The 55,462-nt window shown below is 73.1% G+C and carries 52 protein-coding genes and 1 pseudogene (2 of these 53 only partly in view); 36 read left to right on the top strand and 17 right to left on the bottom strand.

Features of this window, described 5'->3' with window-relative positions; translation table 11 throughout:
• The 7 genes from ACGGAQ_RS18980 to ACGGAQ_RS19010 all read left to right on the top strand — a co-directional run.
• On the top strand, nt 1–1,048 hold the 3' portion of the coding sequence (locus ACGGAQ_RS18980; RefSeq protein ID WP_393050910.1) for a glycerophosphodiester phosphodiesterase. Its footprint begins 65 nt before the window's first position; the window shows 1,048 of its 1,113 coding nt (coding positions 66–1,113); its start codon lies off the left edge, out of view; its stop codon occupies nt 1,046–1,048.
• 591 nt (nt 1,049–1,639) lie between these two features.
• Nucleotides 1,640–2,839 (top strand): substrate-binding domain-containing protein, encoded by a 1,200-nt coding sequence (locus tag ACGGAQ_RS18985; protein ID WP_266246453.1) that lies wholly within the window; start codon nt 1,640–1,642, stop codon nt 2,837–2,839.
• A 3-nt stretch (nt 2,840–2,842) separates the two neighbouring features.
• Nucleotides 2,843–3,586: an ABC transporter ATP-binding protein gene (locus ACGGAQ_RS18990; RefSeq protein WP_354854420.1), complete on the top strand. Its 744-nt coding sequence runs from the start codon at nt 2,843–2,845 to the stop codon at nt 3,584–3,586.
• The gene (locus ACGGAQ_RS18995; RefSeq protein WP_393050914.1) at nt 3,586–4,311 is read left to right on the top strand and encodes an ABC transporter ATP-binding protein; all 726 of its coding nucleotides are present in this window, start codon (nt 3,586–3,588) and stop codon (nt 4,309–4,311) included. The genes ACGGAQ_RS18990 and ACGGAQ_RS18995 overlap by 1 nt, the downstream gene beginning before the upstream one ends.
• On the top strand, nt 4,311–5,201 hold the full coding sequence (locus tag ACGGAQ_RS19000) for a branched-chain amino acid ABC transporter permease (protein ID WP_354854416.1): 891 nt from the start codon (nt 4,311–4,313) through the stop codon (nt 5,199–5,201). Before ACGGAQ_RS18995 ends, ACGGAQ_RS19000 begins: the two co-directional genes overlap by 1 nt.
• Complete coding sequence (locus ACGGAQ_RS19005) at nt 5,198–6,301, top strand: branched-chain amino acid ABC transporter permease (RefSeq protein WP_393050917.1); 1,104 nt, start codon at nt 5,198–5,200, stop codon at nt 6,299–6,301. The genes ACGGAQ_RS19000 and ACGGAQ_RS19005 overlap by 4 nt, the downstream gene beginning before the upstream one ends.
• Before the next feature lie 96 nt (nt 6,302–6,397).
• Nucleotides 6,398–7,144 carry an SDR family NAD(P)-dependent oxidoreductase gene (locus ACGGAQ_RS19010; RefSeq protein WP_393050920.1) on the top strand — a complete coding sequence of 249 codons (747 nt, stop codon included), beginning with the start codon at nt 6,398–6,400 and terminating at the stop codon, nt 7,142–7,144.
• A gap of 99 nt (nt 7,145–7,243) precedes the next feature.
• Here ACGGAQ_RS19010 and ACGGAQ_RS19015 read toward each other — a convergent pair whose 3' ends face one another.
• Nucleotides 7,244–8,065, bottom strand: coding sequence for a hypothetical protein (locus ACGGAQ_RS19015; protein ID WP_393050922.1), 822 nt, complete (start codon nt 8,063–8,065; stop codon nt 7,244–7,246).
• Between the two features lie 142 nt (nt 8,066–8,207).
• On the opposite strand from ACGGAQ_RS19015, the gene ACGGAQ_RS19020 reads away from it, so the two are divergent.
• From ACGGAQ_RS19020 to ACGGAQ_RS19035, 4 genes are all read left to right on the top strand, one after another.
• Nucleotides 8,208–9,884 (top strand): BTAD domain-containing putative transcriptional regulator, encoded by a 1,677-nt coding sequence (locus ACGGAQ_RS19020; RefSeq protein ID WP_393050925.1) that lies wholly within the window; start codon nt 8,208–8,210, stop codon nt 9,882–9,884.
• A 56-nt stretch (nt 9,885–9,940) separates the two neighbouring features.
• Nucleotides 9,941–12,070: a DEAD/DEAH box helicase gene (locus ACGGAQ_RS19025; protein WP_393050927.1), complete on the top strand. Its 2,130-nt coding sequence runs from the start codon at nt 9,941–9,943 to the stop codon at nt 12,068–12,070.
• Between the two features lie 133 nt (nt 12,071–12,203).
• Complete coding sequence (locus ACGGAQ_RS19030) at nt 12,204–12,434, top strand: heavy-metal-associated domain-containing protein (protein WP_393050929.1); 231 nt, start codon at nt 12,204–12,206, stop codon at nt 12,432–12,434.
• Nucleotides 12,427–13,359 (top strand): hypothetical protein, encoded by a 933-nt coding sequence (locus ACGGAQ_RS19035; protein WP_393050932.1) that lies wholly within the window; start codon nt 12,427–12,429, stop codon nt 13,357–13,359. Before ACGGAQ_RS19030 ends, ACGGAQ_RS19035 begins: the two co-directional genes overlap by 8 nt.
• Nucleotides 13,360–13,472: 113 nt before the next feature.
• On the opposite strand, the gene ACGGAQ_RS19040 is transcribed toward ACGGAQ_RS19035, so the two are convergent.
• Entirely contained in the window at nt 13,473–13,889 is a 417-nt protein-coding gene (locus ACGGAQ_RS19040; protein WP_393050935.1) for a helix-turn-helix domain-containing protein, read from the bottom strand.
• 241 nt (nt 13,890–14,130) lie between these two features.
• On the opposite strand from ACGGAQ_RS19040, the gene ACGGAQ_RS19045 reads away from it, so the two are divergent.
• Entirely contained in the window at nt 14,131–14,574 is a 444-nt protein-coding gene (locus tag ACGGAQ_RS19045; protein WP_393050938.1) for a hypothetical protein, read from the top strand.
• 69 nt (nt 14,575–14,643) lie between these two features.
• Here ACGGAQ_RS19045 and ACGGAQ_RS19050 read toward each other — a convergent pair whose 3' ends face one another.
• A complete protein-coding gene (locus ACGGAQ_RS19050) occupies nt 14,644–15,798 on the bottom strand; it encodes a class I SAM-dependent methyltransferase (protein WP_393050941.1) in 1,155 nt (384 codons plus the stop codon).
• An 89-nt stretch (nt 15,799–15,887) separates the two neighbouring features.
• Nucleotides 15,888–17,582 (bottom strand): DEAD/DEAH box helicase, encoded by a 1,695-nt coding sequence (locus ACGGAQ_RS19055; RefSeq protein WP_393050944.1) that lies wholly within the window; start codon nt 17,580–17,582, stop codon nt 15,888–15,890.
• Nucleotides 17,583–17,900: 318 nt separating this feature from the next.
• Here ACGGAQ_RS19055 and ACGGAQ_RS19060 point away from each other — a divergent pair, with 318 nt between their 5' ends.
• The gene (locus tag ACGGAQ_RS19060; RefSeq protein ID WP_393050946.1) at nt 17,901–18,551 is read left to right on the top strand and encodes a ferritin-like fold-containing protein; all 651 of its coding nucleotides are present in this window, start codon (nt 17,901–17,903) and stop codon (nt 18,549–18,551) included.
• A gap of 76 nt (nt 18,552–18,627) precedes the next feature.
• Here ACGGAQ_RS19060 and ACGGAQ_RS19065 read toward each other — a convergent pair whose 3' ends face one another.
• On the bottom strand, nt 18,628–18,855 hold the full coding sequence (locus tag ACGGAQ_RS19065) for a DUF3107 domain-containing protein (RefSeq protein ID WP_030329796.1): 228 nt from the start codon (nt 18,853–18,855) through the stop codon (nt 18,628–18,630).
• Between the two features lie 62 nt (nt 18,856–18,917).
• Nucleotides 18,918–19,556 (bottom strand): TetR/AcrR family transcriptional regulator, encoded by a 639-nt coding sequence (locus ACGGAQ_RS19070; protein WP_039909051.1) that lies wholly within the window; start codon nt 19,554–19,556, stop codon nt 18,918–18,920.
• Nucleotides 19,557–21,554: 1,998 nt separating this feature from the next.
• Between ACGGAQ_RS19070 and ACGGAQ_RS19075 the strand changes: the two are divergent.
• The 6 genes and pseudogenes from ACGGAQ_RS19075 to ACGGAQ_RS19100 form a co-directional block, all read left to right on the top strand.
• Nucleotides 21,555–23,345 (top strand): annotated as a pseudogene (locus tag ACGGAQ_RS19075) (hypothetical protein); the annotation flags it as partial.
• Between the two features lie 23 nt (nt 23,346–23,368).
• Entirely contained in the window at nt 23,369–24,343 is a 975-nt protein-coding gene (locus ACGGAQ_RS19080) for an alpha/beta fold hydrolase (protein WP_393050950.1), read from the top strand.
• 5 nt (nt 24,344–24,348) lie between these two features.
• Nucleotides 24,349–25,206, top strand: a complete 858-nt coding sequence (locus tag ACGGAQ_RS19085) for a DUF3152 domain-containing protein (RefSeq protein WP_393050953.1) — start codon at nt 24,349–24,351, stop codon at nt 25,204–25,206.
• Nucleotides 25,207–25,288: 82 nt separating this feature from the next.
• Complete coding sequence (locus tag ACGGAQ_RS19090) at nt 25,289–26,113, top strand: DUF3152 domain-containing protein (protein ID WP_393050956.1); 825 nt, start codon at nt 25,289–25,291, stop codon at nt 26,111–26,113.
• A 121-nt stretch (nt 26,114–26,234) separates the two neighbouring features.
• A complete protein-coding gene (gene moeZ / locus ACGGAQ_RS19095; protein ID WP_393050958.1) occupies nt 26,235–27,416 on the top strand; it encodes an adenylyltransferase/sulfurtransferase MoeZ in 1,182 nt (393 codons plus the stop codon).
• A gap of 124 nt (nt 27,417–27,540) precedes the next feature.
• Nucleotides 27,541–28,446, top strand: a complete 906-nt coding sequence (locus tag ACGGAQ_RS19100) for a prenyltransferase/squalene oxidase repeat-containing protein (RefSeq protein ID WP_393051133.1) — start codon at nt 27,541–27,543, stop codon at nt 28,444–28,446.
• Nucleotides 28,447–28,454: 8 nt separating this feature from the next.
• Here ACGGAQ_RS19100 and ACGGAQ_RS19105 read toward each other — a convergent pair whose 3' ends face one another.
• Nucleotides 28,455–29,696 (bottom strand): glutamate-5-semialdehyde dehydrogenase, encoded by a 1,242-nt coding sequence (locus tag ACGGAQ_RS19105; RefSeq protein WP_393050961.1) that lies wholly within the window; start codon nt 29,694–29,696, stop codon nt 28,455–28,457.
• A 107-nt stretch (nt 29,697–29,803) separates the two neighbouring features.
• Complete coding sequence (proB, locus tag ACGGAQ_RS19110) at nt 29,804–30,961, bottom strand: glutamate 5-kinase (RefSeq protein ID WP_354854383.1); 1,158 nt, start codon at nt 30,959–30,961, stop codon at nt 29,804–29,806.
• A gap of 13 nt (nt 30,962–30,974) precedes the next feature.
• On the opposite strand from proB, the gene ACGGAQ_RS19115 reads away from it, so the two are divergent.
• Genes ACGGAQ_RS19115 through ACGGAQ_RS19125 form a run of 3 tightly spaced genes read left to right on the top strand, consistent with a single transcriptional unit; the run spans nt 30,975 to nt 34,287 of the window.
• Entirely contained in the window at nt 30,975–31,289 is a 315-nt protein-coding gene (locus ACGGAQ_RS19115; protein WP_393050964.1) for an MGMT family protein, read from the top strand.
• Between the two features lie 32 nt (nt 31,290–31,321).
• The gene (locus ACGGAQ_RS19120; RefSeq protein ID WP_393050967.1) at nt 31,322–32,764 is read left to right on the top strand and encodes an MFS transporter; all 1,443 of its coding nucleotides are present in this window, start codon (nt 31,322–31,324) and stop codon (nt 32,762–32,764) included.
• Nucleotides 32,761–34,287, top strand: a complete 1,527-nt coding sequence (locus ACGGAQ_RS19125) for a pyridoxal phosphate-dependent decarboxylase family protein (protein ID WP_393050970.1) — start codon at nt 32,761–32,763, stop codon at nt 34,285–34,287. The genes ACGGAQ_RS19120 and ACGGAQ_RS19125 overlap by 4 nt, the downstream gene beginning before the upstream one ends.
• Nucleotides 34,288–34,335: 48 nt before the next feature.
• Here ACGGAQ_RS19125 and ACGGAQ_RS19130 read toward each other — a convergent pair whose 3' ends face one another.
• From ACGGAQ_RS19130 to ACGGAQ_RS19145, 4 genes are all read right to left on the bottom strand, one after another.
• Nucleotides 34,336–35,544, bottom strand: coding sequence for a hypothetical protein (locus ACGGAQ_RS19130; protein WP_393050973.1), 1,209 nt, complete (start codon nt 35,542–35,544; stop codon nt 34,336–34,338).
• Nucleotides 35,537–36,100 (bottom strand): SigE family RNA polymerase sigma factor, encoded by a 564-nt coding sequence (locus ACGGAQ_RS19135; protein ID WP_393050976.1) that lies wholly within the window; start codon nt 36,098–36,100, stop codon nt 35,537–35,539. Before ACGGAQ_RS19135 ends, ACGGAQ_RS19130 begins: the two co-directional genes overlap by 8 nt.
• Nucleotides 36,101–36,262: 162 nt before the next feature.
• The gene (locus ACGGAQ_RS19140; RefSeq protein WP_393050978.1) at nt 36,263–37,450 is read right to left on the bottom strand and encodes a hypothetical protein; all 1,188 of its coding nucleotides are present in this window, start codon (nt 37,448–37,450) and stop codon (nt 36,263–36,265) included.
• Complete coding sequence (locus ACGGAQ_RS19145) at nt 37,443–38,009, bottom strand: SigE family RNA polymerase sigma factor (protein WP_393050981.1); 567 nt, start codon at nt 38,007–38,009, stop codon at nt 37,443–37,445. Before ACGGAQ_RS19145 ends, ACGGAQ_RS19140 begins: the two co-directional genes overlap by 8 nt.
• A 304-nt stretch (nt 38,010–38,313) precedes the next feature.
• Between ACGGAQ_RS19145 and ACGGAQ_RS19150 the strand changes: the two genes are divergently transcribed.
• Entirely contained in the window at nt 38,314–38,526 is a 213-nt protein-coding gene (locus ACGGAQ_RS19150; protein WP_393050984.1) for a hypothetical protein, read from the top strand.
• A gap of 63 nt (nt 38,527–38,589) precedes the next feature.
• Here the strand turns inward: ACGGAQ_RS19150 and ACGGAQ_RS19155 are convergent, their stop codons facing one another.
• Nucleotides 38,590–38,952: a hypothetical protein gene (locus ACGGAQ_RS19155; protein WP_393050987.1), complete on the bottom strand. Its 363-nt coding sequence runs from the start codon at nt 38,950–38,952 to the stop codon at nt 38,590–38,592.
• A 182-nt stretch (nt 38,953–39,134) separates the two neighbouring features.
• Here ACGGAQ_RS19155 and ACGGAQ_RS19160 point away from each other — a divergent pair, with 182 nt between their 5' ends.
• Nucleotides 39,135–39,716 carry an NADH-quinone oxidoreductase subunit B gene (locus ACGGAQ_RS19160; protein ID WP_393050990.1) on the top strand — a complete coding sequence of 194 codons (582 nt, stop codon included), beginning with the start codon at nt 39,135–39,137 and terminating at the stop codon, nt 39,714–39,716.
• A gap of 76 nt (nt 39,717–39,792) precedes the next feature.
• A complete protein-coding gene (locus ACGGAQ_RS19165; protein ID WP_393050993.1) occupies nt 39,793–41,109 on the top strand; it encodes a DUF2252 domain-containing protein in 1,317 nt (438 codons plus the stop codon).
• Nucleotides 41,110–41,126: 17 nt separating this feature from the next.
• Here ACGGAQ_RS19165 and ACGGAQ_RS19170 read toward each other — a convergent pair whose 3' ends face one another.
• On the bottom strand, nt 41,127–42,173 hold the full coding sequence (locus ACGGAQ_RS19170; RefSeq protein WP_393050996.1) for a glucose 1-dehydrogenase: 1,047 nt from the start codon (nt 42,171–42,173) through the stop codon (nt 41,127–41,129).
• A 116-nt stretch (nt 42,174–42,289) separates the two neighbouring features.
• Here ACGGAQ_RS19170 and ACGGAQ_RS19175 point away from each other — a divergent pair, with 116 nt between their 5' ends.
• Both ACGGAQ_RS19175 and ACGGAQ_RS19180 read left to right on the top strand, forming a co-directional pair.
• Nucleotides 42,290–43,120 carry an NADH-quinone oxidoreductase subunit C gene (locus ACGGAQ_RS19175; RefSeq protein WP_393050999.1) on the top strand — a complete coding sequence of 277 codons (831 nt, stop codon included), beginning with the start codon at nt 42,290–42,292 and terminating at the stop codon, nt 43,118–43,120.
• Complete coding sequence (locus tag ACGGAQ_RS19180; protein ID WP_393051002.1) at nt 43,120–44,082, top strand: NADH-quinone oxidoreductase subunit H; 963 nt, start codon at nt 43,120–43,122, stop codon at nt 44,080–44,082. The genes ACGGAQ_RS19175 and ACGGAQ_RS19180 overlap by 1 nt, the downstream gene beginning before the upstream one ends.
• Before the next feature lie 25 nt (nt 44,083–44,107).
• Here the strand turns inward: ACGGAQ_RS19180 and ACGGAQ_RS19185 are convergent, their stop codons facing one another.
• The gene (locus tag ACGGAQ_RS19185; protein WP_393051004.1) at nt 44,108–45,133 is read right to left on the bottom strand and encodes a glutathione S-transferase family protein; all 1,026 of its coding nucleotides are present in this window, start codon (nt 45,131–45,133) and stop codon (nt 44,108–44,110) included.
• A gap of 257 nt (nt 45,134–45,390) precedes the next feature.
• On the opposite strand from ACGGAQ_RS19185, the gene ACGGAQ_RS19190 reads away from it, so the two are divergent.
• From ACGGAQ_RS19190 to htpX, 8 genes are all read left to right on the top strand, one after another.
• A complete protein-coding gene (locus ACGGAQ_RS19190; protein WP_393051007.1) occupies nt 45,391–45,819 on the top strand; it encodes an ester cyclase in 429 nt (142 codons plus the stop codon).
• 160 nt (nt 45,820–45,979) lie between these two features.
• Nucleotides 45,980–46,591, top strand: a complete 612-nt coding sequence (locus ACGGAQ_RS19195; RefSeq protein WP_354854356.1) for an NADH-quinone oxidoreductase subunit I — start codon at nt 45,980–45,982, stop codon at nt 46,589–46,591.
• An 85-nt stretch (nt 46,592–46,676) separates the two neighbouring features.
• The gene (locus ACGGAQ_RS19200) at nt 46,677–47,228 is read left to right on the top strand and encodes an NADH-quinone oxidoreductase subunit J (RefSeq protein ID WP_393051010.1); all 552 of its coding nucleotides are present in this window, start codon (nt 46,677–46,679) and stop codon (nt 47,226–47,228) included.
• On the top strand, nt 47,225–47,578 hold the full coding sequence (gene nuoK, locus ACGGAQ_RS19205) for an NADH-quinone oxidoreductase subunit NuoK (protein ID WP_393051013.1): 354 nt from the start codon (nt 47,225–47,227) through the stop codon (nt 47,576–47,578). Before ACGGAQ_RS19200 ends, nuoK begins: the two co-directional genes overlap by 4 nt.
• Nucleotides 47,575–49,509 (top strand): NADH-quinone oxidoreductase subunit L, encoded by a 1,935-nt coding sequence (locus ACGGAQ_RS19210; protein ID WP_393051016.1) that lies wholly within the window; start codon nt 47,575–47,577, stop codon nt 49,507–49,509. The genes nuoK and ACGGAQ_RS19210 overlap by 4 nt, the downstream gene beginning before the upstream one ends.
• Nucleotides 49,506–51,014 carry a NuoM family protein gene (locus ACGGAQ_RS19215; RefSeq protein ID WP_393051019.1) on the top strand — a complete coding sequence of 503 codons (1,509 nt, stop codon included), beginning with the start codon at nt 49,506–49,508 and terminating at the stop codon, nt 51,012–51,014. The genes ACGGAQ_RS19210 and ACGGAQ_RS19215 overlap by 4 nt, the downstream gene beginning before the upstream one ends.
• 40 nt (nt 51,015–51,054) lie before the next feature.
• Entirely contained in the window at nt 51,055–52,533 is a 1,479-nt protein-coding gene (locus tag ACGGAQ_RS19220; RefSeq protein WP_393051022.1) for an NADH-quinone oxidoreductase subunit N, read from the top strand.
• Nucleotides 52,534–52,644: 111 nt separating this feature from the next.
• Complete coding sequence (htpX, locus tag ACGGAQ_RS19225; protein WP_354854345.1) at nt 52,645–53,520, top strand: zinc metalloprotease HtpX; 876 nt, start codon at nt 52,645–52,647, stop codon at nt 53,518–53,520.
• Between the two features lie 67 nt (nt 53,521–53,587).
• On the opposite strand, the gene ACGGAQ_RS19230 is transcribed toward htpX, so the two are convergent.
• Both ACGGAQ_RS19230 and ACGGAQ_RS19235 read right to left on the bottom strand, forming a co-directional pair.
• On the bottom strand, nt 53,588–54,781 hold the full coding sequence (locus ACGGAQ_RS19230) for an MFS transporter (RefSeq protein WP_393051025.1): 1,194 nt from the start codon (nt 54,779–54,781) through the stop codon (nt 53,588–53,590).
• The gene (locus tag ACGGAQ_RS19235) at nt 54,781–54,924 is read right to left on the bottom strand and encodes a hypothetical protein (protein ID WP_393051028.1); all 144 of its coding nucleotides are present in this window, start codon (nt 54,922–54,924) and stop codon (nt 54,781–54,783) included. Before ACGGAQ_RS19235 ends, ACGGAQ_RS19230 begins: the two co-directional genes overlap by 1 nt.
• A gap of 191 nt (nt 54,925–55,115) precedes the next feature.
• Between ACGGAQ_RS19235 and ACGGAQ_RS19240 the strand changes: the two genes are divergently transcribed.
• Nucleotides 55,116–55,462: the beginning of an MFS transporter gene (locus ACGGAQ_RS19240; RefSeq protein ID WP_393051031.1), read on the top strand. The gene runs 913 nt beyond the window's last position; only the first 347 of its 1,260 coding nucleotides appear in the window; its start codon is at nt 55,116–55,118; its stop codon lies beyond the right edge, outside the window.

Here is a 55,462-nt window from a genome sequence, read left to right on the forward strand (position 1 = left end):
CACGATGGCCGCCGCCGACCCCTCGACCGGGGCCGATCGCGCCCGAGGCAACGACCGGCCGATCGTCATCGGTCACCGAGGCGCCAGCGGCTACCGGCCGGAGCACACCCTGGAGGCGTACCGGCTGGCGATCCGGATGGGCGCCGACTACGTCGAGCCGGACCTGGTGTCCACCTCCGACGGTGTCCTGGTCGCCCGGCACGAGAACGAGATCTCCGGCACCACCGACGTGTCGACCCACCCGGAGTTCGCCGCCTGGAAGGCGACGAAGACCATCGACGGCGTCGCCGTGACCGGCTGGTTCACCGAGGACTTCACCCTGGCCGAGCTGAAGACGCTGCGGGCCAAGGAGCGGCTGCCGCAGGTCCGCGTGGCGAACACCGCCTTCGACGGACGCTTCGAGGTGCCCACCCTTCAAGAGGTCATCGACCTCGCTCGCACCGAGGGGCGGGCACGGGGCCGCACCATCGGCATCTACCCGGAGACCAAGCACCCGACCTACTTCACGTCGATCGGCCTGCCGCTGGAAGAGCCGCTGCTGAAGGTGCTGCGGCAGAACAAGCTGGACCACCGGAACTCGCCGGTCTTCATCCAGTCGTTCGAGACGGCCAACCTGCGTCGGCTGAGCCGGCTGACCGACGTGAAGCTCGTCCAGCTGCTCGACGCCACCGGCCGCCCGTACGACTTCACCGCCGCCGGCGACACCCGCAGCTACCAGGACCTCGCCACGGCGGCCGGCCTGAAGTGGATCGCCGGTTACGCCGACGGCATCGGGGCGAACAAGAACCTGATCGTGCCCCGCGACGCCGCCGGCAAGCTGCTCGCCCCGACGAACGTGGTGCGTGACGCGCACCGCGAGCGGCTGCTCGTGCACGCCTGGACGTTCCGCGCGGAGAACCAGTTCCTCCCCGTGGACTTCCGGATCGGCACCGACCCGAACGCGCGCGGCGACATCACGTCCGAGTACGAACTCTTCCTCGGCCTGGGTCTGGACGGCGTCTTCAGCGACCACCCGGACACCGCCGTCGCCGCCCGCGCCGGCCTCTGACCCACTGCGAGCCTCGGCCCGGAGCTGACCCGCTCCGAGTCGACCACCGGGCCGATCACGCCCGGCCCACCCGCTGGCCCGTCGTCCGCCACCTCGGACGGCGGGCCAGCGGCGTCTCCGGCACGGCCCGCAGGCCCAAGACCCGCCGACCTCTTGTGCGGGACGCCCCACTCGACCGGAGCCACTTGCTGTGGTGAGCGGTATACCTGTGAGTCATAAAAATGACTCACAGGTATACCGCTCAACAGGAGATGGCTCGCCCAACGGCGACACTCCCCAAGGTCGCACTCGATCCAGGAAGTAGTGGCCTCGCCGTGCCCCCGAGGCCACTACATCAACGATCGAGCACGATCTTGCGAGGGCCGTGCGGCTGACGGCTGAGCGGCGGATGGCTCGGGGCGACACACCTGTCGATCCATCCGTGGCGCTTCAGGCCATCGGGAGGTCCGGGGCGAGGATGGTAGTGCGGCCCGTTGTAACCCCCGGCCACCCCCTTCCTGTTACTTGTGTGTTTCCGCCACATAGCTCGTGGGTGACGTCACTTCTAGCGTGAGCCGACAACACAGCATCCTGTCCTCACCTGGAGTCGCGATGACGGTCCGGCACACGCGGCGGGCGTTCCTCTCCGCCGCCACGATGATGGCTGCGGCGCTCGCCGCAACGGCCTGTGGTAGCCCGCAGGACACCGCCACCGGCGGCGGCGACAGCGCCGCCCCGGTCAAGGTCGGCCTGGTGTACTCCCAGTCGGGAGCCCTGGCCAGCTACGGAAAGCAGTACGTCGAGGGGTTCAAGGCGGGGCTGGACTTCGCCACCAAGGGCACCGGCAAGGTGGGTGACCGGAAGATCGAGCTGACCGAGGTCGACGACGCCGGTGACCCGGCCAAGGCGGTCTCCGCCGCGAAGGACCTGATCGGCAAGGGTACGAAGATCATTGCCGGCTCGACCGCGTCCGGTGTGGCGCTCCAGGTCGCGCCGATCGCGGCGCAGAACAAGGTTCTCTTCATCTCCGGCCCGGCCGCGACCGACGCGGTGACCGGGGCGAACAAGTACACGTTCCGCTCCGGCCGGCAGTCCTACCAGGACGTGGTGACCGCCAAGTCGTTCATCGGCGACCCGGCCGGCAAGAAGGTGGTGGTCTTCGCCCAGGACGGCGCGTTCGGCGACGCCAACGAGGCCGCCGTCAAGGCGGTCATCGGTAGCGCGGGCGCCACTGTGAGCAGCGTCCGGGCGCCGGCCAGTGCCACCGAGTTCACGCCGTTCGCCAGCCAGATCAAGGCCGCCAAGCCGGACCTGCTCTTCGTGGCCTGGGCCGGCACGACCGCTCCGGCCATGTGGCAGACGCTCGACCAGCAGGGTGTGCTCTCCTCCACCACGGTCGTCACCGGCCTGGACATCCGGGCCTCCTGGCCGACGTTCGGGGCGGCCGGCGCGAAGATCTCCTTCCTGTCGCACTACTTCGACGGCGCGTCCGACACCGAGGCCAGCAAGGCGCTCAAGGCCAAGGTGAACACCATCGACCTGTTCCACCCGGACGGATTCGCCGCCGCCCAGATGGTGGTCCGCGCGGTGCAGGAGGGCGGCGACGACGTCGACAAGATGGTCACCGCGCTCGAGGGCTGGAGCTTCGACGGGGTCAAGGGCAAGATGACCATCCGGGCCGCCGACCACGCGCTGCTTCAGCCGATGTTCCAGGCCAAGCTGACCGGCAGCGGCACCGCCTTCACGGCGACCGCGCAGAAGAGCCTCACCGGTGACGAGACCGCGCCGCCGGCCGTGGCGATGAAGGGCTGACAAATGCTCGCCACCCGCGGTCTGACCTGGCGGATCGGTGAGGTCGCCATCGTCGACAGCGTCTACCTCGACCTCGCGCCCGGGGAGTTCCTGGGCGTGATCGGGCCGAACGGCGCCGGCAAGACCTCACTGTTCAACCTGATCACCGGCCTGCGCCGGGCCACGGAGGGTCGGATCACCCTGGACGGGCAGGACATCGGTGGGCTTGCGCCGCACCGGCGGGCCCGCCTCGGTCTGGGCCGTACCTTCCAGGCGTCGTCGGTCTTCGGCTCGCTCAGCGTGCGGGAGAACGTCCGGCTCGCCGTGCAGGCGCACCGCGGGGGCTCGATGGCGCTGTGGCGGCGGGCGGCGGCCGACCGGGAGGTCGCCGCCGCCGCCGACGCGGCGCTCGACCGGGTCGGCCTCGCCCACCGGGGTACGGCGATGGCCGGCACCCTGGCACACGGCGAGAAGCGCAAGCTGGAGATCGCTCTGCTGCTGGCCGGTGAGCCGCGGGTGATGCTGCTCGACGAGCCGATGGCCGGCGTCAGCGCCGAGGACGTGCCCGAGCTGGTCGCCGTCATCAAGTCGTTGACGGGGGACAGCGGTCGGGCGGTGCTGATGGTCGAACACCACATGGACGTGATCCTCGAACTGGCCGACCGGATCGCCGTCATGCACCACGGCGCGCTGCTCGCCTGCGACACCCCGGAGACGGTGATGGCGAACCCCACCGTGCAAGAGGCCTACCTGGGGGAGTCGCTCTGATGGAACCCGTTCTCAGCGTGGAGGACCTGTCGGTCCGGATCTCCGGGCTGCACATCCTCCAGGGGGTGTCCTTCACGGTCGCCCCGACCGGGGTGACCGTGCTGCTCGGCCGCAACGGGGTCGGCAAGACCACCACGCTGCGCGCGATCGTCGGCCTCACCCCGCCCGCCGGCGAGGTCCGCGGCACCATCCGGATGGGCGCGCAGAGCCTGCTGGCCCGCCCCACGCACCGGCTGGTCCGTGGCGGGCTCGGCTACGTGCCGGAGGACCGCTGCGTCTTCGCCGGCCTCACCGTCGCGGAGAACCTGCGGCTCGCCGAGCGGCGCGGCAGCAGCCCGGCGTACGACAAGGTGTTCGCGCTCTTTCCGGAGCTGGACCGGCGCGGACGCCAACGGGCCGGTTCGCTCTCCGGCGGGCAGCAGCAGATGCTCGCGATCGGGCGGGTGCTGCTCAACGACAACCGGCTGCTGCTGGTCGACGAGCCGACCAAGGGGTTGGCGCCGAAGGTGGTGACCGAGGTGGCCGAGGTGTTGGAACGGGTCGCGGAGTCGGTGCCGGTGCTGCTCGTGGAGCAGAACCTGGCGGTCGTACGCCGGCTGGCCCGCGACGCGGTGGTGCTGGCCGCCGGCAAGGTGGCCTGGACCGGCGACGCCCGGGAGCTGCTGTTGGAGACGGCCCTGACCAGGTCGCTGCTGGGTGTGGGCTCGGCGGAGGTGAACCACTGATGGGCACCGTGATCCTCCTGACGTTGACCGGGCTGGGCCTGGCGGCGCTGTACTTCCTGGTCGCGTCCGGCCTGTCCCTCGTCTTCGGCCTGGCCGACGTGCTCAACTTCGCGCACGGACTGTTCCTCGGCGTCGGCGCGTACGGCACCTGGTGGGCGGCGGGCAACCTGCCGGGCGCCGGCGGCGACGGGTTCGGCTTCGTGTTCGCGGTCGCCTTCGGAGTGGCCGCCGGCACGCTGGTGGCGATCCTGGTCGAGCTGGTGCTGATCCGCCCGCTGTACTCCCGCACCATCGAGCAGGTGCTGGTCACCGTCGGGCTGTCGCTGGCCGGGGTGGCGTTGCTCCAGGCCACCTGGGGTGCGGACGCCCGGCCGTTTCCGCGTCCGGACTGGACCCGGCAGGTGACCGGGATCCTCGGCGCGCAGGTGCCCAACGGTGGCCTGCTGCTGATCGTCGCGGCGGTGCTGGTGCTCGGCGCGATCCTGGCGTTCCTGCGGTGGACCCGCTACGGCCTGGTGATCCGGGCCGGGGTGGAGAACCGGGAGATGGTGACCGCGCTGGGCATCGACGTCCGCAAGGCGTTCACCCTGGTCTTCGCGATCGGTGGGGCGGCCGCCGCGCTCGCCGGTGCGCTCGGCGGGGTCTACTTCGGCACCGTCTCGCCCGGGCAGGGCGGCTCGCTGCTGATCTTCGCGTTCATCGTGGTGGTGATCGGCGGGATGGGCTCGGTGGTCGGCTCCGCGTACGCGGCGGTCGTGGTCGGGCTGGTGCAGCAGTTCGTCAACTACTACGGCACGTCCGGGCTGGGCGACATCTGCGTGGTCGGCCTGCTGGCCGTGGTGCTGCTGCTGCGCCCGCAGGGCATCGCCGGAAAGGTGGCAACGGCATGACGGTGATCGACGCGCCTCCCGCGCAGGTACCCGACGAGTTGACCCCGCAGCGGGGGCGGTGGCACCGGGTCCGCCCGTTCCTGCCGCTGGTCGCGCTGGCCGTGCTGGCGATCCTGCCGTACTCGACGATCTCGCTGCCGGGGATCTTCGAGGGGCCGGTCAACTCACCCGGCACCCTGCAACTGCTCGCCATCTGCCTGATCTTCGGCGGGCTGGCGGCCGGGTACGACCTGCTCTTCGGTCGGACCGGGATGCTCTCCTTCGGGCACGCGCTGTACTTCGCCGCCGGTGTCTACGGCACCGACATCCTGGTCACCCGGGCCGGCCTGCCGCTGTGGCAGGCGGCGCTGCTGACCATCACGGGTGGCACGATCCTCGCGGCGGTGCTCGGCGCGGTGGCGCTGCGCACGGTCGGGATCGCGTTCGCCATGGTCACGCTCGCTTTCGCCCAGGTCGGGGCGATCCTGGTGGCCCGGGACTTCGGCGGGCTCACCGGCGGCGAGGAGGGCCTGCCGCTGGACGTGTCCGGGCTGCCCGCCGGGCTGGTCGGGGTGACCAACACGGTAAACCTGTACTGGTTGGCGCTCGCGTACCTGACCCTCGTGGTGTTCGTGGTGCACCGGGTGAGCGGGTCGCCGACCGGTCGGGTGCTCGCCGGGCTGCGCGACGACGAGCGGCGGATCGGCGTGCTCGGGCTTGACCCGTACCGCTACAAGCTGGTGGCGTTCACCCTGGCCGGCGGGTTGGCGTCGGCGGGCGGGGTGGTCTACGTCCTGATCGTCGGCGGCGCGTCGCCGCACATCACGTCCTCCGAGCTGACCCTGTCGCTGCTGGTCATGGTGGTGCTCGGTGGGCCGGGCACCCGGTGGGGGCCAGTGCTCGGCGGGGTCCTCTACATGTACCTGGACCACCGGCTCACCGCCTTCGGCACGAGCGACGCGGTCGACAACCTGCCGGCCGTCCTCAGCCACCCGCTGAGCCAGCCCCTGTTCGTCCTGGGCACGGTCTTCATCCTGGCCGTCTACTTCTTCCCCGGAGGCATCACAAGCCTCGCCCCCCGCCTAACCCACCTGACCAGATCCCTCCGCCCCCCACGCTGACCCATCTGTCGATCATGAAGTTATTGCCACGACACGCCGTCGCGGATGGCGATAACTTCATGATCGACGGGGTTCTGTGGATGGGGAGGCAGACAGATGGACTCACGGGTTGCGGTTGTCAGTGGGGGTGGGACCGGGATCGGGGCGGCCATTGCGGGGGTGTTTGCCCGGGACGGGTACGACGTGCTGATCGTCGGGCGGCGGGCGGACGTGTTGACGGCCGCCGCCGAGCGGATCTCCGCCGACTGCGGTCGGCCGGACGCGGTCACCGCCGTGACCGCGGACCTGACCGATCCCGGGCAGGTCGACGCCGTTTTCGCGGCGGTTGGTGACCGGCCGGTCGACGTGGTCGTCAACAACGCCGGCGGTTACCTGGCCGGGGACACCGACACGCTGGCCGGCACCGCCGCGCACTGGCGGGCCAACCTCGATGCCAACGTGCTCACCGCCGTGCTGCTGACCGAGGCGCTACGGCCGGCTCTGCGGCGGCCCGGCGGGCGGGTGATCCTGGTCAGCTCGATCGCCGCCCAGCGCGGTGGCGGTGGGCCGTACTCGGCGGCGAAGGCGGCCCTGCACGGCTGGGCGTACGACCTGGCCGCGCAGCTCGGCCCGGAGCAGATCACGGTCAACGTGGTGAGCCCCGGCTACGTCGCCGAGACCGAGTTCTTCGGTGACCGGATGACCGCCGAGGGGCACGCGAAGCGGGTCGCGGCGACCCTGGTCGGGCGGGCCGGGGTGCCCGACGACATCGCCGAGGCGGTCCGCTATCTCGCCAGCCCCGCCGCCGGTTACGTGACGGGCCAGGTCCTCGGCGTCAACGGCGGCTCGGTCCTCGGCCGCTGAGCACGCCACGCCGACCCGCAGCGCACTGAGCACGCCATCGTCCGCGGACGACGACAGGGCGGCGGCCCCCCGTGTGGCCGCCGCCCTCTGCGTCGTGGATCAGCCGTTCAACAACTCGTACGCCATCGCCGGCGCCTTCGTGGCGGCGGCGCCGGTCGGCACGCTGATCTTCGGCGCGCTGCCGTAGTCGGCGTACTTGACGACGTAGTCGTACGCCTTCGCCTTGCCGGCAGCCGGCATCTTCAACGTCAGCGAGGCCAGGTGCTTGTCCGCGCCGACCACCGCGGTGAACGGCACCTTCTTGGCGGCCTCCCCGAGGGCCGCCGCCTCGCCCTCCTCCAGCGCCTTCGACGCCTCCGTGTCGCTCACGTCGATGAACCCGACGTACTGACCGGGGCTCTTCTCCTCGACCGACGTGGCCGCCTGGATCAGCGGACCGGCGTTGCCCTGGTCCACGCCGTCGTACGCCGGGATGCTCGCGGCGTCGGTCAGCTTCGCGCGGTCCAGCTTCATCCACTTGTCGGGGAACTTCGGCAGGCCGGGACGGCCGCTGAGCTTCACCTTCACCCAGGACTGCTCCTCGATCACCAGGAACGACATCTTCAACGCGATGCCGTCGGAGTCCGGCGGCATGACCATGTTGAGTTCGAGTCCCTTGGCCGCCGGGTCGACCCGGCCGTCGACGGCGCTCGACGCGTCCTTGCCGCTCAACCGGAACGCCCCTTCGGTGCCGTCCGGGACGGCGTCGAGGAGCGCCTCCTTCGGACTGACGCTCGGGCTGGCGGACGGGCTGCTCTGTGGCGCCGCGGCCGGTTCGCTCTTCGACCCGCAACCCGCGAGCAGGGTGGTCGCGGCCAGCACGGCGGCGGCCGTACCGACCGTCCGTCGGATGGTGCCGGCGGTGCCCGTTGCCTGTGTCATCGCACTTCTCTTTCTCGCTGCCTGGCTTCTGCCGACGACGATGCTGCCGGCCGGCACGGCGGTTCGGCTGCCGATATGCTGCCGTCCGGCTGCCGGGCACTGCCGTCCGGCTGTCCCGGGGGTGTCAGGAGCGGAAACTCGCATGTCAGGACAGCTGCGTTTCGAGATTCTCGGGCCTCAGCGGGCCTGGTACGCCGACCGGGAGATCGACCTCGGTCCCGGCAAGCAGCGCGCGGTGCTCGCCGTACTGCTGCTCTCCGCCGGCCGCCCGGTGTCCACCGGGCAGATCGTCGACGCGGTCTGGCCGGAGGAGCCACCCGCGAACGGCCCCAACGTGGTGCAGAAGTACGTGGCCGGGCTGCGCCGGGTGCTGGAACCGGACCGGTCGCCGCGTACGCCGGGACAGGTGCTCAGCCTGACCGACGCCGGCTATCTGCTGCGGGTGAACCCCGAGGCGGTGGACGCGGTCCGCTTCGAACGGGGCGTGCAGGCCGCCCGCCAGCGGCACGCGGCCGGGCGTACCGAGCAGGCGCTGAGTGAGGTGGCCACCGCCCTGGACCTGTGGCAGGGGGAGCCGTTCACCGGCTTCACCGGGCTGCTCTTCGAGGCGGCCCGGCAGCGGCTGGTGGAGTTGCGGGCCGTGGCGTTGGAGACCCGGGCCGAGTTGACGCTGGACCTCGGACGGCACCGCGAGACGGTCGGTGAGCTGGTGGAACTGGTGGCCGAGTTTCCCGTCCGGGAACGGCTGCGACACCAGCTCATGCTCGCGCTCTATCGCAGCGGGCGGCAGGCGGAGGCGCTCGCCGCCTACCGGGAGTTCGGCGACCTGCTCCGCGAGGAGTACGGCATCGAGCCGGGCGAGGCGTTGCAGGAACTGCACCGGCGCATCCTGCGCTCCGACCCGACCCTGGCGAAGCCGTCCACCGAACCGGAGACGCCGCAGCCGGTGGCCGCCACGGTGCCCGAACCGGCACCGTCGGTGGTCGCACCCCCCGGTCTCATCCCCACCCAACCGGGACCGGCAGCGCCGGCCGTCGTGTCAGCGCCCTCTCCGCCTCTGCTCCTGCCGCCTCCGCCCATGAGTCCGCCGCCTCCGGCGACCGGCACGAAGCCCGCGCGGCGGCAGGCGCCGCACTGGGCGAGCAGGACCGTCACGATCCTCGGTACGGCGCTCGTCCTGCTCTCGTTCGGTTGCCTGACCTGGCTGGTGATCCTGGCGTACGCGGGTTGGCGGCGGAGCTGGCGCCTCGCGGTCGCGGGCGTCGGCTACCTCGCGCTGCTCGTCGTCGAGGTGACCATGCTCGACATCGAGAATCCGGACGCCGAGGTGCCCGGACCGGAGGCGGTGACCTTCCTCGGCCTGGCCCTCATCACCTGGCTCGCCGGGGCGGTGCATGTGGTCCTGCTCAGCCGTGGACTCTGGGAGGCGATCACCGGGAGACCGGACAGCGCCCGGGGCCGCGCCGACGAGGAGCGGCGCATCCGGCGGGAGCACGCCCGCTACCTGCTCTACCACTACCCGGCGGCCCGGGCCGAGTTGGGACTTGGCCGGCCCGACCTGCCCCGGACCTTCGATGACGGTGGTCTGGTCGACGTCAACGCGGTCCCGGAGCAGGTGCTCACGGCCCTGCCCGGCCTGACGCCCGAGCAGAGCCGGCAGATCGTGGTGGACCGCTGGCTGCGCGGCCCGTACGCCTCGATGGAAGAGCTCGCGGCGCGCTGCCTGCTGCCGCCGAGTGCCACCGAGCCCCTGCGCGACCTGTTGCTCTTCCTGCCCCCGGCGTCCCGACCCGATGAGGCGCGGACGCACGGATCGTGACCGGCACCTCCCGCGCGGGCCGGGGTTCTGACGGACGGCGCTGGTAGAAATGCCGGATGGGCGACGAACGGGCGGCGGTACGGGAGCGGGCCGAGGCGGTGCTGCGCCGGCTGGCGGGTGAGCACGCCCGGCTGCGCGAGGATCAGTGGCGGGCCATCGAGGCGTTGGTCGTCGACCGGCGACGGGTGCTCTGCGTGCAGCGCACCGGTTGGGGCAAGTCGGCCGTCTACTTCGTGGCCACCGCTCTGCTGCGCGACGGCGGGCAGGCCGACCAGGCCGGCCCCACCGTCATCGTGTCGCCGCTGCTGGCGCTCATGCGCAACCAGGTGGAGGCCGCCGCGCGGGCCGGCATCCGGGCTCGCACGATCAACTCGGCGAACCTCGACGAGTGGGACGAGATCACCGCCGAGATCCAGGCCGGCGCGGTGGACGTGCTGCTGATCAGCCCGGAGCGGCTCAACAACCCGGACTTCCGCGACGGCGTGCTGCCGAAGCTGGCCGCGACCACCGGGCTGCTGGTGGTCGACGAGGCGCACTGCGTCTCCGACTGGGGGCACGACTTCCGGCCGGACTACCGGCGGCTGCGCACGTTCCTCGCCAACCTGCCCGAGCGCACGCCCGTGCTGGCCACCACCGCCACCGCCAACGCCCGGGTCACCCAGGACGTGGCCGAGCAGTTGGGCGACGCGCTCGTCCTGCGCGGCACGCTGGACCGCGAGTCGCTGCGGCTCGGCGTCCTCGACCTGCCCAGCCCGGCGCACCGGCTGGCCTGGCTCGCCGACCACCTGGACGAGCTGCCCGGGTCCGGCATCGTCTACACGCTGACCGTCGCGGCAGCGGGGGAGACGGCCGAGTTCCTGCGCTCGCGGGGCTATCCGGTCGCCTCGTACTCGGGGCAGACCGACGACGCCGACCGGCGGGCCGCCGAGCAGGACCTGCTCGACAACAAGATCAAGGCGTTGGTCGCGACCAGCGCGCTCGGCATGGGCTTCGACAAGCCCGACCTGGGCTTCGTCGTCCACCTCGGCGCGCCGCCGTCGCCGATCGCGTACTACCAGCAGGTCGGCCGGGCCGGCCGCGCCGTCGAGCACGCCGAGGTGCTGCTCCTGCCCGGTGTCGAGGACGCCGCGATCTGGCGCTACTTCGCCTCGCTCGCGTTCCCGCCGGAGCAGCAGGTCCGGGCCGTGCTGGCCGCCCTGCACACCGACCGCCCGCTCTCCACCCAGGCCCTCGAACCCCTCGTCGACCTGCGCCGGGCCCGCCTGGAGCTGATGCTCAAGGTGCTCGACGTGGACGGCGCGGTCCGCCGGGTGCGCGGTGGCTGGCTCGCCACCGGCGAGCCCTGGGTCTACGACGAGGCCCGGTTGCGCCGCGTCGCGGAGGCGCGCACCGTCGAGCAACAGGCCATGCGGGAGTACGCGTCGACGTCCGACTGCCGGATGCGGTATCTACGGGAACGCCTCGACGACACCGCCGCTACCGACTGCGGCCGGTGCGACAGGTGCGCCGACCCGCTCTTCGTCGCCGACGTGTCGACAGCGGCGCTCGCCGCCGCGCAGACCTTCCTGGGTCGCCCCGGCGTGGAGATCGCCCCGAAGAAGCTCTGGCCGACCGGGCTGGACGCGGTGGGCGTACCGCTCAAGGGCCGGATCGCCCCCGCGGAGCAGGCGCTGCCCGGCCGTGCGGTCGGGCGCCTCTCCGACCTGGGCTGGGGTGGCCGGCTGCGGGAGCTGGTGGGCCCGGAGGCGCCCGACGTGCCGGTGCCCGACGACGTCGCCGGCGCGGTGGTCGAGGTGCTGAAGGCGTGGGCGCACGGCGACGACCCGTGGCCCCGCCGCCCGGTCGGCGTGGTCGCGGTGGGCTCCCGCCGGCGGCCCCGGCTGGTCGGCTCGCTCGCGGAGCGGATCGCCGCCGTGGGCCGGCTGCCGCTGCTCGGCGCGGTCACCCCGACCGGCCCGGACGGCCCCGGCGGGCCGCGCGGCAACAGCGCCCAGCGGGTACGCGCCCTGCACGACGCCTTCACCGTGCCGACCGACCTGGCCGACGCGCTGGCCGCGCTGGAGGGGCCGGTGCTGCTCGTCGACGACCTGGTCGACTCGGGTTGGACGATGACGATGGTGACCCGCGCGCTGCGGCGGGCCGGTGCTCCCGACGTGCTCCCGCTCGCTCTCGCCGTGGCCGGCTGAGCCGCCGTTCACGATCGCGGAGGTCGGTGGGCGGCTGCGGGGCGGAAAGTTCCCGGGCCGCGCGGATTGCGACGGTCGCCACGCCGCCCCGGCGTCGGTCCGGGCTGGCCGGGCGCGGCGGTACGGTGGCGGCATGACCGATCAGCAGCCCGTGACCCGCGCGTACGTCGTCACCGGCATGACCTGCGCGCACTGCGTGCGTGCGGTCACCGACGAGCTGTCGGCGCTGCCCGGTGTGCGGCAGGTTGAGGTCGACCTGGCCTCCGGCACCGCGACGGTGACCAGCGACAGCCTGCTGCCCGACGAGTCGGTGCGGGCGGCCGTCGACGAGGCTGGCTACGTGCTGGACGCTGGCGGTGCCTGAGCAGGACGCCACCGTGCCGGACCGGAGCACGGTCCGGCTGGCGCTGGTGGTCGGCGGGCTGGTGCTCGCCGTGCTGCTCGGGTTCGGCCTCGGTCGCATGAACGGCACGACCACCGGCGGCGGCAGCAGCGCCGCGGCACTGACCGCCGACCACACCCACCCGCCGGGCACCGGTGCCCACGACCACGGGTCCGTGACGGGTGCCGACCAGGGCGCGGCCACCGAGCCCGGGGGTCTGTCGATCAGCTCGGCCGGATACACGCTCGTCCCCCTGGCCACCGAGTTTCCGGCCGGCCGCCCCGGGCAGCTCCGCTTTCAGATACGCGACGTGCAACGCCGCCCGGTCACCCGGTTCGCCGTCGTGCACGACAAGCCGATGCACCTCATCGTGGTCCGTCGGGACCTGACGGGCTACCAGCACCTGCACCCGACCATGGCGGCGGACGGCACCTGGACGGTGCCGGTGACCCTCGCGCAGCCCGGCGCCTGGCGGGCGTACGCCGACTTCACGGTGGTCGCCGACAACGGCGGCCAGAGCGCCCTGACCCTCGGGGTGGACCTGGCCGTGCCGGGCACGTACGAGCCGCGTGCCCTGCCCGCCCCGGCCACCTCGACGACGGTGGACGGGTTCAGCGTCGCCTACCAGGGCAGCCCGCAGGCCGGTGTCACGGTGCCGCTTACCTTCCGGATCGACGGCGCGGACGGTGACGCGGTGCTGGAGCGCTACCTCGGGGCGTACGGTCACCTGGTGGCGCTGCGCGAGGGCGACCTGGGCTACCTGCACGTGCACCCCGAACCGGAGCTGGCCGACGGCCAGGTGAAGTTCTGGCTGACCATCCCGGGCCCGGGCCGTTACCGCCTCTACCTCGACTTCCAGGTAGCCAACAAGGTCCACACCGCCGAGTTCACCCTGACGATCCCCTGACCCCCGGCCCCGGGCCGCCCCCGTTGATCATGAAGTTATTGCCGCTCGCGTCGGCGTGTCGCGGCAATAACTTCATGATCAACGTGCGGAAGGTTTGGGGGTGGGGGTGGGGGTTAGCCGGCTCGGCGGGTGGGGCGGCGGGCCAGGTAGCGGAGGAGGTCGCGGATGTGGTGCTTTTCCTCGGCTGGAACGGTGGGATCGGCCAGGCGGTCGAGGATGGCCCGGACGTCGGCCTCGACCGGGCCGTCGTCGCTGCGGCGCCGGGGCACCGGGCCCGCGTCGGGCAGCCCGAGCGCCCGGAACGCGGCAGCCACCGGCAGATCCAGTGCGGCGCAGAAGCCGCGTACCTTGGCCAACTCGGGGTAATCCTGCCAGTCACCGGCGAGCCAACGGAACACTGTGGAACGGCCCACGCCCGTGTGCGAGGCAAGATCGGTCACGGTCCATCCGCGCTCGTCGCGAGCGTCGTCGATGGCGCGCCGGACGAAGCGGGCGAACGCCATCTGCGGTGACACGTCTGCGGAACCCATTCCGGTATGTCTTTCCCTCCCGGCCGAGCACTGGGAAGATGTGCCTCCCGAGCGTAGTACGCCGGGAACCGGAAACCACTGACTGACCGCACAAACTGTCCCACCGATGAGACTCCAACCCGGGCAGTATTCGTACCGGCACCCAGCGATCATCGTCGTTCTTCCACTAAGCTCGGTGCCCGTCCCGGCACGGCGCACGCGCGCGTGCCGCCGATCGCCCGGACCACCGCCGAGGAGCACCATGGCCGAATCGAGCCGTCCGCTGCCGTACCAGCCCGGTGCGGTGAGCCTCTTCTTCGTCGCCAAGGCCGGCGTCTTCGCCGCCGGGTTCTGGATCTGGTTGCTGCTCCTGGTGCTGCGCACCAACGCGGCGACCGGCTCCCATGTGCTGGCCGCCACCGGCGCGCTCACGACCACGCTGGTCGCAGTGGTGCTGGGCGCCCGGATGGCGCTGCAACGCAACGCCGCCATCCGGCACGCCGAGACGAAGAAGCTGCTCGTCGACATCTCCTGGAACGCGTTCACGGCCGCCGGCAACGCCGAGAGCTCGGGAAAGGTGGTGCCCTTCCCGAGCAGCGCGGGTGAGGACGACCGTCAGACCCTGCGCCACGGCGGGGACCGGGTGTCGGTCTTCGACCGCTCCGGCGCCCGGGACCGGGGCAACAACGGCGACCGCCGACGCTGAAACCGAGTCCACGGCGACGGCCGAGGCCGGCCGGCGGTGACCGCGTACCGCCGGCCAGCGGTTGGTCCCCTAGACGGCGGGCGGCTCGTCGGCGGCGAGCAGGGTCTCCAGCCGGGGTGTGACCCGCCACTGGTCGACGAGTTCGCGGTACTCCGCCTCTCGTGGGTCGGCGGTGCCGCTACGGCGGGCTCGGATCAGCAGGTTGCGGGGCGTGTGCTGGGAGTCGACGAACTCCACCACCTCGGCCCGGTACCCGTGCACCCGCAGCAGCCCCGCACGCAGCGCATCGGTGAGCACGTCGGCGAAGCGTTCGCGCAGGATGCCCTGCCGGGTCAACAGCTCGTACGGCGCCGGGGTGGGCTGGGCGCGTAGCTGCTTGGCCAGGTCGTGGTGACAGCACGGCGCGGCGAGCACCCAGCGGGCCTCCCAGCGCACCGCGCGGGCCAGCGCCTCGTCGGTGGCGGTGTCGCAGGCGTGCAGCGCCAGCACCAGATCCGGGGCGGGGTCGACAGCGGCCTCGGCGATCGTGCCCGCGACGAAGCTGACCTTGTCGGCCCAGCCCAGTCGCTGCGCCAGCTCGGTGTTGCGCCGCCGCTGGTCCTCCCGGACGTCCACGCCGATCAGTTCGACATCGAGCCCGCGACTGGCGAGGTAGCGGTACGCGGCGAAGGTCAGGTAGGCGTTGCCGCAGCCCAGGTCGACCACCCGCAGCGGGCCGGTCAGATCGGCGGGCAGGGTCGCGGCCAGAGCGCGCAGGAACGCGTCGACCTGGCGGCGCTTGGCCGCCGAGCCGCCGATCTCCGCGAAGATCGGGTCGCCCGGATCGAGCAGGTATTCCTTGGCCCGGTCGTTACCACTCGGCGTCGCCGCTGGTCGGGTCGTCGCGGCCCGGTGCACCTGCGCCTCACCGGACTTGGTCACCCGCAGTTGGAGGGTCGCGTCGGCCGTCTCCACGTGCCAGTTGCCGAAGGGTTCGGCGAGGAGTTCGTCGACCGCCACGGCGGCCTCGGGACCGGGGGCGACGTTGCGGGTGTGTGGGCGCGCACCGTCGGAGGTGGCGATCTGCAACCGCGGGCCGGCCTTGAGCGTCACCGGACGCAGCTCGGCCCGCACGACCGTGGGTCGGTGTCCGCGGCGACGCCCGGCGGCGACCGCCCGGGTCAGCGCGGGGTCGAGCAGCAGTGCACGAACCTCGGTCAGGGCGCCATCCAGTGGTTCCGGCATCGTTCCATTTTCGGCAGGTGGGGTGGGAAGGCGACATCCCCCGTACCGCGCTGAGGCGGTGCGGGGGATGTCGGGTGAATCTCGCTGCGTCAGTCCGCGGTCGCCTCGGCCGGCGTACCCGCGCCGGAACCGCCACCACGGCGGCGCCGGCGGCGGCGCGGCTTCGATGCCTCGCCCTCGCCCTCGGCGGCGGCGGAGGCCGGCTCGGCCGGTGCCGCGTCGGCCGAGATCACCGCGGTCGGCTCGCCCGCCACCGCCTCGCCAGCGCGGCGGCGACGCCGACGGCGCGGAGTGCGGCTGGCTTCGTCGCCGGCGGCGTCCGTGGGTGCCTCGACGGCCGGCGTGCCGGCGTCGGTGCGGTCCCGGCGGCCGTCGCCGCGGCCACGGCGCTCGCCCCGGCCGTCGCCGCGGCTCTCACCGCGTCGAGGGCCCCGGCCGCCGCTGTCACCCCGGCGGGAGCGGGTCGTCCCGCCCAGATCCTCTTCGATCTCGGCGGACAGCCCGGCCCGGGTGCGCTCGGCAGTGGGCAGGGTGCCGCTGACCTCGGTGGAGATGTGCAGGTCGGTGTAGAGGTGCGGCGACGTGTGGTACGTCTCCGGCGGCTCCGGCATCTCCAGACCGAGGGTCTTGTCGATGATCCGCCAGCGCGGCATGTCATCCCAGTCGACGAAGGTCACCGCGACGCCGGTCGCCCCGGCCCGGCCGGTACGACCGATCCGGTGGGTGTAGGTGTCCTGGTCTTCCGGGCAGTCGTAGTTGATCACGTGGGTGACGCCGGTGACGTCCAGCCCTCGGGCCGCCACGTCGGTGGCGACCAGGATGTCGATCTTGCCGGCGCGGAACGCCCGCAGTGCCCGCTCACGGGCGCCCTGGCCGAGGTCACCGTGCACCGCGGCGACCGCGAACCCGCGGAAGTCGAGATCCTCGGCGACCCGGTCGGCGGCCCGCTTGGTGCGGGTGAAGATCATGGTCAGCCCGCGCCCCTCGGCCTGGAGGATGCGCGCCACCACCTCGACCTTGTTCATCGAGTGGGTGCGGTAGACCAGCTGCTGGGTCTGCGGCGACGGCCCGGTCTCGGCGGTGTGCCCGGCGTGGATCGTCATCGGCTGGCGCAGGAAGCGCCGGGACAGGGTGACGATCGGGTCCGGCATGGTCGCCGAGAACAGCATCGTCTGCCGGTCCTCCGGAAGCATCGCCAGGATCTTCTCGACGTCGTCGAGGAAGCCCAGGTCGAGCATCCGGTCGGCCTCGTCGAGGACGAGCGCGTGCACCCGGTCCAGTCGGAGGTGCTTCTGCTTCTGCAGGTCCATCAGTCGGCCCGGGGTGCCGACCAGAATCTCGACGCCCTTGCGCAGCGCGTCGATCTGCGGCTCGTACGCCACGCCACCGTAGATCGGCAGCACCCGGACGCCGCGCGTCCGGCCGGCGGCGGCCAGATCCTTGGCGACCTGGATGCCCAGCTCACGGGTAGGTACGACGACCAGCGCCTGGGGGACGCCGTCGCTGCCCTCGCTCGGCGCGAAGACCCGCTCCAGCAGCGGTACGCCGAAGCCGAGGGTCTTGCCGGTGCCGGTGGGCGCCTGGCCGATCAGGTCGACGCCGCGCAGCGCGATCGGGATCGCGTACTCCTGGATGGCGAACGCGCGGGTGATGCCGGCCGCGGCCAGCGCCTCGACGGTCTCCTCGCGGGCGCCGAGGGCGGCGAAGGTGGGAGCCTCGGGTCGAACCGGGGCGGTGGGGGCCAGTTCCTGGCCGTCCATCAGATCTTGAGTCAGCTCGCTCATGTGGATGTGGGGGTGCCCTCTCGTGGGTGCGCCCCGTCTCGTCCTCAGGGCGCGTTCGGTATGACGCGGGCCACACGGTCGGCGGCAGAAGTGCCGAGCCGGACCGGGCCGCACGCGCGCCGCGGGCTGAGCTTCGATGAGATCGGCGCCCACGGCAACTGCTCTATGCTACCTGAACAGGCAAGCTCGCGTCCCGATTCCCGGTCGGCCAGCCGGCACGCGGGGCCATCGAATGTGACCTGTGCCACACTTGTTCGGGTGCTCGTCCGTGCCCCGCGCGGGGCACCCGGCGCCGGTCCCGCACGGTAGCCTGCGCTCGTGTCCGCGCCGAGCACCCCCGGTCCCGCCGTCGCCGACCTGCTGGGCCTGGTCGCCTTCGGTGAGCTGCTCGCCTTCGAACGCATGGCCGGTGACGCGCGACTGGCCCCCGACCTGCACCGACGCGCCGCGCTGAGCCAGATGGCCGCGGCCGAGATCGGCAACTACCGCCGGCTCGCCGACCGGCTCACCGCGCTGGGTGTGCCGCCGGAGGAGGCGATGACGCCGTACGTGCAGCCGTTGCAGGCGTACCACGACTCCACCGAGCCGCGGGACTGGGCGGAGGTGGTCACCAAGGCGTACGTGGGCGACGCGATCACCGACGACTTCATCCGGGAGATCGCCGACGCGCTGGACGAGCCCGACCGGGCGCTGGTGCTGGACGTGCTGCACGACTCCCGGTACGCGGAGTTCGCCGTCGCCGAGATCCGGCTGGCCGTCGCCGCCGATCCCCGGGTGGCCGGGAGGCTCTCCATGTGGGCCCGGCGGCTGGTCGGGGAGGCGTTGTCCCAGGCCGGCCGCGTCGCCGCCGAACGGGCCGCACTCACCGCGCTGATCGCGCAGGGCGACCGGATCGACGTGCCGGGACTGTTCGGAAGGCTCACCGCCGCACACACCGCGCGGATGGCGGTCGCCGGACTGAACAACTGACCGCGACCCGTGGGGCGCGGAACCGGCCCGCGGCAGGTGGCCTGGAAACGCCGACCTGCCGCGACGGCCGGACCGGTCAGCGAACGGTGAAACCGACCGCTCGCGGGGACGCCTCGGCGATCTCGACGTAGGCGACCTTCTCGACCGGAACGATGACCCGCCGGCCCTTCTCGTCGGTCAGGGAGAGCGTGCCGCCGTTGCCGGCGAAGGCGTCGGTCACGATCTGCTCGATCTCGGCCGGCGACTGCGCGCTGTCCAGAACCAGCTCGCGCGGCGCGTACTGCACGCCGATCTTGACCTCCACTGTGCCTCCTCAACTGGGGCGATAACCGCCCTGCGAAGGCTATCCGATCACGGGGTCGCCGGTCAGGCTGACTCACCTTGCAGCGGGAAGCTCGCGATGCCCCGCCAGGACAACGCCGCCACCAGAGCCTCGGCCTCCGCCTTCGGCACCTGCCGGCCACCGGCCAGCCAGAACTGCGCGGCGGTCTCCGCCGCGCCGACCAGCCCGGAGGCGAGCAACTCGGCGTGCGACCGGCTCACGCCGGTGTCCGAGATGATGGTGTCGGTGATCGCCGCGATGCAGCCCTGCTCGACCCGCTCGACCCGCTGCCGCACCGCCGGGTCGTTGCGCAGGTCCGACTCGAAGACGAGGCGGAACGCCTCGCTCTCGTGATCGACGAAGTCGAAGTACGCGCGCACCGACGCGCTGACCCGCTCCTTGTTGTCGCTGGTGCCGCGCATCGCCTCGTGCACCTGAGCGACGATGGCGTCACAGTGCGTGTCCAACAGGGCCAGGTAGAGGTCCATCTTTCCCGGGAAGTGTTGGTAGAGCACCGGCTTGGAAACCCCGGCCCGCTCGGCGATGTCGTCCATCGCCGCGGCGTGGTAGCCCTGCGCGACGAATACCTCCTGCGCCGCCGCGAGCAGCTGCTTACGGCGCGCGGAGCGGGGCAGGCGGGTGGGCCTGCCAGCAGTCTGTGCGCCGTTCCCCACAGCGGTCATGGGATCCTCCGAGTTCTCCGTACGGGCCGGCATTTTCCCCCCAGACCGGGGCGGCCCTCGACCGCGTCGTGGAAATGGCCCGCCGCTGTAACTTATCGCCACTCTCCCCACACGGTAGCCTCAGCGAGGGCGACCAAGGAGCGCGCGGTGAGTGAAACAGGGCAACCCGGAGCCGCCACCCCGGGAGAGCACGGTGACGGAACGGGTCAGCACGACGACCCGGGCCGCTCCGGCAGCGGGTGGGCGCCCTCGACGGGCGGGTGGCCCCCGTCTGTCGAGCGCGAGGCGGCCGGGGGGCAGGCACCACCGTGGCAGCGACCCCCCGCGTCCGGTTGGCGCACCTCCTCCACCAGGCACGGCGATCTGCCCGCGCCTCTGCCCGGTCTGACCGGTGACTCCGAGCGGCCGGCCCGGGTCAACGGCCACCACACCAACGGCGTCCACCACGACGAGGCCGAGATCGACAGCGACAGCGACAGCAGCGGCGACAGCGAGATCAACGGCGTCCGCCACGGCGATGCGGAGATCAACGGCGTCGCGCACCTCAACGGCGAGGCCTCGTCGGGCCGCCAGACGCCGGTGAGCGCGCCGCCCGGGCGGACCGCCGAGGACCGGCCCGACGTGGGCGGGGGCCGGCTGGTGGTGCCCGCCCAGCGTCCCGCGCCGGCCGCGGAGCAGGGGGCGGGGGAGGCCGACACCGGCCCGGCCCGGCACTCCACCACCGACCCTGCCGCGCCGCGCAGCGTCCGCTGGGCCGACCCCGGTCTGCCCAGCACCGCGCCAGCCGCCATCCAGGTGCCGCCCGTCGGCACGGCGGCCTCGGGTTTCGAGGTTCCGCCCGGTCTCCGCGCGCCCACCGGCGAACGGCCGGCCGTCGACGATCAACCGGCCGTTTCCCGCGGTTGGCAGGTCCCGCCCGCAGCCGAGGCATCGGCCGAGTCGGGGCGTGCCACCGGGCGCGGCGACGACCCCGAGCCGGAGCGCCCCACCGGGGACACGCCCCGAGCGGGTGAGTCTCCTTCCATCGAGCCGGACTGGTCCGGGCCCAGCTGGAACCGCCCGAGCTGGGGCAGCGGGTGGGCACCGCCCTGGTCCCGCCAGGACGGCGAGCCGGCCGGCCGACCGGCGCGGGACGAGTCCGCGCCGGGCTGGGTCGCCGAGCCCCACCTGCCGTACGAGCCGGTGCGCGCCGAGCCGACCCGTCCGTACGAGCCGGTGCCGGCCGAGCCGCCCCGCGCGTACGACGTCACCCGGGACGCCCCCCAGGCCGAGGCGGACGCCGACCGCGGCACGCCCACGCGCCCGTCCTGGGCCGGTGAACGTCCGGCCGCGATTCCGACCAGCGGGCCTCCGGAAGTTTCCCGGCCCGAGCCGGCCGAGCGGCCCTCCTGGGCCGGTGGGCCGACGCCCGAGCCGGCCAGCGGGCTCCCCGCGGAGCGTCCGTCCTGGGCCGCGCCGGCCCCGGTGAGCGCGGCGGCCGACCCGTCGCCTCGCGCGGGTGGCACGGACCCCACCCCGACCAGCGGCCCGCCCGTGCCCCCTCGCACCGCGTCGCCCGCCGCCGAGCGCCCCTCCTGGGCCGGCGGCCCCGCCCCCACCAGCGGCCCGCCTGCTGTTGAGCGCCCCTCCTGGGCCGGGGGCCCCGCCCCCACCAGCGGCCCGCCTGCTGTTGAGCGCCCCTCCTGGGCCGGGGGGTCTGCCCCCACGAGTGGCCCGCCGGCTGTTGAGCGTCCGTCGTGGGCCGGAGGGTCCGCGTCGGGCGGTGCCGCCCGCGCCGAGCCGACCAGTGGCCCGCCGGCCGCTGACCGCCCCTCCTGGGCCGGCGGCTCGGACCCGACGCCGGCCAGCGCCCCGCCGTCGCGCCCGTCCTGGGCCGGCCCGGCATCGGCCCTCCCGCCGCCGCCCCGCCCCACCTGGGCCGGCGGCTCCGACCCCGCGCCGACCAGCGTCCCGCCGTCGCGCCCGTCCTGGGCCGGGGATCCGACGCCCGTCGGCACTGCGGCGAGTACGCGCCCGTCCTGGGCGGGCCCGGCACCTGTCGATCCGCCCGCGCCGGTCGATCCGCCGGCGGCGCCCGCCGGCCCACCGCCGACGTTGACTGATGCCCCGCCACCGGCGGCACCGGTCCGTCCGGTGGCCGAGCGGCCCTCGTGGGCCGGTGGGTCGCCGACACCCGTGGCGGCCGAGCGACCCGACTGGTCCGAGGGCCGCATTCCGGCAGCTCCGGCCGAGCGTCCCTCCTGGCCGGCTACCCGGCCGGCTACCTCTCCCCGGGCGAGCGACGCGGGCGAGTCGACCGGCCCGGCCCGGCCGACCGGACCGTTCCGGCTCCGACCAGCGACCCCTGAGCCACCCGAGCCGTCGCCCGCCGAGCCGACTGCTGCCGCCCCGACGGCGAACGGTCCTGCCCTCGCCGGTCCCCCGCCTCCCTCGGCCAGTGCCGGTCCGGCCTCCGCCGCCAGCGGCCCCGGGCGTCACGACCGACCGTCACCCGCGTCCTCCCCTCCCTACGCGGCTCGCCGATCCGCCCCCGACCCGGCGTCGCCGGTCGAGCCCGCCGACGGCGGGCGACGGCCCGACACGTCGGCGGTGCTGCCGCAGCGCGTCCCCGCGGAACCGGACGTGCCCGTTGTGCCGGAGCCGCCAGCCGTGGAGCCACCCGCCGAAACCCCAGAACTCGCGCGCATCGCCACCCACCTGCGCCGCGACGACGAGCCCGCTCCGTTGCGGGAGCGTCCCGAGGGGTTCGACGTCAACGCCATCCTGGACGCGGTACGGGAGGTGGCCGGCGTTCGGGACGCCGCCCTGCGTCGTACGCCGGCCGGCGCGCACAGTCTCCGACTGGACCTGGCCGACGGTGCCGATCCGGCCGAGGTGAGTCGACAGGTGGCCCGGCTGCTCCAGGAACGGATGGGGCTCGCCGCCGCCCCGCAGAACGTGCCCGGCCTGCCCACCACGCCGGCCCCGCCGGTCCGCCGTCGCGCTGCCGAGCCGCGCCCCGCCGAGCCGCGCGCCACCGAGCGACGAGCTGCCGAGACACGTCCCGTCGAACCGCGATCTGTCGAGGCGCGGCCTGCCGAGCCGCGCGACACCGGCGCGGAACCGCGTACCGCCGAGGCGCCCTCGATCGCTCGGTCGTCGGGTGGTCGGGTCGAGGCCACGCCAGCGGGCCCGGAGCAGTGGGTCGGGCCGGACGCCGCGCGTCGACGGCGGGCGGGCGCCCCGCACCGGGGCCGCGCCACCGTCGAGGAACCCGGCTCGGTCTCGGCCGCGCCCACCGGCGGAGCCACCGGCAGCCCGGCGACGGTCGGTACGTCGTACTCCGGCGGTCAGGTGACCACGACGGAGTCGGCGCCCTCGCGGCCTCTGGACACCGGCGGCGTGCCGGGGCCGCGTGTGGTCATCGACCACGTGCAGGTCAGCACCTTCGGTCTGGACGCCAACGTGGAGGTGCGGCTGCTGGCCGGCGACGACAGCGCGGCCGGGTACGCGACCGGGCCGGCGGTGGACGGTTACGTGCTGCGCCTCTGCGCGGTGGCCGCAGCCGCCGCCGTGGACGAGTTGCTGCGCGGCGCCGAGAACGCCGAGCGCGGCCGCTGCTTCGTCGAGCACGCGGCGGTGGTGCCGTTCGGCAACTGCGAGGTGGCCACGGTGGTGGTGCTGCTGGTCTGCGAGGGCTGGGTCGAGCAGCTCGCCGGCTCGGCCCTGGTGGCCGGCGATCCGCGACAGGCGGTGGTCCGGGCGACGCTGGCGGCGGTCAACCGTCGGCTGGAGGCGCTGCTGTCCTGAGTGGTCCGAGGCAGACTGGGAGGATGAAGCGCGCCTCCCTCTGGCCGGACCATCTCCTCCCCGAGGTCGGTGTGCCGCCGCCGTGGCCGGGCCGGGAGGTCCGCCTCGACGGCGTCGTCACCTATGTGCGGGACACTCCGGCGACGACAGTCGACGCGGAGCCGGCGCTGTACGTGCACGGGCTGGGCGGCTCGTCGCAGAACTGGACCGACCTGGCCGGGCTGCTCGCCGACCGGCTGGACGGCCAGGCCATCGACCTGCCCGGGTTCGGCCGCAGCGAGCCGGGCCCGCGCTACACGATCCCGGCCTTCGCCGACCTGGTCATCCGGTGGATCGAGCACTCCGGTCGGGGGCCGGTGCACCTGTTCGGCAACTCGCTGGGTGGCGCGGTTTCGGTCCAGGTGGCGGGGCTGCGGCCCGACCTGGTCCGCACCCTCACCCTGATCTCTCCGGCGCTGCCGTTTCTGGACTTCCGGCGGTCGTTGCAGGGCAGGATGCTGCCGGTGCTGGCCATTCCGCGCGGTGAACGGCTGGTCGCCCGGCGGCTCACCCAACTCGCGCCCGAAGTGATGGCCCAGCAGGTGTTGGAGGCGTGCGTCGCCGACCTCAGCCGCATCTGTGCGCAGCGCCGGGCCGAGGCGTTGGAGGAGATCCGGGTCCGGTACGAGGCGGAGCACTACGCGGCCGCGTACGTCCGGACGTTCCGGGGGCTGGTCTCCAGCTTCCTGCGGGCGTACCTGCCAGGGCCGGGCTCGCTGTGGCGGCTCGCCGGGGCGGTGCGCGCGCCGACGCTGGTGGTGGGCGGCCGGCAGGACCGGCTGGTCGACGTGCGCGTCGCGCCCCAGACCGCCCGGGTCATCCCGGACAGCCGCCTGCTGATGCTCGGCGGTGTCGGTCACGTGGCGCAGCTGGAGGTTCCCCGGCTGGTCGCCCGGGCGGTGGTCGGCCTGCTCGCCGAAACGGAGGACGCCGCTCGGCGGTCCGATCTGGCAGGCTGACCGGAATGTTCAGGTCCGCTCGCCGCCGCCGTCGCCTCGCACTCATCGCCCAGCTGGTGGCGGTGGTGCTGGCTGTCGGCGCGGCGGTGACCGTGATCGCCGAGGGTCCGGGCGTGCCACCGGATCGGCTGACTGCCGACGAGATCGGGCCGCCGCTGGTGGCCGGGCCGCTGCCGCCGTCGGCTGCCGGGCCGCTGCCGCCGTCGGCGGATCCGTCGCCGACCGCCACCGCCGCGTCGCCGAGCCCGTCGCCGGTGCTGCGGATGACCGGTGCGGTGCCGACCGCGGGTACCGGCCGGTTCAGCCACGACGACCATGCCGGCCCGGTGCTGGGCCGGGCGGGTGAGCTGCGCCGCTACCGGGTGGCGGTCGAGTCGGGCAGCAACGAGGACATCGCCGCGTTCGCGCAGGCCGTCCAGGTGGCGCTCGCCGGGCCGGGCAGTTGGGTCGACAGCGGCCGGCTGCGGTTGCAGCAGGTCCCGGGGGACGCTCCCCGGGACTTCACCGTCTACCTGGCGACCGCCCGTACGGCGGGCCGGATGTGTGCCGAGGGTGGCGTGGACATCCGGATCGGCGGGCGGCCGTACACCTCCTGCCGCGCGCCCGGCCAGGTGATCATCAATCTGGATCGGTGGCGGTTGTCGGTGCCGCACTACGTGTCGGCGGGCGTGCCGCTGGCGGTCTACCGGACGTACGTGGTCAACCACGAGGTGGGTCACCAGCTCGGGCACCGGCACGAGCGCTGCCCGGGCGCGGGGCGTCCGGCGCCGGTGATGATGCAGCAGACCCTCTTTCTCAACGGGTGTCGGGTCAACCCGTGGCCGTACGTCGACGGTCGGCGCTACGCCGGCCCGGCTCTCTGAGACAACCGGCCCCATGAGGGGTATTGCGGCAATAGAAGGTAAAAGCGGAGAATTGCCCGAATAATCTGGCAGGCTGGTCGTCATGACGCCGTCGTCCCCTTACGGCCCGGCCGAGCCGTCCGACCGGCCCGCGTACCAGGGTGCGCGTCCCACGGTCCTGCGGATGCGCCGCCGCCGACGCCGCAGCCTGCTGCTCGGCCTGCTCGTGGCCGCCACCGTCACCGCCGTCGGCGTGACCGCGACGCGGGGCGACGAACCGACGGCCGACGTACCGCCCACCCCGACCCAGGGCGGAATGGGCCTGGGCGGCGGGGAGGCCCACCCCGTGCCCAGCGGCTACCCGTCGGTCGGCGCGGGACGCTTCACCGTCGCCGACGGGGGAACGTCCGTGCACGGTACGGACGGACCGCTGCGCCGCTACCGGGTCGTGGTCGAACGGGGCAGCGGCCAGGACGCCGACGCGTTCGCCGCGCGGGTGGACGAGGTGCTGGCCGACCCGCGCAGCTGGATCGCCTCCGGTGAGCTGCGGGTGCAGCGGGTGGCCGACGTCGACGCCGCCGACTTCACCGTCTACCTCGCCACCCCGGTCACGTCCGAGCGGATGTGCGCCGAGGGCGGGTTGACCACCGAGCGCTACACCTCCTGCCGGCTGCCCGGCCAGGTCATCATCAACCTGGCCCGCTGGCAGGAGGCGGTGCCCGACTACGGGGCCCCGCTGGAGACGTACCGCACCTACGTCATCAACCACGAGGTCGGCCACGAGTTCGGCGAGCAGCACGAGGCATGCCCCGGCCCGGGGGAGCCCGCACCGGTGATGCAGCAGCAGACGTACGGGTTGCAGGGCTGCCTGGCCAACGCCTGGCCGTACCTCGACGGCCGTCGCTACGGCGGCGACATCGTCCCCTGAGCGACCGGCCGCAGGTTATTCCCCTCCCGCATCGCGGGCCACGTGTCCTCCCTCATGGCCGAGAGTGGCCCGGGCGAGCAACAATGGCGCGGTTCACACCGCCGATCCCGGGGAGTCCACCGTGTCGTTGCCCCCGCTCGTCGAGCCCGCCGCCGAGCTGACCGTTGACGAGATCCGCCGCTATTCGCGCCACCTGATCATCCCGGACGTCGGGGTGGCCGGGCAGAAGCGGCTGAAAAACGCCCGGGTGCTCTGTGTCGGCGCCGGTGGCCTCGGGTCGCCCGCCCTGCTCTACCTCGCCGCGGCGGGGGTGGGCACCCTCGGCATCATCGACTTCGACACCGTCGACGAGTCCAACCTCCAGCGCCAGGTCATCCACGGCGTGTCCGACGTCGGCCGTTCCAAGGCCGAGTCCGCCGCCGCGTCGATCCGCGAGATCAACCCGCTGGTCAACGTGGAGATCCACAACACCGCGTTGGACCGCGAGAACGTCCGCGAGATCTTCGCCCAGTACGACCTGATCGTCGACGGCACCGACAACTTCGCCACCCGGTACATGGTCAACGACGCGGCGGTGCTGCTCGGCAAGCCGTACGTCTGGGGCTCGATCTACCGCTTCGACGGCCAGGCGTCGGTGTTCTGGGCCGAGCACGGCCCCTGCTACCGGTGCCTCTACCCGGAGCCGCCGCCGCCCGGCATGGTCCCGTCCTGCGCCGAGGGAGGCGTGCTCGGCGTGCTCTGCGCGTCGATCGGCTCGATCCAGGTGAACGAGGCCATCAAGCTGCTCACTGGCATCGGCGAGCCGCTGGTCGGCCGCCTGATGGTCTACGACGCCCTGGAGATGGAGTATCGCAAGATCAAGGTTCGGAAGGACCCGAACTGCGTGCTCTGCGGCGAGAACCCGACCGTCACCGACCTGCTGGAAGACTACGAGGACTTCTGCGGCGCGGTCTCCGAGGAGGCCCAGGAGGCGACGCTCGACTCGACGATCACCGCCCTGGAGCTGAAGGAGTGGCAGGACGCCGGCAAGGACATCTTCCTCGTCGACGTGCGGGAGCCGGCCGAGTACGAGATCGTGCGGATCCCCGGCGCCACCCTCATCCCCAAGGGCGACATCATCTCCGGCGAGGCGCTGGCGAAGCTCCCGCAGGACAAGCAGATCGTGCTGCACTGCAAGTCCGGCGTCCGCTCGGCGGAGGCGCTCGCCGCGCTCAAGGCGGCCGGGTTCCGCGACGCTGTGCACGTGCAGGGCGGCGTGCTCTCCTGGATCAAGCAGATCGACCCGGCACTGCCCGCGTACTGACCGGCCCGCCGGGGCGACGCCACACAGCGCCGCCCCGGTGTGGTTCCGCGCTCCGCGGCTGACGGTAAATCGACGCAAGTGGCTCCGGGTGGCGCTCCGGCCGGAGCGACGCAGCCATTTCCAGCTGGCCGATTCTCCGAGGCGGGATCGTGTCTGCGCAGGTAGCGTCACCGCCGTGGTCGACTTGGAAGCCGCGATCGGGTTCGTCGTGGCGCATGGGGACGCGGTGGAACGCGCCCGCCTCTCCTGGCTGCGCAACGGCACGCCGGTGCCGCCGGAGCTGTTGGAGACGGCCGAGATCGGCCAGTCGCCGGACGGCGGCTGGCCGGCGAGCTGGGGTGGCGAGGTCGCCTCGGTCGACGCCACCTGCTTCCGCCTCGCCGAGCTGGACGACCTGGGCGCGCTGGGCCGTCCCGCCGCCCGCCGGGCGCTGGACTGGTTGGCGTCCCGGCAGCAGGCCGACGGCGGCTGGGACGAGGACCTCTCGCTGACCGGCTCGGCCCCGGAGTGGGCCCGCCCCGGCGATCCGGAGGCCAAACTCTTCCTCACCGCCAACGCCGGCTTCTGGCTGACCGTCGCCGGCCTGGACGCCCGCGCCTCGGGCCCGCTCGACCACCGGGTCGGCGGGGCGTACGCCGGTGTGGTGCAGGCGGCGGCCCAGTCGATCGTCGCGCGGTTGCGCCCGGACGGCAGTTGGCCGTCGTTCCTCGCCGCGGGCTGGCTGAGCGCCGCCGTGCTGCACCGTCAGGAGATGTTCCAGGAGTCGGCGCGGATCCAGGTGGTGCTCGCCGAACGGATGCCCACGATGTCGCCGGGCGACGTGGCCTGGCTGGGTGCCACGCTGCGCCGGGTCGGCATCGACCTGCACGACTGGATCATGGTGCGGGCCCTGCGGCGGCTCGCCGAGACCCAGCGCAGCGACGGGGGTTGGGAGAGCGACGACGGTCACCAGTTCGACGTGCACGCCACGCTGTCCGCCATCCGCGCCGCCCGACCGGCGCCGGCCGGAGCCGCCGCGCAACCGGGCTGACACCGGCCCTAGCGCAGGTGCCCGTCCCCGGTGACGACGTACTTGGTGCTGGTCAGCTCGGGCAGGCCCATCGGCCCGCGGGCGTGCAGCTTCTGGGTGGAGATGCCGATCTCCGCCCCGAAGCCGAACTCGCCCCCGTCGGTGAAGCGGGTCGAGGCGTTCACCATCACCGCCGCCGCGTCGATGCGGGCGACGAAGTCGCGGGCGGCGCTCGCCGAGTCGGTGAGGATCGCCTCGGTGTGCCCGGTGCCGTAGCGGCGGATGTGCGCGACCGCCGCGTCCAGCGAGTCGACCACGGCGACCGAGATGTCCGCCGACAGGTATTCGGTGGCGAAGTCCTCCTCGGTGGCCGGGACGACCGCGGCGGAGTACGCGGCCACCTCGGGGAAGCCGTGCACGGTCACGCCGGCCTCGGCGAACGCCGCCAGCATCGGCGGCAGGAACGCGTCCGCGACGCTCGCGTGCACCAGCAGCGACTCTGCGGTGTTGCAGGTGGACAGGCGCTGCGTCTTGGCGTTGAGCGTCACCGCGACGGCCTTCGCCACGTCCGCGGCGGCGTCGACGTAGACGTGGCAGTTGCCCACCCCGGTCTCGATCACCGGCACGGTCGACTCCTCGACCACGGTGCGGATCAGCGACGCGCCGCCGCGCGGGATGAGCACGTCGACCAGCCCTCGGGCGCGCATCAGCTCCTTGACCGAGTCGCGGGAGCTGGCGTCGAGCAGTTGCACCGCGTCGGCCGGCAGACCCGCCTCGGCGATCGCGTCGCGCAGCACCGCGACCAGCGCGGCGTTGGAGTGCGCGGCCGAGGACGACCCGCGCAGCAGCGCCGCGTTGCCGGACTTGAGGCAGATCCCGGCGGCGTCCACGGTCACGTTCGGGCGTGCCTCGTAGATGATGCCGACCACCCCGAACGGCACCCGGATCTGGCGCAGCTCCAGGCCGTTGGGCAGGGTCGAGCCGCGGACCACCTCGCCGACCGGGTCGGGCAGCGCGGCCATCTGGCGCAGCGCGTCGGCGATGCCGGCCACCCGGCCCGCGTCGAGGGCGAGCCGGTCCAGCACGGCCGCGCTCAGCCCGGCCTCCCGGCCGGCCGCCAGGTCCGTCTCGTTCGCGGTCAGGATCTCCGGGGTACGCGCCACCAGCCCGTCGGCCATCGCCACCAACGCGGCGTCCTTGACCGTACGGGTGGCCACGGCCAGGTCGGCAGCGGCGTCCCGCGCCCGTCGCGCCTGCTCGACGACGCTCATGCCGGCACTCCGCTTCGCTCCGTGCCGTCCTGAGGCACCGACGCCCTGAGCTGATGATTCATTCGCTGGCGCTCACTCATCGACTACTCCTCAGCTGGGCGGTTGGCTTACAGCAGTACGAGGTCGTCGCGGTGGACGACCTCCCGTTCGTACGCCGGGCCGAGCGCCGCGGCGAGTTCGGAGGTGGAGCGACCGAGCAGCCCGGGCAGTTCCACCGCGTCGTAGTTGACCAGGCCACGGGCGACCGGGGCCCCGGCGGTGTCGACCAGGTCCACCGGGTCGCCGGCGGTGAACGTGCCGTCCACTGCGGTGATGCCGGCGGGCAGCAGCGACTTGCGCCGCCCGACGACGGCGGCCACCGCGCCCGGGTCCAGGTGCAGGCGCCCTCGGGGCGAGGTGGCGTGGGCCAGCCAGAACAGCCGGGCCGTCGGGCGCTGCCGCTGCGGGTGGAACAGCGTGCCGACGGGCTCGCCGGCCAGCGCCGACGTGGCCAGGTCGGCGGAGGTGAGCACCACGGGGATGCCGAAGCCGGTGGCGATCCGGGCTGCCTCGACCTTGGTCACCATGCCGCCGGTGCCGACCCCGGACCGGCCGGCGCCGCCGATGGTGATCCCGGCGAGGTCCTCGTCGCTGCGGACCTCCGGGATCCGGGTCGACTGCGGGCGGGCCGGGTCGCCCGTCCAGAGCGCGTCCACGTCGGAGAGGAGCACCAGCAGGTCGGCGTGCACCAGCGCGGCCACCAGGGCGGCCAGGCGGTCGTTGTCGCCGAACCGGATCTCCTCGGTTGCCACCGTGTCGTTCTCGTTGACGATCGGCACCGCGTGCAGGTCGAGCAGTTTGCGCAGCGTGCGGTACGCGTTGCGGTAGTGCGCCCGCCGGGTCACGTCATCGACGGTGAGCAGCACCTGCCCCACGGTGCGGCCGTGCCGGGCGAAGCTGGCCGCGTACCGGCCGATCAGCAGGCCCTGGCCGACGCTGGCGGCGGCCTGCTGGGTGGCCAGGTCGCGCGGACGTCGGATCAGCCCGAGCGGGGCGAGGCCGGCGGCGATCGCGCCCGAGGAGACCAGCACGACCTCGCGTCCCTCGGCAGCGAGTCGGCCCAGGGTGTCGACAAGCGCGTCGACCCGCTCGTCGGCCAGGCCGCCGGTGGCGGTGGTCAACGAGGAGGATCCGATCTTGACGACGACCCGTCGGGCGGCCGTGACTGCGTCGCGCACCCGCCCATTCTGCGTGGTCACGCCCGCGTCGCCCGGCGGCGTTCCCATATGGTGGCCGATTGTGACTCCTGACGAGTACGTCGAGGCGGTGCTGGACCTGGTGGAGCGGATCCCGCAGGGTCGGGTGATGTCGTACGGCGCGGTCGCCGACGCCCTGGCCGAGCGCTCGGGCCGTTCCTCCGCGCGCTTGGTGGGCTCCATCATGGCCCGGCACGGCGGCTCGGTGCCCTGGCACCGGGTGGTGACCGCGGGTGGCCGGCTGCCACCGGGTCATGAGCGGGAGGCGCGGGCGCGGCTGCGGGCCGAGGGGGTGCCGTTGCGCGGCGAGGGCGTGGACATTTCGGTGGCCGGTTGGTCGCCGGATGAGGGGATGTGACCTGCGACATAACGTGAGTAACATTCGGCCCCATGAACCAGCCGCCGGGCACCGCCGGCCTGCCCGCCGCCGGCCCGGACGCGGCCAGCCTGCCCGCCGCCGGTCGGCTGCCCCGCCCGGTGCACGCCGGGTACGCGCTCGGCTCGCTGGCCACCGGCGCGTTCGGCACGGTGCCGGGTCTGCTGTTGCTGCCGTACCTGACCGACACGCTCGGCGTGGCCGCCGGGCTCGCCGCCCTGCTGGTCCTGCTGCCCAAGGCATGGGACGTGCTGGTCAACCCGGTCGCCGGGCGGATCTCCGACCGCACCCGGTCGCGCTGGGGCGCGCGCCGGCCGTACCTGCTCGTCGCCGGTCTCGCGCTCGCCGTGCTCTTCGCGGCCATCTTCGCCGCGCCGTTCGGCAACGGGCCGGCCGCCGCGGCGTACGTGGCGCTCGCCTTCCTCGCCACGGCCACCGCGTTCGCCTTCTTCCAGGTGCCGTACGTGGCGATGCCCGCCGAGATGACCGACGACTACGCCGAGCGCACGCGGCTGATGACCTGGCGGATCGCCGTGCTGGCGCTGACCATCCTGGTCTCCGGCGCGGTGGCTCCGCTGGTCGTGACGGCCGGCGGTGGCGGCGTGCCCGGGCACCGCTGGATGGGCCTGTTCGTGGCGGCGCTCATCGTCATCGGCGCCCTCGGCGCGTTCCTCGGCACCCGGTCCGCGCCCGGTGGTGTGGTCGGCGCCAGCGAGCCGACACTGCGCGCCCAGCTCGCCGTGGCCGCCGCCAACCGGCCGTTCCGGGCGTTGCTGGTCTGCTTCGTGGTGCAGTCCGCCGGCGTGGCGACCATCCTCGCCGGGGTCAACTACTTCGCCGGGCAGATCCTGCGCGACGAGCAGAGCGGGCCGACCCTCCTCTTCGCCTGCTTCGTCGGGCCGGCGCTGCTGGTGATGCCGCTCTGGTCCCGCGTCGGCGCCCGGTTGGGCAAGCGGTCCGCCCTGGTCGCCGCCGGACTGATCCTCGCCACCGGGGCGCTCGCCCTGGTCGCCGCCCCGCTGCTGCCCCCGATCGCCGTCTACCTGGTGGTCGCGGTGCTCGGGGTCGGGTACGCCGGGCAGCAGGTGTTCGCGCTGGCCATGCTCCCGGACTGCATTGCGTACGACACGGCGCGTACCGGCCGCCGGCAGGCGGGCGTCTTCACCGGCCTGTGGACCGCCGGGGAAACCCTCGGCCTGGCCCTCGGCCCCGGCGTGTACGGGCTGGTGCTCCAGCTCTCCGGCTACGTCTCCTCCGACACCGGCACGGCCGCCGCCCAGTCCGACACGGCGCGACTCGGCGTTCTCCTCGGCTTCACGGTCATCCCGGCCCTGCTGCTGGGCCCGCCGATCCTGCTCCTGCGCCGCTACACCCTGACCCCCGCCGTCCTGGCCTCCGCGCAGGGCCAGCACCGCACGGCGGTGGGCCGCATCGAGAAGGGCACCACGATTCCATGATCGACGAGAACACAATCGGGGCGGGGGCGCTGTCCCGCGACGGGGTGGCCGCGGATGTCGCGCTGGCGGAGGTTCGACGGCTGCGCGCGGGCGACCGGCCCACCCACGGGGGACGGCTGTTCGCGTACGTGTACGACCCGGCGGTGCCAGGGCTCGACGACCTCGCCGCCGCCGCGCACCGGGAGAGCGCCCACGTCAACGGGCTCGACCCGACCGCGTTCCCGTCCCTGCTGGCCATGGAGAACGCGCTCGTCGGCGCTGCCGGCCGGGTGCTCGGCGGTGGGCCGGGCACCACCGCGCCCGACGTGGTCGGCAGCGTCACCAGCGGCGGCACGGAGTCGCTGATCCTCGCCGTCAAGGCGGCCCGGGACGCCCACCCGGAGATCGCCGCACCCCGGATCGTGGTGCCGGCGAGCGCCCATGCCGCGTTCGCCAAGGCGGCGCACTACCTGCGGGTGGCGCTCGACGTGGTGCCGGTCTCGGTGGACACCCTTCGTCCCGAGCCGGCCGCGATGGCCGCCGCGATCCGCCCGGAGACGGTGCTTGTCGCCTGCTCCGCGCCCTCGTACGCGCACGGGGTGGTGGACCCGGTGGCCGAGATCGCCGCCGCGGCCGCCGACGCCGGGGTGCGCTGTCACGTCGACGCCTGCTTCGGCGGCTGGACCCTGCCGTACCTGCGTCGTCTCGGCGAGCCGGTGCCGGCGTTCGACTTCACGGTGCCCGGGGTCACCTCCATCTCGGTCGACCTGCACAAGTACGCGTACGCCCCGAAGGGCGTGTCGGTGCTGCTGCACCGCGACGCCGCGGGACGCGCCCCGCAGTACTTCGCGTACGCGGATTGGCCCGGCTACACCATGATCAATCCGGTGATCGCGTCCACCCGCTCGGGCGGGCCGATCGCCGCCGCGTACGCCACCCTGCGGCACCTCGGCGACGCCGGCTACCTGCGACTGGCCGCGGTGACCCGGGACGCGGTCGCCGGCCTGGCCGACGCGGTCCGCGCCGTCGACGGTCTGCGGCTGCTGGCCGAGCCGGAGTCGACAGTGGTCTGCTTCACCGCCACCGAGGATGGACCCGACCTGTTCGTCCTGGTCGACGAGTTGACCACGCGTGGCTGGCACACCCAGCCCCAGCTGTCGTACGCCGGTCTGCCGGCCAGCGTGCACCTCACGGTGACCGCCTCGGTCGCGCCCCGGGTGGCGGAGTTCGGCCCGGATCTCGCCGCCGCCGTGGCGGCGGCCCAGGCGGCCGGCCCGGTGCGGCTGCCCGCCGAGTTGGCGTCCCTGGTCGGCGCCCTCACCCCCGAGGCGCTGACCCCGGACCTGGTCGTCGGACTGGCCGCCGGACTGGGTCTCGGCGACGGCGGCTCGGGCGCCGGTGACGGACCCGGCGCGGGGCCGCTGCCGGAGCGGATGGCGCTTGTCAACACGCTGCTCGACGCCGCCCCGCCGGCACTGCGCGAACGCCTGCTGGTCGAGTTCGTCGGCCTGCTGCAGCGCCCCACCTGGGATTCGGACGACTGAACGGCGGTGCCCCACCCCGACGGGGTGGGGCACCGGAATTCCTCCTCGTCAGAGCACGCCGGGGAGTCGCACCTTGTTGTCCTCCTCGCTGAGGTCGCGCCACTGCCGGTCCTGCGCGTCGTAATGGGTCACGAAGAAGAACCGGATCGTCGCATCGGGGCCCGGGCGACTGGGCACCCTCTGGACGAACGTGTAGCGCCGCGACTCGCCGGCCGGCACCCCCGGCACCAGACACGAGTTGTTGTCGCTCGCTGCCGCCACCTTCGGGTCGCACCTGGACCAGTCACCTGTCGTCGGCGCACCCACTTCGAGGGCCCTGAACTCGACCTGGGCGGCGTCGACCGGTCCCGCGTTGGAGACGGTGAAGACGGTGGTCAGCTCGCGACCACCCGTGACGTTGACCAGCGTGTGCGTCATGGACAGGCGCAGGTCGGTGAGCCGGGGATCCTTCCCGAACTTCGTGGGGCCGCCGGTCTGAACGAATCGGCCACCCTTGAACCGGTAGGTACGCGTCTGCTCCTGCGGCCAGTAGGTCGGCGTGTCGCAGCAGGGTTGCAGGTCGGCCACCCGCACCTGCACGGCACCGGCCGCGGTGACCTCCAGGCCGCGAATGTCCGCGACGCCGTCGGTGGTCCGCACGACTCTGCCGAGCGTCACGATCCGCCCACTGTCGTCCCGGTCGAAGGCGACTACCTGCTTCGCCGACGCCTCTCCGTACCGGCAGGAGATGGCGGCGACAGTCTCCTCGGCGCCGTCCCCGTCCAGGTCGGCGTGGCTCACCTTCAGGTCGGTGAGCAGCGGAATGTAGTTGTTGATGGAGCTTGTCACCAGCCGCACCTTCGACGTGGTGCAGGTCGACGGCACGATCTGCGGCCAGTCCGGCAGGTCCAGTCGGGCGGCGAGCAGTTGCTGTCGGCTGATCCGACCATCCGGGGCACCGGCTTCGGTCGTGGGTGTGGAACTCGGCGACTGGCTGGCGGACGGTGTGGGCGGCGGCGGTGCCGTCGTCGGCGGGGACGTCGGCTCGACGGACTCGGCCGGGACCGGCGGCGTCCGGTCGCCTTTCAGCGCGGCGTTGGCGACGACCGGTGCCAGCACCAGGACGACCGCCGCCGCGGCGACGGCCACCGCCGTCGTCCGCCGGCGCCGACGCAGGGTGCGTCGGACCTGGTCGGGACCGGGACCGACGACCCGGGTGGTGACATCGGTGCGGTACGCGGTGAACCGCTCGCGCAGCCGCGGTTCGAGATCAGACATCGGACACCCCCTCGGTGTTTTCGTCCAGCAGTCCGGCAAGGGCGGCCCGGCCGCGGTGCAGCCAGGACTTGACGGTGCCCTCGGCCACCCCTTCCTGAAGAGCGATCTGATTGACCGACAGGTCGGCCAGGTAGTGCAGGATGACGGCCCGCCGGTGGTTGGCGGGCAGTTGCGCGAGCGCCGCGTCGATGGCCACCCGGTCCGGTGTCGGGCCGTCCACCTCGGCCTCGGTGCGCCGCTGGCGCAGAAGGTGGTTGTGGGCCGTGCGCAGCCGACGCCAGCGGCTGCGGGCCAGGTTCCAGGCGACCCGGCGAACCCAGGCCACCGGATCGTCGTACCGGACCAGGCGGTCCCAGCGCGCCAGCGCCCGGCAGAACGCCTCCTGGGCCAGATCCTGAGCGTGGCCCAGATCCCCCGTGTACGCGCACAGTTGGGCGGTCACGTTTCGGAAGTGCGCGTGGTAGAAGTCGTCGAAGGTGATCGCCGCCGCGTTCAGCCCTGCGGCCGTCAACGCCGCCGGCGGTTCGTTGGCGCGGGCTCCCATCGTTGCTGTCACTGCCCCTCCCCGTTTGCCGCCGGGCCGGTGCCCTGGGCGCCGGTAACACTCCACGGCGACGGGTGTGGTTGCGCATGATCCTGCCGCGAATCCGACAGCGCGGCGCGAAGCGGCACGGTCCCGGCCGGTTGACCGGCCGGGACCGCACGCCGCCGCAGTCGATCAGCGGTAGTAGTGGGTGAAGGTGGCGAGGTTGTCGTCCCGCTCGCGTTCCAGCAGCGCGGTCCCGTCGGCGCCGCTGCCGAAAAGTTCGATGGTCGCCTTGCCCGAGGCCAACGGTGTGCCCTGTGCCCGCTTCAGTCCGAGGGTGAGCCGGATGTCCGCGTGTGGTGCCAGCCGGCCCAGGGTGCACCGGTACGGCGCCAGCGCGACGGCCATGTTCTCGCGACACCGTTTCCAGCCATCCCCGACCGGCCGCAACTGCCACGGCAGGTCAAACGACAGCACCGCCTCGGCCACCTCGCCCGCGCTGGCATTGCGTACCCGGACCTCGATCGTGCCCGCGAAGCTGTCGCCGGGCTCCCGGGCGAGGGCCAGGTTGGACGAGCTGACCGACAGGTCGGCGGCGTGCGGGTTGGGGCCGAAGCCGGACGGCCCCTCGGTCTGCTTGAACCGGTTCCCGTCCCACCTGTACCCGCGCCACTGGCGTTGCGACTGCTCGAGAGGCCAACCGGGCCCCGGCGCCCGGTCGGCCATCGCCACCCGGGTCACGCCGTCGGCCCGTACCTCGAGCCCGATCAGCCACTCCGGAGTCGGGTCGGCGGTGGCAGCCACCCGACCCAGTGTGACGATCCGCCCGGCCGTGTCCCGGTCGAAGGCGACCACCTGCGCCGGCCCTCGGGTGCCGAACAGACAGCGCACCAGCACGACGGTCTCCGTCGCCCCGTCGCGATCGACGTCTCCGTAGCCCATCTCGACGAGCAGGTTGGCGTCATCGCCTACCGGGTCGCCGCTGAGCCGGATCCCGCGAGATCCGCAAGCCTTGCCGTCCGGGCGCTCCGGCAGATCGTCCCAGGTGGGCAGGTCGACGGTGGCGGCCAGTAGTTCGGTCCGCTCGATTCTGCCGTCCGGCGCCGGTGGTGCGGACGAGATGCTCGGCGTCGGGGAATCGGACGGCGTCGGTGTGGCCGTCGCCGGCGGTCCAGGGTCCCGGCGCAGCCCCGCCTGCCCGGCCATCGGGACGGCCACGGCCACCACCAGCGCCGCAGCGACCGTGATCGCCGCGCGTCGACGACGGCGACGGACGGTGCGCCGGACCGCGGTCGGGCCGTCGGGCGTGATCGCCGGAAGCATTGCCGCCCGGTACGTGGAGAACTCCGCGTCGAGTCGAGCGCTGTCGAACTCAGGCATGGTCGGTCACCTCGTTCTGAGGAGCCAGCTGTGCCGCCAGCGCAGCCCGACCCCGGCGCAACCAGGACTTGACCGTGCCTTCGGGCACGTCCTCCTGGTGGGCAATCTCGGTGACGGAGAGGTCCGCGAGGTGGTGCAGCACCACGACGCGGCGGTGGTTCGGCGGCAGCGCCGCGAGCGCCCGCGTCAACGCCACCCGGTCCGGGTCGGGGCCGGGCACGTGTTCTTCACGCTGACGGCGCAGGTAGGACTGGGCGGTCCGTAGCCGACGCCAGCGACTGGTGGCCAGGTTCCAGGCGACCCGCCGCACCCAGGCGACCGGGTCGTCGTAGCGGGAAACCTTCCCCCACCGCGCGAAGGCCCGGCAGAACGCCTCCTGGACCAGGTCCTGCGCCTGGCTGAAGTCGCCAAAGTAGGCAGCGAGCTGAATGGTCAGCGAGCGGAAGTGGGCATGGTAGAGCTGGTCGAAGTCGACGGAGTCGACCAAAGTCCGCCCGGCCTGCCGGGTCATGTCCTGTGGTGGAGGCTTGCCGGGCCTCGATTCGGCGCTCACCGTCACCTGGGTCCTCCCCGTCTCCTGTCACCCTCGGGTTCCGGGGCGACGTCGCTCACACGCGGGGGAGCGGGCTCGGGTTTCAGCGTCTTCCGACAAGTTCGGTGAACATCTGATGACCTGCCCGACTGCTCCGACCGCCGGGCCGCGTGGCCATCGCCGCGAGGCGGTGAAGCGATGTGAAACGCCGCACACGTTACGCAACGAATCAACGGGCATATGTATGGATAAGTGTCACTAAACGGGGGTTTTGTGGTGTTCGCCGCTTCCGTACGGTCATATCCATCAACCAACGACACGGGAGAAGGCAATGACGATGCGGAAGATCCTGATCACCGGCCTGAATGCGGCGGCCGGACTGGCCCTCGGCGTGAGCGGAGTGGCGACGGCGGTCCTGGCGATCGGCCCCGGCCCGGGTGCCCCCGGTGAGATCGGCCCCGGCCCGGGCGTCGTGCTGGCGATCGGTCCGGGCCCGGGTGCGCCGGGTGAGATCGGTCCGGGCCCGGGCGTCGTGCTGGCCTGAGCCGCCGACTGGCGAGACGGTTCGCGGAGGGCGGTCGGTCGGTGACCGGCCGCCCCCGCGCGCTCAGCGATAGTCGAACGTCGACTCGTTGTCACCGCTGTCGTTGTCCAACCACGGGTCCCCGTCCGGGTCCGCCGGCCAGACCCGCAGCGCCACCTGTCCCGGGGCCAGGCTGGTCCCGGCGGCGACTTGCAGCTCCAGGGTCCGACGCACCTCGCTGTGCCCCCGCGCGGCGCTCAGGCGGCAGGACACCTGCACGGTGCTCCCCGTCTGGACATCACAGCCCGACCAGCCGTCACCGACGGGCCGCAGTGCCTTCGGCAGTTCCATGGTGAGGAGCACCTCGGGGGCCGTCCGGTCCGCGTCGTTGCGGATCCGTACGGTGACCGCACCCGACCGGGAGCCGTCCGCCGCAGCGGTCAGCACCAGGTCAGTGGCAGTGACGGACAGGTCCGTCGAGCGCGGGTTGGGACCGAACGTGCTCGGGCAGGACACCTGCTCGAACGCGTCACCGGTCCAGCGGTAGCCGCGCCATTGTCGTGACCGGCCCTCAGGGTTGCGCCCCGCAGCTGTGGTTGACTGTCCAGTGAGTGACAGGAGGGGGCGTCGTGCAGCTACCGGCAGTGCTCGGTGAGCCGATCCGGTTCGTGCTGAACTGGGGGCGCCGCTACTCGCTCTGGGTGTTCAACTTCGGCCTGGCCTGCTGCGCGATCGAGTTCATCGCCACCAGCATGGGTCGGCACGACTTCATCCGGCTGGGTGTGATCCCGTTCGCCCACGGCCCGCGGCAGGCCGATCTCATGGTGGTCTCCGGCACCGTGACCGACAAGATGGCCCCGGCCATCAAGCGGCTCTACGACCAGATGCCCGAGCCGAAGTACGTCATCTCGTTCGGCGCGTGCTCCAACTGCGGCGGCCCCTACTGGGACTCGTACTCGGTGACCAAGGGCGTCGACCAGCTCATCCCCGTGGACGTCTACGTGCCCGGCTGCCCGCCGCGCCCGGAGGCGCTGCTGCACGGCATCCTGCGCCTGCAGGAGAAGATCGCCGCCGAGCAGTCCGGCATCGGCGGAGTGCCGCAGCGGGATCTGCTCGCCGCGCCGCTGGACGCCCCGCCCCGCGAGGCCGCCGCTCCGCGCTCCGTCGACTCCCTCACCGCCCCGCCGGTCCGCCCACCCGCTGCAGACTGACGAGCCGCCCGTCGTGCGGACGGGACCGCTCGGTTGCCCGACGTGGGGGCTGGTCGGGCCCGGTTAACCTGCGCTCATGAGCAATTCCGTGGACCAGCGGTCCGCCCACATCATCGACGTGCTCACCGAGGAGTTCGGCGCGTCGATGGCAATCGACCCGGCGGCCTTCCGCCGCAAGTTCCGCAAGATGGCCGCGTCGCCGTTCGCCTTCTACCGGGGCAGCGCCGCGCTGTTCTACGCCGACCAGCGGGGCGACTTCGCCGACGACCGGTTCCTCGACGAGCGGACCGGCCGGGTGTGGATCCACGGCGACCTGCACGCGGAGAACTTCGGCACCTACATGAACGCCTCCGGGCAGTTGGTGTTCAACGTCAACGACTTCGACGAGGCGTACGTCGGGCCGTTCACCTGGGACCTGCGCCGGTTCGCGGCCAGCGTGGCGCTGCTCGGCTACAGCAAGGCCCTCTCCGACACGGTGATCGGTGAGCTGGTGGCCGGCTTCGCCCGCTCCTACCTGACCGAGCTGCGGGCGATCGCCGCCGGTGGGGACGACGCGATCGGCTCGATCACCCTGGAGAACGCCGACGGGGTGCTGCGTCGGGTGCTCCAGCAGGCCCGCCTCAACACGCGGGTCGACCTGCTCGCCGAGCAGACCACCGTCGACAACTACGAGCGGCGGTTCTCCATCGGAGACGGGGTCTTCGAGGTCGACGGGAAGACCCGGGACCGGGTTCTCGCCGCCTTCGAGGAGTACCTGGGCACTCTGCCGACCGCCTCGGCCCGGCTGCGCCCGGTGGCGACGCGGATCAAGGACGTGGTGCTGCGCAAGGGCGTCGGCATCGGTTCGGCCGGCCTGCCGTCGTACAACCTGCTGCTGGAGGGGCACACGCAGGCGCTGGAGAACGACGTCGTGATTTACATGAAGCAGGCGCAGGTCCCGGCGGTGGCCCGCTACTCGACCGACGACTCGGTACGCGGCTACTTCCAGCACCAGGGTCACCGGACAGCCGAGTCGCAGCGGGCGTTGCAGGCGCACGCCGACCCGTGGCTGGGCTTCACCGAGCTGGACGGCGCCGGTCAGCTCGTCGCCGAGGTCTCCCCGTACGCGGCTGACCTGGACTGGTCCGACGTCAACGAGCCGGACGAGCTGACCGGGGTGCTGGCCGACCTTGGCCGGGCGGTGGCCCGGATGCACTCGGTCGCCGACGACGAGTCCAGTCACGACCTGGTGGACTACTCCACCGAGGAGGCGATCGTCGCCGCCGTGGACACCGACGAGTCGGGATTCGTCACCCACCTGGTGGACTTCGCGCACGCGTACGGGGTGCGTGCCCGCCAGGATCACCAGCTCTTCGTGGACCTGTTCCGCAACGGCCGGCTACCCGGCATCTGACGTCGCCGGGCCGCCGGTCAGGAGGCGAACTCCAGCACCACCTTGATGTCGTCCGGCCCGGAGGTGTACGCGTCGGCGTACCTGTTCACCGGGACCCGTCGGGTGATCAGTGAGGAGAGCCAGACCTGGTCGGCGCGGGTGAGTGCCTGCGCGGCCATGGTCCAGTGTCGCCGGTTGGCGTTCACCGAGCCGAACACCACGTTGTTCTCCAGCACCAGCGCCCGGTTGAGCGCCCCGGCGTCGAAGTCGATGCTCCGGCCGCCGCTGGACACCCCGGCCAGGCAGACGATGCCGGTCGGCGCCGCCTTGCACATGACGTCGAGGACGACCGTGGGTGCGCCGGTGCACTCGATCACCACGTCCGGCTCGAAGGGCAGGTCGTTGACCGGCACCGCGTGGTAGGTGGCACCGAGCCCGGCGACCAGTTCCGGCTTGGGGCCGTCGGTGGCCCGGTCCAACACGTGGACGGTGAGCCCGCGCTGGGTGCCGAGCAGCGCGGCCAGCAGCCCGATCGGCCCGGCGCCGGTCACCAGGACCGTGTGCGGCTGCCACTCGGCCCGGTGGCCGATCCGCTCGATGTGGTCCCATGCCTTGGCCACCACGCTGGTCGGCTCCAAGAGCACGCCGACCTGGGCCAGCGCCGGATCCAGCTTGACCGCGAACTGGGGCTCGATCCGCCAGCGGTCGCGGGCGAACCCGGGTAGCGCCTTGATGCCGTGCTCGGTGTACTGACCGTTGCGGCACATGTCCCACTCGCCGACCGCGCAGTTGGGACAGGGCACCGGGTCGGGATGCCGGACGATGCCGGCCACCAGGTCGCCGGGTTGCAGGGTGCCGCTCGAATCCTCGATCACCCGGCCCAGCGACTCGTGCCCGATGACCAGGCGGTCCGCGCCCGGCGGCGCCTCGCCGTACTGCCCGGCGATGATCTCGTGGTCGGTGCCGCAGATCCCCACGGCCAGTGCCTCGACCAGGACCGCGCCCTCCTCGGGCGCCGGCTCCGGCTGATCCTCGGCGAGGCTCAGCGAGTTGGCGACCCCGGGTTTCACAGTGACAGCGCGCACGCCCTCATCTTTCCCCGCCGACGGGCCCGCCGCCCGGTAAAGCGGGCAGATCACCGGGGATCGGTCGTGGACCGCGGGCCGGGTCGGCGCCGGGCCGACGCCCTAGGATCAGCGGCATGACTGAGGAAGAGGTCGGCGCTCGGCTGGTCGCGCTGCTCGCGCCGGTCGAGGCGACCCCGTCGGTCTCCGGCGGGCAGCGGTTCGCCCGGGCCACCGTCGACGTACCCCCGACGAGTTGGTCGGCCGCTGTCCGCGCGGCCCGCGACGACAGCGAACTGGCCTGCGACTTCTTCGACTGGCTCTCGGCGGTCGACGAGTTGGCCGAGGGCTTCGACGTGGTGGCGCACCTCTGGTCGACGCGGTTGCGGCACGGCGTGCTGCTGCGCACCCGGGTGCCCCGCGACGCGCCCTCGGTGGCCTCGGTGGTCGACGTCTACCCGGGTGCCGCCTGGCACGAGCGGGAGACCCACGAGATGTTCGGCATCGACTTCGACGGCCACGGGGAGCTGCGGCCGCTGCTGCTGCCCCCGGAGTTCGAGGGCCACCCGCTGCGCAAGGAGTTCGTGCTCGCCTCCCGGGTGGCGAAGCCCTGGCCGGGCGCGAAGGAGCCGGGCGAGTCGGAGGCCGGCGGTGGCCGTCGACCGATCCGCCCGCCGGGCGTGCCCGCTCCGGGCGAGTGGGGAACGACGCCGACTCCGGCCGGCGCGGGTGGCGTGGGGGAGGGTCCACGCGGCGGCACCCCGGCCCGGCCAGCTGGCGAGCGACAGGCACGGCCGGCGCCGGGGACCCGTCCGGCGCGTACTCCCCGGGCCGCCGGCTCCACCGACGACCCGGCACCGGCCGACCAGCCCGCGCCCGGCGCAGGCCCGGCCGCGTCGGGCGGCGAGGGGGTCGCGGACCCGCCGGGCCGCGACGATCGGACCGACCACGACGGGGGTACGGCCTGATGCCGCTCTGGGTGGAGCTGGTGCTCCGGGTGGGCGGCGTGGTCGTCGCGTTCCTCACCCTGCCGCTGCTCGTCGGCCAGGCCGAGCACAAGGTGATGGCGCACATGCAGGGCCGCCTCGGCCCGATGTACGCGGGTGGCTTCCACGGTTGGGCGCAACTCGTGGCGGACGGCGTCAAGTTCGTGCAGAAGGAGGACATCACCCCGCGCGAGGCGGACCGGGCGGTGTTCCGGCTGGCGCCCGCGGTGGCCCTGGTGCCGTATCTGCTGGTGCTGCTGGTCATTCCGCTCGGCCCGAACGACCTGGTCGGGCAACCGTTGGACATCGGCCTGTTCTTCGTGCTGGCCGTGGTCGGCGTCGGGGTGGTGGCGGTGCTCATGTCGGCGTGGGCGTCGGCCAACAAGTACAGCCTGCTCGGCGGGCTGCGCGGGGCCGCCCAGTTGCTCGGCTACGAGCTGCCGCTGGTGCTGGCCGCCGCGTCGGTGGCGATGGCGGCCGGCACGCTGAGCCTGTCCGGCATCGTCGAGGCGTGGCAGCCGTGGTGGCTGCTCTGGCAGGCGCCCGCGATGATCATCTTCTTCGTCGCCGGACTGGCCGAGATCCGCCGGCCGCCATTCGACATGCCGGTGGCCGACTCGGAGCTGGTCTTCGGTTACATGACCGAGTACACGGGGCTGCGGTTCGCGTTCTTCCTGCTCGCCGAGTACGTCGGCATCGTGGTGATCGCCGCGCTGACCACTGTGCTGTTCCTCGGTGGCTGGCAGGGCCCGTTCGCCGACGAGCACCTGGGCTGGCTGTGGACCCTGCTCAAGGTCTTCGCCGTGGCCTTCGTGATCATCTGGCTGCGGGTGTCCTACCCCCGGCTGCGCGAGGACCAGCTGCAACGCCTCTGCTGGCTGGTCCTCGTACCCGCCTCCCTGGCGCAGTTGGTCCTCACCGCAGCTGTGCGCGTCGCCCTGTAGAGCGCCCGCCCGCTCCCGTGCCTGTTCAGCGCAGCGGGGTGTGGGCCGGGTCCACGGGCTCGGCCGGGGGCGGGGGTGGGGTGCCGTCGCCGAAGGGGCGGCCACCCAGAGCTTCCCGGCCGTGCGGGGTGACCCAGTTGGACAGGTCGGGGCCGAGCGGCACGATTCCGGTCGGGTTGATGTCGCGGTGCACCTCGTAGTAGTGCCGCTTGATGTGGTCGAAGTCGATGGTGTCGCCGAACCCGGGGGTCTGGAACAGGTCCCGGGCGTACGCCCACAGCACCGGCATCTCGCTCAGCTTCTGCCGGTTGCACTTGAAGTGGCCGTGATAGACCGGGTCGAAGCGGACCAGCGTGGTGAACAGCCGCACGTCGGCCTCGGTGATGGTGTCGCCCACCAGGTACCGCTGGTCGGTCAGCCGCTCGCTCAACCAGTCCAGCCGGTCGAACAGGCGGTGGTACGCCTTGTCGTACGCCTCCTGGCTGCCCGCGAAGCCGCACCGGTAGACGCCGTTGTTGACGTCGCGGAACACCACGCTGTTGACCTCGTCGATCTGCTCCCGTAGGTGCTCGGGGTAGAGCTGCGGGGCGCCCTCTCGGTGGTACGGGGTCCACTCGGTGGACAGGTCCAGGCTCATCTGCGCGTAGTCGTTGGTCACCACCTGCCCGGTCGGCACGTCCACCATCGCCGGCACGGTGATGCCGCGCTCGTAGTCGGGGAAGCGCTTGAAGAACGCCTCTTGGAGGCGCTCGATGCCGAGCACCGGGTCCCGCCCACCCGGGTCGAGGTCGAAGGTCCAGCTCCGGGCGTCGTGGGTCGGGCCGGCGATCGCCATCGAGATGGCGTCCTCCAGGCCGAGCAGCCGTCGCACGATGATCAGGCGGTTGGCCCACGGGCAGGCCCGGCTGACCACCAGCCGGTACCGGCCCGGCTCGACCGGGTAGCCGTCCCGCCCGTCGGCGGTGATCCGCGTGGCGATGTACCGCTGATCCCGGGTGAACTCGCCACCCGGCTCGACGTACTTCCCGCCTGTCTCCGCCACGTCGCTCATACCTCCCGGTCTGGTTGCCGTCTCCACCCCATCTTCGCCGATTCGCGGCGGTCCGGCGCGGCGCGGGCGAACCTGGCCCACGGGCCTGACGCCGCGCTTCCCCGGCGGACGGCCCCACCACCCCCACGCCCTTTGCTCTGCTTCACTCACGGCAACACTCGACGGCCGAAAGTGTTGCCTCCGTTGAAGCAGAGCAAAGGGCGTGCCAGACACCTGTGGCCCCCGCTCACCAGTAGCTGGCCGGATACCCTGCCGGCATGACGGATGTGGAGGCGGCGGCCCGGCGCTTCATCGCCGACGTGTGGAACGCCCGCCGGGAGGAGTCGGCCCACGAGTTGATCGCCGAGGAGTGCCCCGGGCTGGGCGGCACCGGGCCGGAGGCGACGCTTGCCTGGCACCGCGAGCGCCGAGCGGCCTTCCCGGACCTGCGCTACAAGATCGTTGACGTGGTGGCCGCCGGTGAGCGGGTGGCTGTGCACTGGCGGGCCGCCGGCACCCACGTCGGGCAGTTCGGGCCGGTGCCGCCGACCGGGCAGGTGGTCAGCTATTCGGGCGCGACGTTCCTGCGCTTCGACACGGCGGGCCGGATCGTCGAGGTGTGGAGCTGCAACGAGCTGTTCCAGCTGCTCCAACAGCTCGGCGTCGAGATGCTCCCGCCGACCGTCGTCAGCGGACCCGGGGCGTGATCCGGCTGATCGGCAGGTTGATCGGGAAGGGCTCGCCGGTGTCGACGAACTTCGTCCACCGCCCGGTCTCGGTGTAGACCTCGTTCACGGCGTCCCCGCGACGACCGTACCGCCGTGGACCTGTGGGTGGTGGTCGCGCGCGCCGGGGCCACAGGGCAGGATGGTCCACATGACCGACCCCAGCGAGCACGGCGACCCGGCGGGCGGCGCCACCGAGCGCGGCCTGCCCGGCGCGGGCCTGGTCAAGGGGCTGGCGGTCACCCTCAAGACGATGACCAGCCGCTCGACCACGCAGCAGTACCCGGACGTCGCCCCCGAGCTGCCGCCGCGCTCGCGCGGAGTGATCGCGCTGTCGGAGGAGAACTGCACGGTCTGCATGCTCTGCGCCCGCGAGTGCCCGGACTGGTGCATCTACATCGACTCGCACAAGGAGGAGGTGGCGGTGCCCGGCGCCGCCCGCCCTCGCCAGCGCAACGTGCTGGACAAGTTCGACATCGACTTCTCGCTCTGCATGTACTGCGGCATCTGCATCGAGGTCTGCCCGTTCGACGCGCTCTACTGGTCTCCGGAATTCGAGTACGCCGAGTACGACATCAAGGACCTGCTGCACGACAAGGACCACCTCGGTCAGTGGATGGCCACGGTTCCACCGCCGCCGGCGCACGACCCGAACGGCGAGCCGGCCAAGGAGGAGACCGCGGCGGCCCGCAAGGCCGCGCGTTCGGTCCCCCCGGCAGTACGTCCCGACGCCGACCCGGGTCCCGCGTCGTGACCGCCCGCGTCGTGACGGCACAGGTCCTGACGGGAAACGTCGTGACGGGCCGAGGCGCCGCCCGACCCGGCGGAAGGGCGGCCCGGTGACCGGCGCGGATCTGCTGCTGCTCGCCCTGGGCGCGGTCGCGGTGGGCGCCGGCGTGCTGGTGGTGACCACGAAGCACCTGGTCCGGGCCGGGCTCTACCTGGTGGTCTGCCTGGGCGCGTTGGCCGGCGACTATCTGGTGCTCGGCGCCGAGCTGGTCGCCTGGGTGCAGGTGCTGATCTACGTGGGCGCGGTGGTGGTGCTGCTGTTGTTCGCGGTGATGCTGACGCGGGCGCCGATCGGGGCCTCCGACGATCTCGACCGGCCCGGCTGGCCCGCCGCGCTGATCGGTGGCGGCGCCGGCCTGGGGCTGAGCGTCCTGCTGGTCGACGCGTACCGCTGGAGCACCGTCACGATGCCCGGCGCGGGCACTGCCGAGCGGCTGGGCGAGCAGATCTTCGCCTCCTGGGTGCTGCCGTTCGAGGTGCTCTCCGTCCTGCTGCTGTCCGCCCTGGTGGGCGCGGTGGTGCTGTCCCGGCCCGACATCGGCCGGCGCGGCGACGACGCCGAGGCGCCGGCGCGGAGCATGGCCTCCGGGGGGCGCCGGTGAGGCCCGTCATCCCGTACGTCACCGCGGCGCTGCTGTTCGGCCTCGGCGTGTACGGCGTGCTGCGCCGACGCAACGCCGTGCTGGTGCTGATGGCTGTCGAGTTGATGCTCAACGCGGTGAATCTCATCCTCGTTACAGCGGACACCACCGTTCGCGCGGCGCTGCCGCACTCCGGTCAGGTCTTCGCGCTGTTCGTCATCGTGCTCGCCGCCGCGGAGATCGGGGTGGGGCTGGCGATCGTCCTTCAGCTCTATCGCCTGCGGGCCACCGTGGCGGTGGATGACGTGGCGTTGACCGAGCCGCCGGTGCCCGCGCGGACCGTCGGCCAGAACGCGGAGGCGGGTCGGTGACCGGGCTGCTCGGGGCGGCGCTGCCCGCCGTGCCGCTGGTCGCCGGCCTGCTCGGGCTGCTGCTGCCGCCGGCCCCGCGTCACCCGGGCGCAGCGGCCGGAGGTGACCGGGCCCGGACGGCCGCCGTGACGATCGGTGTCGCCGGCGCGGTCGGCGCGCTGGCGCTGGCCGTCGCCCTGCTGGTGACTGTCGACGGTCCGACCCAGACGTCGACGACCTGGGTCGACATCGGCGGGCTGAGGGTGACCCTCGGCGTACGCCTGGACGGCGCCGCCGCGCTGGTCGCCGTCGCGGTCGCCGCGGTCGCCCTGGCCGTGCAGGTCTACTCGATCGGCTATCTGCGGCGCGGCCCCCACGACGACGTCGACGTCGACCACCGCTACCCGCCGTACGCCGCCCAGATCAGCCTCTTCACCGGTGCGATGCTGCTGGTGGTGGTCTCCGGCGACCTGATCATGCTGCTGGTCGGCTGGGAGGTGATGGGCCTCTGCTCGTACCTGCTCATCGCCCACGACCGCCGGCTCGCGGGCGCACCGGCCGCCGCGATGAAGGCGTTCCTGGTGACCCGGGTCGGTGACGTCGGCTTCCTGCTCGGCATCGTGCTGCTCGGCGTCTCGACGGGCAGCTTCCGGATCGCCGACGTGCTCGCGCACGACCACTCCGGCGCGACGCTGACCGCCGCCGGCCTGTTGCTGCTGGCCGGGGTGGCCGGCAAGAGCGCGCAGTTCCCGCTGCACACCTGGTTGCCGGACGCGATGGCCGGCCCGACGCCGATCTCCGCGCTGATCCACGCCGCGACGATGGTGGCCGCCGGGGTGTACGCGGTGACCCGCCTCTACCCGCTGTTCACGGCCGCTCCGGTCACGTTGACCGTGCTCGGGGTGCTCGGCGCGATCACCCTGCTGCTCGGGGCGCTCGCCGCCACCGCCCAGGACGACATCAAGCGGGTGCTGGCCTGGTCGACCGTGTCCCAGCTCGGCTACATGACCGGCGCGCTGGCCGTCGGCTCACCGTCGGCGGCGCTGTTCCACCTGCTCACCCACGCCGCGTTCAAGGCGCTGCTGTTCCTCGCCGCCGGCGCGGTGATCCACGCCGTGGGCACCACGCTGATGTCGGAGATGGGTGGTCTGCGCCGCAGCATGCCGGTGACGTTCTGGTGCACGGTGATCGGCCTCGGGGCCCTCGCCGGTGTGCCGCCGCTGGCCGGCTTCTGGAGCAAGGACGGCGTGTTGACGGTCGCCGAGTCGGCCGCGCTGGAGGGCACCGGGCCGGCGCCGTCGTGGGTGGGTTGGCTGGTCTGGCTGGCCGGGTTGCTCGGTGTGGTGATCACCGCCTGGTACGCGGGCCGGCTGCTGCTGCGGGCCTTCTTCGGCGAGCCCCGGCTGCCGCTGGTCACGCCGCACGATCCTCCGGCGGTGCTGCGGTGGCCGGTCCTGCTGTTGGCCGTGCCGGCCGCGCTGCTCGGCCTGGCCGGGTTCGTGGGCGCGTTCGCCGACCGGCTGCGGTTCGCCACCGTGCCGGTCGCCGGTGCGGAGGACGGCCTGGTCCACGTCGGGCCGGCGCTGCTGCTGCCGCTGGCTCTGCTGGCGGTCGGCGCGGGGTTGGTATGGGTGCGCTGGCAGCGGGACCGGGCCGCCGACCCGGCGACCGCGCTGGGTCCGCTGCGGCCGGTCTTCGCCCGCGCGTTCCGGCTCGACGACGTCCAGCACGCCCTTGTCGTACGCCCCGTCCGGGCGCTGGCCCGCCTCGCGCGCAGCGGCGACGAGGTGGTGGTCGACGGGGCCGTCGAGGGCAGCGGCCGCGCTGCCTCCGGCCTGGGCGCCGGGCTCGCCGCGCTGCACCGGGCGGCGCTGCCCCGAGCCGCCGCCGGTGTGCTGGCCGGCGCCCTGCTGATCGGCCTGGCGGCCGCCGTGCTGGGAGTTACCCGATGACGCTTGGGCAGGTTCTGCTTGTCGCCGTGCTGGTGGTGCCGGCGGTGGGCGCGGTCGCGGTGGCGGCGACTCCCCGGGACCGGGCCGCACGGATCGTCGGGACGGTCGCGGCGGCGCTGACCCTGCTGGCCGCCGTACCGCTGGTCTTCGGTGGGCGGGGGTGGTTCGCCTGGTCGGCCGGTACGGCTGCGGTGCGCCCCTGGCATCAGGTGGACCTGCCCTGGGTTCCCGGCCTGGATCTGCGCTTCCATCTCGGCGTCGACGGCATCTCCTGGCCGCTGGTGGTGCTGACCGCGCTGCTCACCCTGCTCTGCTGTGCGTACACGGTGTGGCGGGTGCCGGACGGCGGCAGCGGCCGGGCGTTGGTGGCCCTGCTGCTGGTGGTCGAGGTGGGCATCCTTGGCACGTTCCTCGCCCTGGACCTGGTGCTGTTCTTCCTCTTCTTCGAGGTCGTCCTGCTGCCGATGTACGCGATCATCGCCGGCTGGGGTGGCGCGGACCGGCGGCGGGCGGCCCGCAAGTTCGCGCTCTACACCCTCTTCGGGTCGGTGCTGCTGCTGGTCGGCGTGTACGTCGTGGTCGCCGCGGCGGGCACCGCCGACGTGGTCGCGCTGACCGGTGGGGGCGGGCTGTCCCGGGGCACCCAGTTCGCCGCGTTCACGTTGCTCGCGCTCGCGTTCGCGGTGAAGAGTCCACTCTGGCCGCTGCACTCCTGGCTGCCCGACGCGCACACGCAGGCCCCGACGGTGGGCAGCGTCGTACTGGCGGGCGTGCTGCTCAAGATGGGCACGTACGGGCTGATCCGGGTGGCGGTGGGGGTGGCGCCCGAGGGCGCCCGGTGGGCCGCGCCGGTGCTCGGCGTGCTGGCGGTCGCCGCGATCCTGGTCGGTTCGCTGGTCTGCCTGGCCCAGGCTGAGGTGAAGCGACTCATCGCGTACTCCAGCGTGGGGCACATGGGCTTCGTCCTGCTGGGCGTCGCCACGCTGACCGCCACCGGCCTCCAGGCGGCCCTGATCGGCAACGTCGCGCACGGCGTGATCACCGGCCTGCTGTTCTTCCTGGCGGGCGCTGTGAAGGACCGTACTGGCACGGGTGCGCTCGCCGAGCTGTCCGGGCTGCGGGAGACCGCGCCCCGGCTGGCGGGTCTGCTGGCGTTCGCGGCGATCGCGTCGCTCGGCCTGCCCGGGCTGGCCGGCTTCTGGGGGGAGGCGTTCGCGGTGGTCGCGGCGATACAGGTGGGCGGCCCGCTGTGGATCACCCTCGGGGTGCTGGCGGCGGTCGGTGGCGCGCTCACGGCCGCGTACTTCCTGCGGTTGTTGCGCCAGGTCACCCACGGCCGGCCGAGCCCCGCGGTGGGCCGGGTCGGCTCCGGGCTGGCCGGCGCGGAGCTGACCGCGTGGGCGCCGCTGGTGCTGCTCGCGCTGGCCATAGGGCTGGTCCCGGCGCTGGTCCTCGGCGTCGCCGAGGCGCCCGTCGACGCCCTGATCGGGGTGGTCTCCCGATGAGCGCGGCGCAGCGGGTGGACGGGAACGACGGCAGGCCCGGATGAGCGCCGTGCAGAGTGTGGACAACGTGGCGTTGCTGCCGGCGTACCTGGCGGCCGGCACCGCCGTACTCGTGCTGATCATTGATCTTGTGCTGGCGCGGCCGCGGGCCACGGTCGCGGTGGCCGCGCTCGGCGCGCTCGGCACCGCCGTCGGCGCCGCCGTGGTCGGTGCGGGCGGCGAGCGGCGGACGTTCTGCGTCGGCGCCGACTGCTCCTGGGTCTTCGGCGGGCGGGCGGCCCTGGTCGCCGCGGTGGTGGCGCTGCTCACCCTGGGTGTGCTCGGGCTGTCGGTGCCGGCGCTGCGGGCCGGGCGGTCACCAGTGGGGGAGTACGCCTTCCTGCTCGCCTGCTCGATGACCGGCGGTGTGGTCCTCGGCGCGGCCGGCGACCTGATCACCCTGATCGTGGCCCTGGAGACGCTGACCCTGCCGCTGTACGTGCTGGTCGGCCTGCGCCGGGGCAGCCTGGCCAGCGCCGAGGCGGCGGTGACGTTCTTCGTCGTGAGCGTGGTGGCCACCACGATCACCCTGCTCGGCGCCGCGCTGCTGTACGCGGTGACCGGTGCACTGCACCTGGACCGGCTCGGTGCTCTGCTGGCCGAGCGGTCGGAGCTGCGCGACCTGCCGCTGACCACCGCCGCCGTGGCGCTGCTGCTGCTCGGGCTGGCCTTCAAGGTGGCGGCGGTGCCGTTCCACGCCTGGGCGCCGGCCACCTACGACGGTGCTCCGCTGCCGGTGGCCGCGTACCTGTCGACGGCGTCGAAGCTGGGTGGCCTCGTCGCGTTGCTGGCCGTGGTGCAGCGGGCGCTGCCGGCGGACCAGACCGGCCCGGTGCTCGCCCTGCTGGCGGTGCTCACGATGACCGTCGGCAACCTGGTGGCGCTGCGCCAGCGGCGTACCGTCCGGCTGCTCGCCTGGTCCTCGGTGGCGCAGGCCGGTTACATCCTGGCCCCGCTGGGCGCGCTGGCGCTGGCCGCCGGCCGCACGGGCGAGGCGCGGTCCGCCGCGTACGCCGCCGCGGTGGCGTACGCCGTCTTTTTCGTGGTGTTGGAGCTGGCCGCGTTCGCCGGGGTGACCGCCCTGCGCCCGGTGGGTGCGGACGGCGGCACGCTGGACGACCTGCGCGGGGCGGCCCGCCGGCACCCGTGGCGGGGCGCGGCGCTCGGTCTCGCGCTTGTGGGTCTGGCCGGGCTGCCGCCGGGCCTGGCCGGGCTGTTCGCGAAGGTGACGGTGGTCCGGTCGCTGCTGGACGGCGACGCGACCTGGCTGGCGCTGGTGGTGGCGCTGAACGCGGTGATCGGGTTGGCGTACTACCTGCGGGTCACGGCCGCGCTGTGGGCGCCGGCGGCGACATCGGGTGCCACGGCGCCGGCCGTACCGCTGGTGGGTGTGGTGGCGGCGGTGCTGGCGGTGGCCACGGTGGCCGCCGTGGTGCTGGGCTTCGCCCCGCAACTGGTGCTGGATCTGGCCGCCCGCTGACCTGCGACTCCAATCTCAGTGAGTTCTCAGCGTTGAGACGGATGGTTGACGGGTACCGGGTTGTTGAACCGGTCAGCGGATCCCGGCGATCCGTGCACCGAAGGAGAGATCGTGCACCACAACCGTCTGAAGACCGCCGCGCTGCTCGGTCTGCTCACCGCCCTGATCCTCGCGGTGGGCTACTGGTTCGGCGGCAGTGGCGGCCTGGTCATCGCCGTCCTCATCTCACTGGTCATGAACGGCATTTCCTACTTCTACTCCGACAAGCTCGCGCTGCGCTCGATGCGGGCGCAACCGGTCAGCGAGGCGCAGTTCCCCGAGCTGTACCGGATGGTGCGCGAACTGGCGACCGAGGCCCGGCAGCCCATGCCGCGCCTGTACGTCAGCCCGACCGCTCAGCCCAACGCCTTCGCCACCGGGCGTAACCCGCAGCACGCGGCGGTCTGCGTGACCCAGGGCATCACCGAGATCCTGGATTACCGGGAGCTGCGGGGTGTGATCGGCCACGAGCTGTCCCACGTCTACAACCGGGACATCCTGATCTCCAGCGTGGCCGCCGGTCTGGCCGGCATCATCACCTTCCTGGCGAACATCGCCTGGTTCATCCCGCTGGGCGGTGGGGACGACGAGGATTCGCCCAACCCGGCGGTCCTGCTGCTGACCCTGATCCTCGGCCCGATCGCGGCCACCGTGATCCAGTTGGCGATCAGCCGCAGCCGTGAGTTCCAGGCCGACCAGTCGGGCGCCGAGCTGAGCCGGGATCCGCTGGCCCTGGCGAGCGCCCTGCGCAAGATCGACGCCGTGGCCCGGCAACGGCCGCTGCCCGCCCAGGGCACGCTCACCAGCACCGCCCACCTGATGATCGCCAACCCGTTCTCCGGTGGCGCGGTGGCCGCGCTCTTCTCCACCCACCCCAAGATGGAGGACCGGGTCGCCCGGCTGGAGCGGATGGCCGCCAACTCGGGGCCGGTCCAGTTCCAGCGCTGACCCGCTGATTCCCCGTACTCCACCCGCGTTCCCACAGGGACGCGGGTGGAGTCGTTTCCGGGGGTGGTCACTCCGGTGCGGGCAGCCGGTCCGGTCGGATCAGCAGCACGACGGCGAGCAGGACGACGCCCGCCGTCAGGTACGACGCGGCGGGCGAGAACGCGGCGGCCACGCCACCCAGCAGGAAGATGCCGACTCCCGAGGTGACGATGTTGGCCGCCACGATCGTCGCCTCGACCTGCCCCATCCGTTCCGCGGGGGCCAACCGGGCGAACGTGGCCTGCGCGCCGATCAACCAGCCACCACCCGCCCCGATCAACGCGTTGCCCGCCGTCAGCGCCCACAGCGGCGCGTCGATGGCGACCAGGACGCCGGTCAGCACCAGCGCGCCGGCCAGCGCGACCGCGACGGCCACCTGACCAGCCAGCCGACCCAGCCAGCGGGACCGGCTCACCGCCAGGACGAAGACCGCCCCTCCCAGCGCCGAGGCCGCCAGCAGGGCGGGACGCCAGGCCCCACGGGCGAGATCTGGGGCGAGGGTCTCCGGCAGCGCCCCGGACAGCACCGTGGCCAGCGTGAGCAGGGCGACCCCCCGCAGCACGGGATGACCGGCGATGATGCGGATGCCCGCGGTCGCCGGTGGACGACGTCCGCGCACGCGGTGAGGTCGTTCCGGCAGCCCGGCCAGGACGACGGCGGCGACCAGGAACGAGACGAGGTCGATCAGGAGCGCCACCCGGGCGCCGAGCGCCACGGTCAGGCTCGCCCCCGCGAGCAGGCCGACCACCTGACCCGCCTGGTTGGCGAAGGCGCTGAGGCCGAACAGCGGCAGCCGCAGCGGGGCGTCCACCGCCTCGGCGACGACGGCCACGTTGGCGCTCGCGTACGCGGCACGTACCGCCCCGAGCAGGCCGGCCGCCACGATCGCCGGGACCGGCGCGGGGACCGCCGCGGGCACGGCGATCAGCGCGGCACCGGCCACCGACAGCCAGACCAGGAGGGTGCGGCGAGCCGGCACGTCCAGCCAGCCGCTGAAGACGGTGGCGACCAGCAGGGCCGGCAGGGTACGCGCGGCGTAGACCGCCGCCGGGCCGAGGACGGAGTCCGTCTGGTCGTACGCGAGCAGCAGTAGGGCCGCCAGGCCCACGAAGTCGCCCAGCTCGGAGATGCCCCGGGCGATGACCAGGCGGGAGGCGACCGGATGTCGGAACAGTGCCCGGTAGCCGGGGACCGGCGCGAGCTGTTCGTCGGTGTCGGGCATCAGGTGAGCTGGTCCGCTTCCAGTTCGACGGTGTCGGCGGCGCGCGCGTCGGCGTCCAGGAAGGGAATGCTGGCGCCGTACCGGTCGAAGATGTCCAGGTCGCCGTGGAACTGCTTCGACGCCGCCACGGTAGTCCCGCTCATCGGACCTCCTGCCCTGTCATGCGGTGCCGACGTATGGACCTAATTCGATCAGCAACCTACCCCCTTTGTGACTGCTCGGTCAGTCACGGCCACCGCGCTGCTGTGAGCGGATCGACCATCCACGGCCTGACCTCGGCAGTTAGGGTCGACAGGGCTTCTACCCGTTACCTGTCCCGGCGGAGGTGTATCCCGTGGCCGCACTGCGTCAGTACCTGGGTGTCTGGCGGATTCCGGGTGCGCCGATCCTGCTGGTCACCGGCATCATCGGGCGGCTCGGGATCGGCATGACGCCGCTGGCGCTGCTGCTGGTGGTCGAGCAGGTGACCGGCCGGTACGCGCTGGCCGCCGTTGCCGGCGGCATCTACGCCGTCGCCGGCGCCGCGCTCAGCCCGGTGGCCGGGCGGATCGCCGACCGGGTCGGCCCGAGCCCGGTGCTGCTCGTCACCGCCGTGGCCCACCCGCTGGCGCTCACCGGACTGCTGCTGGCCAGCCGCTCGGGCGACGACGCCCTCGCCGCCATCTACCTGACGGCCGGCGT

Origin of the sequence: Micromonospora sp. NPDC047557, assembly GCF_043205095.1 — a bacterium.
In the GTDB taxonomy this organism is placed as follows: Bacteria; Actinomycetota; Actinomycetes; order Mycobacteriales; family Micromonosporaceae; genus Micromonospora.

Excerpts from the sequence above, each read along its gene's own strand:
- ACGGAQ_RS18985 (WP_266246453.1), top strand. The coding sequence starts at position 1,640 with ATGACGGTCCGGCACACGCGGCGGGCGTTCCTCTCCGCCGCCACGATG.
- ACGGAQ_RS18990 (WP_354854420.1), top strand. The coding sequence starts at position 2,843 with ATGCTCGCCACCCGCGGTCTGACCTGGCGGATCGGTGAGGTCGCCATC.
- ACGGAQ_RS18995 (WP_393050914.1), top strand. The coding sequence starts at position 3,586 with ATGGAACCCGTTCTCAGCGTGGAGGACCTGTCGGTCCGGATCTCCGGG.
- ACGGAQ_RS19000 (WP_354854416.1), top strand. The coding sequence starts at position 4,311 with ATGGGCACCGTGATCCTCCTGACGTTGACCGGGCTGGGCCTGGCGGCG.
- ACGGAQ_RS19005 (WP_393050917.1), top strand. The coding sequence starts at position 5,198 with ATGACGGTGATCGACGCGCCTCCCGCGCAGGTACCCGACGAGTTGACC.
- ACGGAQ_RS19010 (WP_393050920.1), top strand. The coding sequence starts at position 6,398 with ATGGACTCACGGGTTGCGGTTGTCAGTGGGGGTGGGACCGGGATCGGG.
- ACGGAQ_RS19015 (WP_393050922.1), bottom strand. The coding sequence starts at position 8,065 with ATGACACAGGCAACGGGCACCGCCGGCACCATCCGACGGACGGTCGGT.
- ACGGAQ_RS19020 (WP_393050925.1), top strand. The coding sequence starts at position 8,208 with ATGTCAGGACAGCTGCGTTTCGAGATTCTCGGGCCTCAGCGGGCCTGG.
- ACGGAQ_RS19025 (WP_393050927.1), top strand. The coding sequence starts at position 9,941 with ATGGGCGACGAACGGGCGGCGGTACGGGAGCGGGCCGAGGCGGTGCTG.
- ACGGAQ_RS19030 (WP_393050929.1), top strand. The coding sequence starts at position 12,204 with ATGACCGATCAGCAGCCCGTGACCCGCGCGTACGTCGTCACCGGCATG.
- ACGGAQ_RS19040 (WP_393050935.1), bottom strand. The coding sequence starts at position 13,889 with ATGGGTTCCGCAGACGTGTCACCGCAGATGGCGTTCGCCCGCTTCGTC.
- ACGGAQ_RS19045 (WP_393050938.1), top strand. The coding sequence starts at position 14,131 with ATGGCCGAATCGAGCCGTCCGCTGCCGTACCAGCCCGGTGCGGTGAGC.
- ACGGAQ_RS19050 (WP_393050941.1), bottom strand. The coding sequence starts at position 15,798 with ATGCCGGAACCACTGGATGGCGCCCTGACCGAGGTTCGTGCACTGCTG.
- ACGGAQ_RS19055 (WP_393050944.1), bottom strand. The coding sequence starts at position 17,582 with ATGAGCGAGCTGACTCAAGATCTGATGGACGGCCAGGAACTGGCCCCC.
- ACGGAQ_RS19070 (WP_039909051.1), bottom strand. The coding sequence starts at position 19,556 with ATGACCGCTGTGGGGAACGGCGCACAGACTGCTGGCAGGCCCACCCGC.
- ACGGAQ_RS19080 (WP_393050950.1), top strand. The coding sequence starts at position 23,369 with ATGAAGCGCGCCTCCCTCTGGCCGGACCATCTCCTCCCCGAGGTCGGT.
- ACGGAQ_RS19085 (WP_393050953.1), top strand. The coding sequence starts at position 24,349 with ATGTTCAGGTCCGCTCGCCGCCGCCGTCGCCTCGCACTCATCGCCCAG.
- ACGGAQ_RS19090 (WP_393050956.1), top strand. The coding sequence starts at position 25,289 with ATGACGCCGTCGTCCCCTTACGGCCCGGCCGAGCCGTCCGACCGGCCC.
- ACGGAQ_RS19105 (WP_393050961.1), bottom strand. The coding sequence starts at position 29,696 with ATGAGCGTCGTCGAGCAGGCGCGACGGGCGCGGGACGCCGCTGCCGAC.
- proB (WP_354854383.1), bottom strand. The coding sequence starts at position 30,961 with ATGGGAACGCCGCCGGGCGACGCGGGCGTGACCACGCAGAATGGGCGG.
- ACGGAQ_RS19120 (WP_393050967.1), top strand. The coding sequence starts at position 31,322 with ATGAACCAGCCGCCGGGCACCGCCGGCCTGCCCGCCGCCGGCCCGGAC.
- ACGGAQ_RS19125 (WP_393050970.1), top strand. The coding sequence starts at position 32,761 with ATGATCGACGAGAACACAATCGGGGCGGGGGCGCTGTCCCGCGACGGG.
- ACGGAQ_RS19130 (WP_393050973.1), bottom strand. The coding sequence starts at position 35,544 with ATGTCTGATCTCGAACCGCGGCTGCGCGAGCGGTTCACCGCGTACCGC.
- ACGGAQ_RS19140 (WP_393050978.1), bottom strand. The coding sequence starts at position 37,450 with ATGCCTGAGTTCGACAGCGCTCGACTCGACGCGGAGTTCTCCACGTAC.
- ACGGAQ_RS19150 (WP_393050984.1), top strand. The coding sequence starts at position 38,314 with ATGACGATGCGGAAGATCCTGATCACCGGCCTGAATGCGGCGGCCGGA.
- ACGGAQ_RS19165 (WP_393050993.1), top strand. The coding sequence starts at position 39,793 with ATGAGCAATTCCGTGGACCAGCGGTCCGCCCACATCATCGACGTGCTC.
- ACGGAQ_RS19175 (WP_393050999.1), top strand. The coding sequence starts at position 42,290 with ATGACTGAGGAAGAGGTCGGCGCTCGGCTGGTCGCGCTGCTCGCGCCG.
- ACGGAQ_RS19180 (WP_393051002.1), top strand. The coding sequence starts at position 43,120 with ATGCCGCTCTGGGTGGAGCTGGTGCTCCGGGTGGGCGGCGTGGTCGTC.
- ACGGAQ_RS19185 (WP_393051004.1), bottom strand. The coding sequence starts at position 45,133 with ATGAGCGACGTGGCGGAGACAGGCGGGAAGTACGTCGAGCCGGGTGGC.
- ACGGAQ_RS19190 (WP_393051007.1), top strand. The coding sequence starts at position 45,391 with ATGACGGATGTGGAGGCGGCGGCCCGGCGCTTCATCGCCGACGTGTGG.
- ACGGAQ_RS19195 (WP_354854356.1), top strand. The coding sequence starts at position 45,980 with ATGGTCCACATGACCGACCCCAGCGAGCACGGCGACCCGGCGGGCGGC.
- ACGGAQ_RS19215 (WP_393051019.1), top strand. The coding sequence starts at position 49,506 with ATGACGCTTGGGCAGGTTCTGCTTGTCGCCGTGCTGGTGGTGCCGGCG.
- ACGGAQ_RS19220 (WP_393051022.1), top strand. The coding sequence starts at position 51,055 with ATGAGCGCCGTGCAGAGTGTGGACAACGTGGCGTTGCTGCCGGCGTAC.
- ACGGAQ_RS19230 (WP_393051025.1), bottom strand. The coding sequence starts at position 54,781 with ATGCCCGACACCGACGAACAGCTCGCGCCGGTCCCCGGCTACCGGGCA.
- ACGGAQ_RS19235 (WP_393051028.1), bottom strand. The coding sequence starts at position 54,924 with ATGAGCGGGACTACCGTGGCGGCGTCGAAGCAGTTCCACGGCGACCTG.